57 protein-coding genes and 1 tRNA gene (2 of these 58 running past the window's edge) are annotated in these 56037 nt (G+C 58.5%); 29 read left to right on the top strand and 29 right to left on the bottom strand.

The window, feature by feature from the left end; all coding sequences use genetic code 11:
* On the bottom strand, window positions 1-100 hold the start of the coding sequence (mepA, locus tag BLU28_RS03980; RefSeq protein ID WP_006699777.1) for a penicillin-insensitive murein endopeptidase. It extends 956 nt beyond the left edge of the window; the window shows 100 of its 1056 coding nt (coding positions 1-100); it begins with the start codon at window positions 98-100; its stop codon lies beyond the left edge, outside the window.
* Between the two features lie 200 nt (window positions 101-300).
* On the opposite strand from mepA, the gene BLU28_RS03975 reads away from it, so the two are divergent.
* The 7 genes from BLU28_RS03975 (at window position 301) to BLU28_RS03945 (ending at window position 10358) form a co-directional block, all read left to right on the top strand.
* Complete coding sequence (locus BLU28_RS03975; protein WP_077986547.1) at window positions 301-2145, top strand: extracellular solute-binding protein; 1845 nt, start codon at window positions 301-303, stop codon at window positions 2143-2145.
* A 142-nt stretch (window positions 2146-2287) separates the two neighbouring features.
* A complete protein-coding gene (locus BLU28_RS03970) occupies window positions 2288-3382 on the top strand; it encodes a microcin C ABC transporter permease YejB (protein ID WP_004439268.1) in 1095 nt (364 codons plus the stop codon).
* The gene (locus BLU28_RS03965; protein WP_077986548.1) at window positions 3382-4527 is read left to right on the top strand and encodes an ABC transporter permease; all 1146 of its coding nucleotides are present in this window, start codon (window positions 3382-3384) and stop codon (window positions 4525-4527) included. The genes BLU28_RS03970 and BLU28_RS03965 overlap by 1 nt, the downstream gene beginning before the upstream one ends.
* A 5-nt stretch (window positions 4528-4532) precedes the next feature.
* Window positions 4533-6173, top strand: coding sequence for an ABC transporter ATP-binding protein (locus BLU28_RS03960; protein WP_037089634.1), 1641 nt, complete (start codon window positions 4533-4535; stop codon window positions 6171-6173).
* Between the two features lie 100 nt (window positions 6174-6273).
* Window positions 6274-7521, top strand: coding sequence for an NAD(P)/FAD-dependent oxidoreductase (locus BLU28_RS03955; RefSeq protein ID WP_077986806.1), 1248 nt, complete (start codon window positions 6274-6276; stop codon window positions 7519-7521).
* A 172-nt stretch (window positions 7522-7693) separates the two neighbouring features.
* Window positions 7694-9055, top strand: a complete 1362-nt coding sequence (locus tag BLU28_RS03950) for a glutamine synthetase family protein (protein WP_004439273.1) — start codon at window positions 7694-7696, stop codon at window positions 9053-9055.
* A 1-nt stretch (window position 9056) separates the two neighbouring features.
* Window positions 9057-10358 (top strand): NAD(P)/FAD-dependent oxidoreductase, encoded by a 1302-nt coding sequence (locus BLU28_RS03945; protein ID WP_035206568.1) that lies wholly within the window; start codon window positions 9057-9059, stop codon window positions 10356-10358.
* Here the strand turns inward: BLU28_RS03945 and BLU28_RS03940 are convergent.
* From BLU28_RS03940 to rirA, 7 genes are all read right to left on the bottom strand, one after another.
* The gene (locus tag BLU28_RS03940) at window positions 10355-10843 is read right to left on the bottom strand and encodes a gluconokinase (protein WP_034496349.1); all 489 of its coding nucleotides are present in this window, start codon (window positions 10841-10843) and stop codon (window positions 10355-10357) included. The genes BLU28_RS03945 and BLU28_RS03940 overlap by 4 nt on opposite strands.
* Before the next feature lie 107 nt (window positions 10844-10950).
* A complete protein-coding gene (locus BLU28_RS03935; protein WP_072493827.1) occupies window positions 10951-11691 on the bottom strand; it encodes an ABC transporter permease in 741 nt (246 codons plus the stop codon).
* Window positions 11688-12626, bottom strand: a complete 939-nt coding sequence (locus BLU28_RS03930) for an ABC transporter ATP-binding protein (RefSeq protein ID WP_077986550.1) — start codon at window positions 12624-12626, stop codon at window positions 11688-11690. The genes BLU28_RS03935 and BLU28_RS03930 overlap by 4 nt, the downstream gene beginning before the upstream one ends.
* Window positions 12623-13789: an ABC transporter permease gene (locus tag BLU28_RS03925; protein ID WP_168247066.1), complete on the bottom strand. Its 1167-nt coding sequence runs from the start codon at window positions 13787-13789 to the stop codon at window positions 12623-12625. Before BLU28_RS03925 ends, BLU28_RS03930 begins: the two co-directional genes overlap by 4 nt.
* An 81-nt stretch (window positions 13790-13870) precedes the next feature.
* Window positions 13871-14782: a glycine betaine ABC transporter substrate-binding protein OsmF gene (gene osmF / locus BLU28_RS03920; RefSeq protein ID WP_006699768.1), complete on the bottom strand. Its 912-nt coding sequence runs from the start codon at window positions 14780-14782 to the stop codon at window positions 13871-13873.
* A 123-nt stretch (window positions 14783-14905) separates the two neighbouring features.
* Complete coding sequence (locus BLU28_RS03915) at window positions 14906-15952, bottom strand: AbrB family transcriptional regulator (protein WP_077986810.1); 1047 nt, start codon at window positions 15950-15952, stop codon at window positions 14906-14908.
* Between the two features lie 171 nt (window positions 15953-16123).
* A complete protein-coding gene (gene rirA, locus BLU28_RS03910) occupies window positions 16124-16594 on the bottom strand; it encodes an iron-responsive transcriptional regulator RirA (RefSeq protein ID WP_004439283.1) in 471 nt (156 codons plus the stop codon).
* 173 nt (window positions 16595-16767) lie between these two features.
* Between rirA and BLU28_RS03905 the strand changes: the two genes are divergently transcribed.
* Window positions 16768-17817, top strand: a complete 1050-nt coding sequence (locus BLU28_RS03905) for a Fe(3+) ABC transporter substrate-binding protein (RefSeq protein WP_052114182.1) — start codon at window positions 16768-16770, stop codon at window positions 17815-17817.
* A gap of 90 nt (window positions 17818-17907) precedes the next feature.
* Here BLU28_RS03905 and BLU28_RS03900 read toward each other — a convergent pair whose 3' ends face one another.
* The gene (locus BLU28_RS03900; RefSeq protein WP_077986551.1) at window positions 17908-19404 is read right to left on the bottom strand and encodes a CoA-acylating methylmalonate-semialdehyde dehydrogenase; all 1497 of its coding nucleotides are present in this window, start codon (window positions 19402-19404) and stop codon (window positions 17908-17910) included.
* A 105-nt stretch (window positions 19405-19509) separates the two neighbouring features.
* Here BLU28_RS03900 and BLU28_RS03895 point away from each other — a divergent pair, with 105 nt between their 5' ends.
* From BLU28_RS03895 to pncB, 7 genes are all read left to right on the top strand, one after another.
* Complete coding sequence (locus BLU28_RS03895) at window positions 19510-20391, top strand: LysR family transcriptional regulator (RefSeq protein WP_004439288.1); 882 nt, start codon at window positions 19510-19512, stop codon at window positions 20389-20391.
* Window positions 20392-20514: 123 nt separating this feature from the next.
* Window positions 20515-21432 carry a DMT family transporter gene (locus BLU28_RS03890; RefSeq protein WP_006699764.1) on the top strand — a complete coding sequence of 306 codons (918 nt, stop codon included), beginning with the start codon at window positions 20515-20517 and terminating at the stop codon, window positions 21430-21432.
* Window positions 21433-21711: 279 nt separating this feature from the next.
* Window positions 21712-22818, top strand: a complete 1107-nt coding sequence (locus BLU28_RS03885; protein ID WP_004439293.1) for a DUF475 domain-containing protein — start codon at window positions 21712-21714, stop codon at window positions 22816-22818.
* Between the two features lie 360 nt (window positions 22819-23178).
* Window positions 23179-23523 (top strand): MarR family transcriptional regulator, encoded by a 345-nt coding sequence (locus BLU28_RS03880; RefSeq protein ID WP_022555421.1) that lies wholly within the window; start codon window positions 23179-23181, stop codon window positions 23521-23523.
* Between the two features lie 18 nt (window positions 23524-23541).
* On the top strand, window positions 23542-24393 hold the full coding sequence (locus BLU28_RS03875; protein WP_077986552.1) for a C40 family peptidase: 852 nt from the start codon (window positions 23542-23544) through the stop codon (window positions 24391-24393).
* A 93-nt stretch (window positions 24394-24486) separates the two neighbouring features.
* Window positions 24487-24846 carry a hypothetical protein gene (locus BLU28_RS03870; RefSeq protein WP_072493832.1) on the top strand — a complete coding sequence of 120 codons (360 nt, stop codon included), beginning with the start codon at window positions 24487-24489 and terminating at the stop codon, window positions 24844-24846.
* 210 nt (window positions 24847-25056) lie between these two features.
* Window positions 25057-26361 (top strand): nicotinate phosphoribosyltransferase, encoded by a 1305-nt coding sequence (gene pncB / locus BLU28_RS03865; RefSeq protein WP_004439297.1) that lies wholly within the window; start codon window positions 25057-25059, stop codon window positions 26359-26361.
* Between the two features lie 42 nt (window positions 26362-26403).
* On the opposite strand, the gene BLU28_RS03860 is transcribed toward pncB, so the two are convergent.
* The gene (locus BLU28_RS03860; RefSeq protein WP_022555424.1) at window positions 26404-27798 is read right to left on the bottom strand and encodes a leucyl aminopeptidase family protein; all 1395 of its coding nucleotides are present in this window, start codon (window positions 27796-27798) and stop codon (window positions 26404-26406) included.
* 256 nt (window positions 27799-28054) lie between these two features.
* Here BLU28_RS03860 and BLU28_RS03855 point away from each other — a divergent pair, with 256 nt between their 5' ends.
* On the top strand, window positions 28055-28765 hold the full coding sequence (locus tag BLU28_RS03855; RefSeq protein ID WP_175477658.1) for a tetratricopeptide repeat protein: 711 nt from the start codon (window positions 28055-28057) through the stop codon (window positions 28763-28765).
* A gap of 71 nt (window positions 28766-28836) precedes the next feature.
* Here the strand turns inward: BLU28_RS03855 and BLU28_RS03850 are convergent, their stop codons facing one another.
* The 9 genes from BLU28_RS03850 to BLU28_RS03810 all read right to left on the bottom strand — a co-directional run bounded on the left by BLU28_RS03850 (window position 28837) and on the right by BLU28_RS03810 (window position 37728).
* Window positions 28837-29823, bottom strand: coding sequence for a type II secretion system F family protein (locus BLU28_RS03850; RefSeq protein WP_004439300.1), 987 nt, complete (start codon window positions 29821-29823; stop codon window positions 28837-28839).
* A gap of 9 nt (window positions 29824-29832) precedes the next feature.
* Window positions 29833-30837, bottom strand: a complete 1005-nt coding sequence (locus BLU28_RS03845; RefSeq protein WP_004439301.1) for a type II secretion system F family protein — start codon at window positions 30835-30837, stop codon at window positions 29833-29835.
* A 15-nt stretch (window positions 30838-30852) separates the two neighbouring features.
* Window positions 30853-32319: a TadA family conjugal transfer-associated ATPase gene (locus BLU28_RS03840; RefSeq protein WP_035206587.1), complete on the bottom strand. Its 1467-nt coding sequence runs from the start codon at window positions 32317-32319 to the stop codon at window positions 30853-30855.
* A 33-nt stretch (window positions 32320-32352) separates the two neighbouring features.
* Window positions 32353-33636 (bottom strand): CpaE/TadZ family protein, encoded by a 1284-nt coding sequence (locus BLU28_RS03835; protein WP_060942482.1) that lies wholly within the window; start codon window positions 33634-33636, stop codon window positions 32353-32355.
* Window positions 33637-33670: 34 nt separating this feature from the next.
* Window positions 33671-34351, bottom strand: a complete 681-nt coding sequence (locus tag BLU28_RS03830) for a CpaD family pilus assembly protein (RefSeq protein ID WP_004439305.1) — start codon at window positions 34349-34351, stop codon at window positions 33671-33673.
* Window positions 34352-34407: 56 nt separating this feature from the next.
* Window positions 34408-35991, bottom strand: coding sequence for a type II and III secretion system protein family protein (locus BLU28_RS03825; protein ID WP_006699755.1), 1584 nt, complete (start codon window positions 35989-35991; stop codon window positions 34408-34410).
* The gene (gene cpaB / locus BLU28_RS03820; RefSeq protein WP_006699754.1) at window positions 35988-36794 is read right to left on the bottom strand and encodes a Flp pilus assembly protein CpaB; all 807 of its coding nucleotides are present in this window, start codon (window positions 36792-36794) and stop codon (window positions 35988-35990) included. The genes BLU28_RS03825 and cpaB overlap by 4 nt, the downstream gene beginning before the upstream one ends.
* Window positions 36795-36921: 127 nt before the next feature.
* The gene (locus tag BLU28_RS03815) at window positions 36922-37434 is read right to left on the bottom strand and encodes an A24 family peptidase (RefSeq protein WP_035206595.1); all 513 of its coding nucleotides are present in this window, start codon (window positions 37432-37434) and stop codon (window positions 36922-36924) included.
* A 105-nt stretch (window positions 37435-37539) separates the two neighbouring features.
* A complete protein-coding gene (locus tag BLU28_RS03810) occupies window positions 37540-37728 on the bottom strand; it encodes a Flp family type IVb pilin (RefSeq protein ID WP_006699752.1) in 189 nt (62 codons plus the stop codon).
* A 413-nt stretch (window positions 37729-38141) separates the two neighbouring features.
* On the opposite strand from BLU28_RS03810, the gene BLU28_RS03800 reads away from it, so the two are divergent.
* Window positions 38142-38552 (top strand): pilus assembly protein N-terminal domain-containing protein, encoded by a 411-nt coding sequence (locus BLU28_RS03800; RefSeq protein ID WP_004439310.1) that lies wholly within the window; start codon window positions 38142-38144, stop codon window positions 38550-38552.
* Window positions 38553-38773: 221 nt separating this feature from the next.
* On the opposite strand, the gene BLU28_RS03795 is transcribed toward BLU28_RS03800, so the two are convergent.
* Both BLU28_RS03795 and BLU28_RS03790 read right to left on the bottom strand, forming a co-directional pair.
* Window positions 38774-38860 (bottom strand) — tRNA-Leu (locus BLU28_RS03795).
* Window positions 38861-38979: 119 nt separating this feature from the next.
* Window positions 38980-39288: an Rdx family protein gene (locus BLU28_RS03790; protein ID WP_035206598.1), complete on the bottom strand. Its 309-nt coding sequence runs from the start codon at window positions 39286-39288 to the stop codon at window positions 38980-38982.
* A gap of 131 nt (window positions 39289-39419) precedes the next feature.
* On the opposite strand from BLU28_RS03790, the gene BLU28_RS03785 reads away from it, so the two are divergent.
* The 4 genes from BLU28_RS03785 to BLU28_RS03770 all read left to right on the top strand — a co-directional run bounded on the left by BLU28_RS03785 (window position 39420) and on the right by BLU28_RS03770 (window position 42246).
* Window positions 39420-39869: a DoxX family protein gene (locus tag BLU28_RS03785; protein ID WP_022555435.1), complete on the top strand. Its 450-nt coding sequence runs from the start codon at window positions 39420-39422 to the stop codon at window positions 39867-39869.
* Window positions 39870-40004: 135 nt separating this feature from the next.
* Window positions 40005-40703, top strand: coding sequence for a type 1 glutamine amidotransferase (locus BLU28_RS03780; protein WP_035206801.1), 699 nt, complete (start codon window positions 40005-40007; stop codon window positions 40701-40703).
* Window positions 40704-40785: 82 nt separating this feature from the next.
* Window positions 40786-40974, top strand: coding sequence for a YegP family protein (locus BLU28_RS03775; protein ID WP_035206802.1), 189 nt, complete (start codon window positions 40786-40788; stop codon window positions 40972-40974).
* 174 nt (window positions 40975-41148) lie between these two features.
* Window positions 41149-42246, top strand: a complete 1098-nt coding sequence (locus tag BLU28_RS03770) for a glycoside hydrolase family 25 protein (protein ID WP_060942483.1) — start codon at window positions 41149-41151, stop codon at window positions 42244-42246.
* Window positions 42247-42259: 13 nt separating this feature from the next.
* Here the strand turns inward: BLU28_RS03770 and BLU28_RS03765 are convergent, their stop codons facing one another.
* Window positions 42260-43135 (bottom strand): DMT family transporter, encoded by an 876-nt coding sequence (locus BLU28_RS03765; protein WP_035206803.1) that lies wholly within the window; start codon window positions 43133-43135, stop codon window positions 42260-42262.
* A gap of 104 nt (window positions 43136-43239) precedes the next feature.
* On the opposite strand from BLU28_RS03765, the gene BLU28_RS03760 reads away from it, so the two are divergent.
* Together BLU28_RS03760 and BLU28_RS03755 are read left to right on the top strand one after the other, a co-directional pair.
* Complete coding sequence (locus BLU28_RS03760; RefSeq protein WP_051634311.1) at window positions 43240-44682, top strand: aminotransferase-like domain-containing protein; 1443 nt, start codon at window positions 43240-43242, stop codon at window positions 44680-44682.
* A gap of 73 nt (window positions 44683-44755) precedes the next feature.
* The gene (locus BLU28_RS03755; RefSeq protein ID WP_004439319.1) at window positions 44756-45073 is read left to right on the top strand and encodes a hypothetical protein; all 318 of its coding nucleotides are present in this window, start codon (window positions 44756-44758) and stop codon (window positions 45071-45073) included.
* Window positions 45074-45150: 77 nt separating this feature from the next.
* Here the strand turns inward: BLU28_RS03755 and BLU28_RS03750 are convergent, their stop codons facing one another.
* Window positions 45151-45609, bottom strand: coding sequence for an Rrf2 family transcriptional regulator (locus BLU28_RS03750; protein WP_006699744.1), 459 nt, complete (start codon window positions 45607-45609; stop codon window positions 45151-45153).
* 152 nt (window positions 45610-45761) lie between these two features.
* On the opposite strand from BLU28_RS03750, the gene BLU28_RS03745 reads away from it, so the two are divergent.
* Complete coding sequence (locus tag BLU28_RS03745; protein ID WP_035206602.1) at window positions 45762-46649, top strand: NAD(P)/FAD-dependent oxidoreductase; 888 nt, start codon at window positions 45762-45764, stop codon at window positions 46647-46649.
* Here the strand turns inward: BLU28_RS03745 and BLU28_RS03740 are convergent, their stop codons facing one another.
* Window positions 46650-47426, bottom strand: a complete 777-nt coding sequence (locus tag BLU28_RS03740; protein WP_034496341.1) for an AraC family transcriptional regulator — start codon at window positions 47424-47426, stop codon at window positions 46650-46652.
* Window positions 47427-47520: 94 nt separating this feature from the next.
* On the opposite strand from BLU28_RS03740, the gene BLU28_RS03735 reads away from it, so the two are divergent.
* Window positions 47521-47928 (top strand): DUF2000 family protein, encoded by a 408-nt coding sequence (locus BLU28_RS03735; RefSeq protein ID WP_004439326.1) that lies wholly within the window; start codon window positions 47521-47523, stop codon window positions 47926-47928.
* Between the two features lie 71 nt (window positions 47929-47999).
* On the opposite strand, the gene lepA is transcribed toward BLU28_RS03735, so the two are convergent.
* The 3 genes from lepA to BLU28_RS03720 form a co-directional block, all read right to left on the bottom strand.
* Complete coding sequence (gene lepA, locus BLU28_RS03730) at window positions 48000-49826, bottom strand: translation elongation factor 4 (RefSeq protein ID WP_003524495.1); 1827 nt, start codon at window positions 49824-49826, stop codon at window positions 48000-48002.
* Between the two features lie 73 nt (window positions 49827-49899).
* Complete coding sequence (locus BLU28_RS03725; RefSeq protein WP_035206605.1) at window positions 49900-50769, bottom strand: carbon-nitrogen hydrolase family protein; 870 nt, start codon at window positions 50767-50769, stop codon at window positions 49900-49902.
* Complete coding sequence (locus BLU28_RS03720; RefSeq protein WP_035206607.1) at window positions 50766-51374, bottom strand: GNAT family N-acetyltransferase; 609 nt, start codon at window positions 51372-51374, stop codon at window positions 50766-50768. Before BLU28_RS03720 ends, BLU28_RS03725 begins: the two co-directional genes overlap by 4 nt.
* A gap of 72 nt (window positions 51375-51446) precedes the next feature.
* On the opposite strand from BLU28_RS03720, the gene BLU28_RS03715 reads away from it, so the two are divergent.
* The 3 genes from BLU28_RS03715 to BLU28_RS03705 all read left to right on the top strand — a co-directional run bounded on the left by BLU28_RS03715 (window position 51447) and on the right by BLU28_RS03705 (window position 53057).
* Window positions 51447-51848, top strand: coding sequence for a ketosteroid isomerase-related protein (locus BLU28_RS03715; protein WP_004439334.1), 402 nt, complete (start codon window positions 51447-51449; stop codon window positions 51846-51848).
* 89 nt (window positions 51849-51937) lie between these two features.
* Complete coding sequence (locus BLU28_RS03710) at window positions 51938-52519, top strand: helix-turn-helix domain-containing protein (protein ID WP_004439336.1); 582 nt, start codon at window positions 51938-51940, stop codon at window positions 52517-52519.
* Window positions 52520-52538: 19 nt separating this feature from the next.
* The gene (locus BLU28_RS03705) at window positions 52539-53057 is read left to right on the top strand and encodes a GNAT family N-acetyltransferase (protein WP_022555450.1); all 519 of its coding nucleotides are present in this window, start codon (window positions 52539-52541) and stop codon (window positions 53055-53057) included.
* Window positions 53058-53075: 18 nt separating this feature from the next.
* Here the strand turns inward: BLU28_RS03705 and BLU28_RS03700 are convergent, their stop codons facing one another.
* On the bottom strand, window positions 53076-54149 hold the full coding sequence (locus BLU28_RS03700) for an alpha/beta hydrolase family protein (RefSeq protein WP_035206805.1): 1074 nt from the start codon (window positions 54147-54149) through the stop codon (window positions 53076-53078).
* A gap of 140 nt (window positions 54150-54289) precedes the next feature.
* On the opposite strand from BLU28_RS03700, the gene BLU28_RS03695 reads away from it, so the two are divergent.
* Window positions 54290-55384: a helix-turn-helix domain-containing protein gene (locus BLU28_RS03695; protein WP_168247067.1), complete on the top strand. Its 1095-nt coding sequence runs from the start codon at window positions 54290-54292 to the stop codon at window positions 55382-55384.
* A gap of 6 nt (window positions 55385-55390) precedes the next feature.
* Here BLU28_RS03695 and BLU28_RS03690 read toward each other — a convergent pair whose 3' ends face one another.
* Window positions 55391-56037, bottom strand: the 3' portion of a protein-coding gene (locus tag BLU28_RS03690) for a TRAP transporter substrate-binding protein (protein ID WP_035206615.1). Its footprint extends 457 nt past the window's final position; only the last 647 of its 1104 coding nucleotides appear in the window; its start codon lies beyond the right edge, outside the window; the stop codon is at window positions 55391-55393.

The following is a 56037-nucleotide window of genomic DNA, read 5'->3' as shown; positions in this document are numbered from 1 at the left end:
TGTCTTCGGCCGATGCGGTTTCGATCTGCAACTGCAGCGACGAGACGACCGACATCGCCAGCACGGTCGCCTTGAAAATTCTCGATGATCCCGCCGTCATATAGCCGTGCCCGTCCGATCAGTTGATTCTCTTGCCCCTAGAATAAACTGGAACGGGATTTTGTTAAAACCATGTTTCGCTTGGCCCTTCAGGGCGGGATAACGACGCTGATAAAGAGCTTGTGAGACAGCGCATCTGTTTTTTGCCAATGTTTCTTTTATGCTCTCCGCAACAGGCACAAAAACAGGGACATTGACCCGATGATATTGGCACCACTGAAATCCCGACTTCTTATCGCCCTTATGGCGTCCGCCCTCCTGATGCCGGCGGCGGCTTCCGCCCAGTCGGGCGATGTCTGGCGAAAGGGGATTTCGACGGTCGGGGAGCTGAAGCATCCCGATGGATTTGACCATTTCGATTATGTAAACACCAATGCACCAAAAGGCGGCACGTTGCGCCTCTCCACATCGGGCACCTTCGATACGCTGAACCCGCTGCTGGCGAAGGGCGAGGCGGCGACGGGCCTTTCGCTCGTCTTCGATACGCTGATGAAATCGACGGAAGAGGAACTGTCGGCCTCTTATGGTTTGCTGGCCGAAGGCGTCAGCTATCCCGAGGATATCTCCAAAGCGACGTTCCGCCTGCGTCAGGATGCCAAGTGGGCGGATGGTAAGCCTGTGACGCCTGAGGATGTCGTGTTCAGCTTCGAAAAAGCCAAGGACCTGAGCCCGCAGCTTGCGACCTATTACACCCACGTCACCAAGGCGGAGGTGAGCGGCGACAGGGACATCACCTTCACCTTCGATGAAAAGAACAATCGCGAGCTGCCGCAGATCGTCGGTCAATTGCTGATCGTTCCCAAGCACTGGTGGGAGGGCGCGGGCCCGGACGGCAAACCGCGTGACATATCGCGCGGCACGCTGGAGCCTGTGATGGGTTCCGGCCCCTACAAGATCGCTGCCGTCGCCCCCGGATCGACCATCACTTATGAACGCCGTGACGATTATTGGGGCAAGGACGTTAACGTAAATGTCGGGATGAACAACTTTAAAGCCATCGCCTACACCTTTTTTGCCGATCAGGACGTGGAATTCCAGGCGTTTAAATCGGGCACGATCGATTTCGCGCGGGAGGCTTCCTCCAGCCGCTGGGTCACGGGTTATGATTTTCCCGCCGTCAAAGACGGTCGGGTCAAAAAGGAGGAGCTGCCGAACATCTACCGTTCCGTCGGCATCATGCAGGCCTTTGTGCCGAACATGCGGCGGGAAAAGTTCCAGAACCCGAAACTGCGCAAGGCGCTGAACTATGCCTTCGATTTTGAGGAACTCAACCGCACGCTGGCTTACGGTCAGTTCCAGCGTATCAACAGCTTCTTCATGGGCAGCGAACTGGCTTCGTCAGGCCTGCCGACGGGTCGCGAACTGGAGCTGCTTCAGGAGCTCAAGGATCAGGTTCCACGTGAGGTCTTCACGACGGAATACAAGAATCCGGTGGCGGGCGATCCGGCCAAGCAACGCGACAATCTGCGCGAAGCCGTCAGGCTGATGAAGGAGGCGGGATATGAACTGCGCGGCAATCGCATGGTCAATGCGAAAACCGGCCAGCAACTCGATATGGAATTCCTGATTGATTCCGCCGGCATGGAACGAACAATCCTTCCTTATGTCCAGAGTCTGAAGAAAATCGGCATCAACGCGACCATCCGCACAGTCGATGCCTCGCAATTCACCAACCGCACCCGCAGCTTCGATTACGACATTATCGTCAAGCTCTGGGCGACGTCGGCCAATCCGGGTAACGAGCAAGCCGATTACTGGGGTTCGGCGGCTGCTGATCGTCAGGGATCGAACAACCTCGCCGGCATCAAGAACCCGGCCGTCGATGCTTTGGTGCGCAAAGTCATTTTTGCGCCCAATCGCGATGAGCAGGTCGCTGCTGCCCGGGCGCTCGACCGGGTGCTGCTCGCCAACAGCTATGTCATTCCGCAATTCTACCGCGGCGAGCTGTTCATCGCCTATTGGAACACGATTGTCCGCCCGGAAAACCTGCCTGAATATGGCATCGGTTTTCCTGAAGCCTGGTGGTCCAGCCAAGCCGGAAAATGACGCCGGCCTTGCTTTCGCGATCAAGGCTTGATTCACATAGGCCGAGACGAATCGCTTGAAATGCGCGTGACGCCGCTTTGAGGAAAGGACCGGGCTTGACCGAGACGAAAATCGCTGACCGAACGGCTGGGGGAAAAGGCTGATGGGCGCCTATATCCTCAGACGTCTGGCGCTGATGATCCCGACCATCATCGGCATCATGGGCATTTCGTTTCTTGTCATCCAGTTCGCCCCGGGTGGGCCGGTGGAACAGGTCGTCGCGCAGCTGACGGGTCAGGGCGACAGCGCCTCCGACCGGCTCTCGGGCGGCGGCGATCTCATGGGGCAATCAGGCGGCTTCGATGAAAGCGGTTCGAAATATCGCGGTGCACAGGGGCTCGATCCGGAGCTGATCAAGAAGCTCGAAAAGCAGTTCGGTTTTGACAAACCGCCGCTCACCCGGTTCCTTGAAATGATGTGGAATTACATCCGCTTCGACTTCGGCGACAGCTTCTTCCGCAATTCGTCGGTCATCGATCTCATCATTGACAAGCTGCCGGTCTCGGCCTCGCTCGGTTTCTGGATTCTGATCATATCCTATGTGATTTCCATTCCGCTCGGCATCAAGAAGGCCGTTTCCGATGGCTCGACCTTCGATGTCTGGACCTCAGGCATCATCATCATCGGTTATGCGGTGCCGAGTTTCCTGTTCGGCATCCTGCTCATCGTGCTTTTCGCCGGCGGATCGTTTTTCGACTGGTTTCCGCTGCGGGGCCTGGTGTCTGATAATTTCGACCAGCTGAACTGGTGGCAGAAGATCATCGACTATTTCTGGCATCTTACCCTGCCATTGATCGCTCTGTCGCTCTCCGCCTTTGCGACAACGACGCTTTTGACCAAAAATTCCTTCATCGACGAGATCAAGAAGCAATATGTCATTACCGCCCGCGCCAAGGGTCTCACCGAGCGCAAGGTCCTTTATGGGCATGTTTTCCGCAACGCGATGCTGATCGTGATCGCCGGTTTTCCGGGTGCTTTCATCTCGGCCTTTTTCACAGGCTCACTGCTCATCGAGAATATTTTCTCGCTGGATGGTCTCGGCCGCCTCGGTTATCTCTCGGTCGTCAACCGTGATTACCCGATCGTCTTCGGCACACTGTTCATCTTTTCGCTGATGGGCCTTGTCGTCGGCCTGCTCTCTGACCTCATCTACACATGGATCGATCCGCGTATCGATTTCGAGCGGAGGGACGTGTGATGTCGCTCGCTCAACCTGCAGGAACCGAGACGCTGGTAAATCCCAAGCGCCCGTGGTTTTCGCCGACGACCAAGCGCCGCTGGCAGAATTTCAAGGCAAACCGCCGTGGATACTGGTCATTCTGGCTGTTCCTGATCCTGTTTTTCCTGAGCCTGATGGCGGAATTCATCGCCAATGACAAACCCATCCTCGCCTCCTACAAGGGCGAGCTGCTGGTGCCGGTTATGGTGGATTATCCGGAGGAGAAATTCGGCGGGTTCCTGGCCCAGACCGACTACAAATCCTCTTTCATTCAGGACGAGATCAACGCCAATGGCTGGATGATCTGGCCGCCGATCCGCTACTCCTACCAGACGGTCAATTCCAATATTCCGCATTCCGCGCCCACGGCACCTTTCTGGCTGATGGATAAAAAGGAGCGCTGCTCGGCCTATCCGCAGGGTGATGCCGATCCCGGCTGCACGCTTGGTAATCTGAACTGGCTCGGCACCGACAATCAGGCCCGCGACGTCACGGCGCGGATGATCTACGGCTTCCGCATCTCCGTGCTGTTCGGCCTGACGCTGACCATTGCTTCCGCCATTGTCGGCGTCACCGCCGGCGCCATTCAGGGCTATTTCGGCGGCTGGACGGACCTGCTTTTGCAGCGTTTCATCGAAATCTGGTCGTCCATGCCGGTGCTTTACATCCTGCTCATCATTGCGGCCATTCTGCCGCCCGGCTTCTTCGTGTTGCTTGGGATCATGCTGCTCTTCTCATGGGTCGGCTTCGTCGGCATTGTCCGCGCCGAATTCCTGCGTGCCAGAAACTTCGAATATGTCCGTGCCGCCCGTGCGCTCGGCGTCGGCAACTGGACGATCATGTTCCGGCATCTTCTGCCCAATGCCATGGTGGCGACGCTGACCTTCCTGCCCTTCATTCTTTCCGGCTCCATCACCACGCTTACCTCGCTCGACTTCCTCGGCTTCGGTATGCCGCCGGGCTCACCGTCGCTGGGCGAGATGATCGCGCAGGGCAAGAATAATCTTCAGGCGCCCTGGCTCGGTCTCACGGCCTTCTTCACGATGTCCATCATGCTGTCGCTCCTTATTTTCATCGGCGAGGCCGTTCGCGACGCCTTCGATCCACGCAAGACGTTCCGGTGATCGCCATGACGGAAACAAATATCCAGCCGCTGCTCTCCGTTCGCGATCTCTCCGTCGCCTTCCACCAGGGCGGCGCGACAAGTGTTGCGGTCGATCACGTCTCCTTTGACCTGATGCCGGGCGAAGTCGTTGCCCTTGTCGGCGAATCCGGCTCTGGCAAGTCGGTGACAGCCAATTCCATCTTGAAACTGCTGCCCTATCCGGCAGCAAGCCACCCCTCGGGCAAAATCCTGTTCGATGGCAAGGACATGCTGACATTGCCCGAGCGCTCGCTACGTGCGGTGCGCGGCAACGATATCACCATGATCTTCCAGGAGCCGATGACCTCGCTCAATCCGCTTCACACCATCGAGCGTCAGATCGGAGAGATCCTTGAGCTGCATCAGGCAATCACGGGGAGCGAGGCGCGTGAACGCACACTGGAGCTTCTGCGCCAGGTCGGCATCCGTGAACCGGAAAAACGCCTGAAAGCCTATCCGCACGAATTGTCCGGCGGCCAGCGACAGCGTGTGATGATCGCCATGGCGCTTGCCAACCGGCCGAAACTGCTGATTGCCGACGAGCCGACGACGGCGTTGGACGTGACGGTTCAGGCCCAGATTCTTGAACTCCTCGGTGATCTGAAGAAGCAACACGGCATGTCCATGCTGTTCATCACCCATGACCTCGGCATCGTCCGTAAATTTGCCGACCGCGTCTGCGTCATGACGAAGGGGAAGATCGTAGAAACCGGAACCGTCGAACAGGTTTTCAACGATCCGCAGCATGCCTATACACGCCACCTGCTGGCGGCGGAGCCTAAGGGCGAGCCGCCGGTTTCCGACAGCAGTAAGCCTGTGGTCATGCAGGGCGACGATATCAAAGTCTGGTTTCCCATCAAGGCGGGGCTAATGCGTCGCGTTGTCGACCATGTGAAGGCGGTGGACGGTATCGATATCACGCTGCGTGCCGGCCAGACGGTGGGCGTGGTCGGGGAATCCGGGTCCGGAAAGACAACCCTTGGTCTCGCGCTCTCCAGGTTGATCGCATCTGAAGGACGTATCAGCTTCATCGGCCAGTCGATCGACCACTATTCCTATGAGATGATGAAGCCGCTCAGGAACCGGCTGCAGGTCGTGTTTCAGGACCCCTATGGTTCACTCAGCCCGCGCATGTCGGTGGGTGAGATCGTCGCCGAGGGCTTGAAGGTGCATGAGCGGTCGCTGTCTGCCGACGAACGCGATACGCGCGTCGCCACCGCGCTGGAAGAGGTCGGTCTCGATCCGGCCACCCGCTGGCGATATCCGCATGAATTTTCCGGCGGCCAGCGCCAGCGCATCGCCATTGCCCGTGCCATGGTGCTTAAACCCCGTTTTGTCATGCTGGACGAGCCGACATCGGCACTCGACATGAGTGTGCAGGCGCAGGTGGTCGATCTCTTGCGTGATCTCCAGGCAAAGCATGAACTCGCTTATCTCTTCATCAGCCACGACTTGAAGGTGGTGAAGGCACTTGCCAACGACCTGATCGTCATGCGTCACGGCAAGGTGGTGGAGAGCGGCCCGGCGGCGGAAATCTTCGCCAGTCCACAGCAGGATTATACCCGGGCGCTCCTGGCGGCTGCCTTCCACATCGAGGCCGTGAAAACGAAGGCGATTAGCCAGTAGGCCGCGTGGTGTTTCTGTTAAGGCAATGATTTTTCTGTTGCTTCGCGAAAAATGGCGACCCATGTTGCTGGGTATGTGACGCAGAGACGGATTGATTGCCATGGCAGCGGATGTGATCGTTTTGGGGGCGGGGATCATTGGGGTTTCCACCGCCCTGCAGCTGGCCCGCAGGGGCAGGTCGGTGGTGCTGGTCGACCGGCGCGGACCGGGTGAGGAAACCTCTTTCGGCAATGCCGGTCTGATCCAGAGAGAAGGTGTGGTTCCCTATGCCTTTCCGCAGGATCTCGCCCTGCTGCTGCGCTATTCCCTGAATAACAGCATCGATGCCCGTTATCATCTCTCAGCTCTGCCCAAGATCGCGCCTTTTCTGGGCCGCTACTGGTATAATTCCGCAGCCGCGCGCCATGCGGCAATTGCCCGGGCCTATGCACCGCTGATCGAGCACTCGGTATCCGAGCACAACATCCTGATCGAGGAGGCCAAAGCCGGTGACCTGATCGTCAAGAATGGCTGGATGGAGGCCTACCGAACCGCCGCACGGCGGGACGCTGATTTTGCCTTTGCCGAACGTCTGGCGCGAGACCATGGCATTTCCCATACGAAACTCGACGCTGAGGAACTTGCCACTGCCGAACCGCATCTGAGCCATGATTTCGTCGGCGGCCTGAAATGGAACGATCCCTGGTCGGTGCTCGATCCGCATGCGCTGACGCTCGCTTATGTCCGGCTGTTCGAGAGCCTCGGTGGACGCCTGTCAAGGGGCGATGCGTCCACCCTCAGTCAGACGGCAAGCGGTTGGACGGTGCGCACCGAAACCGGCGCAGTCGAGGCCGAACATGCCGTCGTGGCGCTAGGCCCTTGGGCAGATACCGTCACCGAGCGACTGGGCTACCGTTTTCCGCTCGGTGTGAAGCGCGGTTATCACATGCATTACGCGCCGCAGGAAGGCACTAAGCTCAATAACTGGCTGATCGATGCCGAGCGAGGATATTTCCTTGCGCCGATGCGAAAAGGTATCCGGCTGACGACGGGTGCGGAATTTGCCGAACGCGATGCGCCGAAATCGCCCGTGCAGATTGAACGGGCGGAGCGGGTGGCGCGGACCGTCTTTCCTCTTGGCGGCCGGCTGGACGCGGAACCGTGGATGGGTGCCCGGCCCTGCACGCCGGATATGATGCCGATAATCGGCAAGGCGCCACGTCACCGGACTTTATGGTTTGCCTTCGGCCACGCCCATCACGGGCTGACGCTCGGGCCCATTACTGGTCGTGTTCTGGCTGAAACGATACTGGGCGAAACGCCTGTTATCGCGATTGACGCGTATCGCCCGGGAAGGTTCAATCCCTGAGAACGAAATCTGCTGGCCTTCTGTGAGCGGGCCACGTAACATGGTCCCATGCAAAGGGGAAAAGGGGCAGACGTCATCATGGTGGCGAGGTTTCTCATCTATCAGCAGCAGGATGATTTTCGCTAGCGAAGATTGCTGCGCATGATCAGAGATGGAAACGGCTTGCTGGTGCATGATGGATGATATTGAAAACGCAAAGAAATTTTTCGTCGATAACCCCGATATCGAAATACTCGAAGCCTTTGTCATAGATGCCAACGGCGTGCCGCGCGGCAAATGGATTCCGCGCGAACGGGCAATCGACGTGCTTGAAAAGGGGATGGCCATTCCCCGTTCCGTTTATGCGCTGGATATCTGGGGCCGTGATGTCCACGCTGCGGGCCTCGCGGAGGGCACGGGTGATCCGGACGGCTTCTGCTTTCCCGTTCCCGGCACACTGTCGCGGGTGACATGGCTCGGCCGGCCGACGGCGCAGGTTTTGCTCGCCATGAAGAATCCGGATGGAACCGGTTTTTACGGCGATCCGCGCCATGTTCTCGCGCAGGTTCTCAATGCTTATAAAAAAGCGGGTTTGACCCCTGTCGTGGCCACTGAACTCGAGTTTTACCTGATCGATCCCGTTCGTTCGGCGCTCGATCCCGTGCGTCCGCCGCACAGCCGCGAGGGCCGGTGGCATACGGGCCAGACGCAGGTCCTGTCGATTTCAGAGTTGCAGGATTTCGAAGATGTTTTCCACGACATCGCGACAGCGTGCCGCGCGCAGGGCGTGCTTGCCGATACGACGCTGCGGGAAAATGGTCCCGGCCAATATGAGATCAACCTCAATCACGTGCCTGACGCGTTGCAGGCTGCCGATTTTGCCGTTTTTCTAAAGCGTATCGTTAAAGGAGTGGCGCGTCGGCATGACCTCGACGCCACCTTCATGGCCAAGCCCTATGGGCTGCAGGCAGGCAATGGCATGCATGTGCATTTCTCCGTTCTCGACAGGGATGGCAGGAATATCTACGCGGGAGAAAACGGCCCTTCGGATGCGCTGCTGCATTCGGTCGGCGGCCTCCTTGAAAACATGGGAGAGAGCATGGCGATCTTTGCACCTCATGCCAATTCCTATCGCCGCCTCACACCGAGCGAACATGCGCCGACCTATGCCTCCTGGGGTATCGATAACCGCTCAGCAGCGGTGCGCGTCATTGTTGCCAGCAAGGCGGCGACGCGTATCGAACACCGCGTCGCCGGCGCCGACACCAACCCCTATCTGGTTCTCGCGATGATACTGAGCGCCGCGCTCGCCGGCATGAAGGAGAAGCGCCAGCCCGGCGGCGCGATTTCCGGCGACAGTCACGCGATCAACCATGAGCCGCTGCCCACCAACTGGGACTATGCGCTGCAACGCTTCACGCGCTCCAGCTTCGCCTATGCGACGCTTGGCCAAAAATACCGTACGCTGTTTTCCGCCTGCAAACAGCAGGAGCTTTCCGAATTCTCCCTGCGTGTAACCGACGTCGAATATGACGCCTATATCAGGACGGTGTGAAATGGTTGAGGTCACCAACGTTCCCAATCCCGGCCACACATCGTCATGGTATGCGGCCTCCGCTAATGTCAAAACTGTGCGGCCGACGCTTGAGGGCGCGCTGGAAGCCGACGTCTGCGTGATCGGCGGCGGTTTCACCGGCATTTCCGCCGCCCTTGAACTCAGTGAACGTGGCTACGCGGTTATTGTGCTGGAAGGCGTGCGGGTCGGCTTCGGCGCGTCGGGGCGCAACGGCGGGCAGATCGTCAACGGTTACAGCCGGGATCTCGAAACCATCGCCGGCCGCTACGGGTATGAAAAGGCGGTGAAGCTTGGGGAGATGTCGCTTGAAGGCGGCGCGATCATCCGCAACCGCATCGCCAAATATGCCATCGACTGCGATCTGGTCGACGGCGGTTTCTTCGCCGCCTTCACGTCAAAACAGATTCGCGAAATGGAGGCACACAAGGCCCATTGGGAAAAACATGGTCATGGCGGCCTGGAAATGGTCTCCGGAGCGGATGTCGGCCGCTACGTGAAGACCGATCGTTACGCCGGTGGCATGATCGATCGTTTCGGCGGCCATATCCATCCTCTTAATCTCGTGCAGGGCGAGGCGGCGGCTGCCGAAAGCCTGGGCGCTCGGATATTCGAAAATTCGCGGGTCATTGCGGTAGAGCAGGGGGAAAACCCCGTCGTGCGGACGGCAACGGGCAGCGTGAGGGCGAAATATGTTCTCGTCTGCGGCAATGCTTATCTCGGCAAGTTGCTGCCGGAAATCGGCGAACGGATGATGCCGGTCTCGAGCCAGGTCATGGCAACGGAGCCCCTTAATGCCGATCTGATTGAGGCGCTTCTGCCGGCTAATTATTGCGTCGAAGATGCCAATTACATTCTCGATTATTACCGTCGCACCTCGGACAACCGTCTGCTTTACGGCGGAGGTATCGGTTATGGCGGCAGCGATCCGGCCGACCTGACAGGCGTGATCCGCCCGAACATGCTGAAGACCTTCCCGCAGCTGGAAAAGATAAAGATTGAGTATGCCTGGAGCGGCAACTTCGCCTTGACCCTGACGCGTATTCCGCACATGGGCAAACTGTCGGACAATATCTACTTTTCCCATGGCGACAGCGGTCACGGGGTAACGACCACGCATCTGCTCGGCAAGATATTGGGCGAGGCCGTCGCAGGCCACGCCGAACGTTTTGATATCTGGAGCTCCTTGCCGAACTATCCCTTCCCGGGTGGCAAGACGTTCCGCGTTCCGCTGACCGTACTTGGCGCCTGGTGGTATGGCCTGAGAGACAGGCTCGGGCTTTAAAACACGACCGTTTTCAAAGCGGAAAGCGCGTTCGAAACGATCTCTTCCGGTGTCGTATCGATGCTGACAGCCACGACGCCGGGCTCTCCCGTCGGTACTTCCAGCGTGGCAAGCTGGGTCTGAAGCAGCGAGAGCGGCATGAAATGGCCCTTGCGCTCGCCCATCCGCCGGCTAAGCAGTTCCAGGCTGCCATCCAGATAGACGAACGCCAGCGGGCCGCCTGTGGCCTGGCGGAGGCGGTCGCGATAGATTTTCTTGAGCGCCGAGCAGGAAACGACGACACCGTTGCTTTCGCTGCCTTTGCGAAGTTCCGCGCCGACGAGATCGAGCCAGGGCCAGCGGTCTTCATCCGTAAGGGGAATACCCTCTGACATCTTGTCGACATTGGATTTGGGGTGGAGTTTATCGCCCTCAATAAAGGCAATGCCCAGTTTCTCCGCCAGACCTTCCGCGACCGTGGACTTGCCAGAACCGCTCACTCCCATCACGACGATTGCCTGTGTCACCCGAACCTCTGAAATTTCTGTTTCGACGGTTTGCCCCTACCATGTGCGGCGAACGCCGGGAATATAAAATGTGACGCATGTCCTGTTCATTGCCCGGTTCTGCGGGCCGCGGTCCTTTCCAGGGCGGAAAAGCCGGTATGGATCAGGATCGCCAGTGCCGCAACGATAAGCCCGCCTTGAAGGATGAAAGCGAGATTGTTGGATTGCAGGCCGGCGATGATAACTTCCCCAAGCGTCCTTGCGGCAACTGTTGAGCCGATGGTGGCGGTGGAAAGGCTGATGACCGCCGAAAGTCGGATCCCGGCGAGGATGGCCGGCAGGGCGAGCGGCAGCTCCACTTTTACGAGCCGTTGCCAGCCGGTCATGCCGCTGCCTCTTGCGGCATCCACCACTGCTGGCGGAAGGGTGGTAAGTCCGGTCAGCGTATTTTCGAAGACGGGCAGCAGGGCATAAAGAAACAGCGCGATCAGAGTGGGTTTTTCGCCAAAACCGATTATCGGCACCGCGAGCGCCAGAACCGCCACAGGGGGAAAGGTCTGGCCGATATTGACGATGCTGCGGGAGAGCGGAAGGAAATCCCTTCCGAAGGGTCGGGTTACGAGAATGGCGAGCGCACCCGCCATCATCGTGGCAAACCCCGTTGCGATAGCGACAGTGGCGAGATGCGAAAGGGTGAGGGAAAGCAGATTGGCCTGCGTGTAGATGGCTGGCGCATTGGCTTGCACAAGGGGGCTGAACAGGGGCGAGAAGCTCTGGGGCGAGGCAAGAAACGCCATCAGCGCCAGCACCAGAAATCCCAGGGCGAAGAAAGAAGCGGCTTTTCTCATCGGTTTCCGGCGGCGCGCTGGAGGAGAACGTCACGCCGCACCAGGCCCGCGGGCTGTCCGCTGTCTTTTATTACTGGCAGGACATCGCGGCCCGCCCATAACATGGCCGAAAGCGCGTCGCGCTGGCTTGTATGTTCGCTGAGCGGCTCGCCCTCGGCGCTTCCCGGCTCCACGACATCGGCAACCGAGAGGACCGAGAGCAGTTTCAGCGCGCGTTCGTTTTCCCCGATCATGGTGCGCACGAAGTCATTCGCGGGTTTCAGCACCAGTTCTGCCGGCGGACAGTCCTGCACGATACGTCCCTTGTCCATGACTGCAATACGATCAGCCAGATGAAAAGCCTCGTCCATGTCGTGCGTGACGAGAACGATGGTCACGCCCAGCTTCTTCTGTATATCGATGAGGTCTTTCTGGGCCTTGGCGCGGATAACCGGATCGAGAGCGCCGAATGGCTCGTCCATCAGGAGAATGTTCGGTTCAGCGGCCAGCGCCCGCGCCACGCCGACACGCTGCTGCTGGCCTCCGGAAAGTTCATGCGGGAAACGCTCGGCATAAAGTGCAGGTTCGAGCTGGAAGAGGTGCATCAGCGCATCGATCTTCGCAGCGATGCGTTTGCGGTCCCAGCCGATCAGCTGCGGCACGGTCGCGATATTCTCCGCCACCGTTCGATGCGGAAACAGGCCATGGCCCTGAATGGCATAGCCTATCTGGCGGCGAAGCCTGAATCCGGGTATCGCGCTGGCATCTTTTCCGTCTATTCGGATTGCGCCGGAAGTTGGCTCCACCAGCCGGTTTATCATGCGCAGCAGGGTGGTTTTTCCCGACCCCGACGTGCCGACGATGACGGTGACGGTGCGCGGCGCGAACGTTAGTGACACCTGGTCCACAACGGTCGTATCGCCATATCGCTTCGTGATGGTGTCGATCTCGATCATGCCTTTTGCCTTCCGCCTGCGCTGAAGAGATTGCTGTCGATGAGGGCGTCAAGCATGATTGCAGCCGCAAAGCCGAGGAAAACGGTCGGCACGGTACCCAGCAGCACGAGGTCCATCGCCGTCTGCCCGATGCCCTGGAAGACGAAAACGCCAAAACCACCGCCGCCAATCAGCGCCGCGATCGTCGCGAGCCCAATATTCTGCACCAGCACGATGCGGATGCCGGTGAGGATGACCGGCATGGCCAGCGGAAACTCCACCCGCAGCAGGCTTTGCGTCGAAGTCATCCCGAGTCCGCGCGCTGCCTCCCGGACTGCTCGCGAAACACCGGAAAGGCCAACCACCGTGTTGGAAACCACCGGTAGCAGCGAATAGAGAAATAGCGCCACGAAGGCGGGCGCCATGCCTATGCCGGCGATGCCGATCTTTGCCGCGCCCGGCACCGTCGCTGCGATCCATCCAAGCGGCGCGATCAGCAAACCGAAAAGAGCGATGGAGGGTATGGTCTGGACGATGTTGAGGGTGTTCAGCACGCTCGCCCGCAGCCGCTCCACCTTGTAGCAGAGGAGGCCGAGCGGAATGCCCACGAGCGTCGCCGCAACGAGCGAGCCGATGGCGAGCTGCACGTGCCGCAGTGCTTCGGTCCAGAATGTGTCGGCTCTCCCGGTATATTCCCTGATGATCGAGAGATCGTTCCAGAGACCGCTTGTCAGCACGGCCGCAAGTGCAGCCGCCGCCAGCAGCAACAGCAAAATCCGAACGACGGGCCTGGGCCTGAGACGGGCTATACAATCCGTAGCAAGCAGGGCCAGCCCGGCAAAAATCAGCCAGAAACCGCTGGCAGGCGAGACGCGGGCAAAACTATTGCCCTCCGGTGTCAGGAAAGAAGCAGCCTGACCGACGAAAACCGCCAGTACTGCAAGCCCGACCAGCGCAATCGTGAGTTTGAGGCGGGCGGAAAAGCGAAAGAACGCGATGAATGCAGCAAGAAGAACGACGGTGGTGATAATGGCGGCAGCCAAAGCCGGGAGGGCTTCGAAAACCGTTCGTGTCTCACCCTGAACGATCCGGTTTGCACGGAATGTCATGAAGGGCGCCACGAGAAGCGCATAGAGAAGCAGGCATGAAATCACCACCCCCACCTTGTCAGGCCATTTCGTCAAATCCCACTCCCCTGTCTCATCGATCAGGCGAAGGCCGGAAGAACGAATTTTTCCCGACCCGTCGCCCGGAACCACAGACTATTACTTGACGAAGCCGTTCTTGGTCAGGAAGTCGAGCGCGACGGTTTTTGCCTGCTCGCCGCCCACCTGCACACGGGCGTTAAGCTCCTGCAGGGTCGCCAGATCGAGCTTTTCAAACACGGGTTTCAAAAGTTCCTCGATATTCGGATGCTTTTTCAGGACTTCTTCGCGAATGATGGGCGCCGGCTGATAGACAGGCTGCACATGTTTGTCGTCCTCCAGCACCACAAGACCGGACGGGGCGATGCCGCCATCCGTGCCGTAGACCATGGCGGCATTGGCGTTGTTGGTCTGGTTGGCTGCGGCTGCGATGGTAGCGGCCGTATCGCCGCCGGACAGCGTGATCAACTGGTCCGGCTTCATGGTGAAGCCATAAGTGGTCTGAAACGCCGGCAGGGCAGCAGCCGAGTTGACGAATTCGGAAGAAGCGGCAAGAACCACTTCACCGCCGTCGGCAACATATTTGCCGAAATCGGAGAGCGTCTTCAGCTTGTTTTTGTCCGCAACATCCTTTCGCAGCGCGATTGCCCAGGTATTGTTGGCCGGGGAGGGCGTCAGCCAGACGATCTTGTTGGCGTCATAGTCGAGCGTCTTTGCTTCCTGGTAGGCCTTGGCGGCGTCCTTCCAGAGCGGGTCATCCGCCTTGGAGAAAAAGAAGGCGGCGTTGCCGGTATATTCGGGGTAGATGTCGATCTCGCCCGCGGTAATCGCCTTTCTGACGACTGGCGTTGCGCCGAGCTGAATGCGATCCGTCGTCTCGATATTGTTCTTGCTGAGAACGGCGAGAATGATGTTGCCGAGAACGCCACCCTCCGTGTCGATTTTCGACGACACGACCACTTGCGCCTGAGCGATCGAAACAGAAAAGGCAAGCGCAAGTCCGGCGCCCGTCAACGTCATCAAGCGGTTCATGAATGGTCCTCCGATGGGTCAGCCTGCCGAGCAGGCGAAAGGTCGCCGCCCGCAATTGCGGCTAAGCCTGAACGTACCGGAGAGAAAAAGGTTGCAATGCTGCCAGCATTTTTCCGGCAGATGTCAGGTTTCGCCGTCTCGTGTTCGGGCATCCTTTCCCATGACGAGCGGCATAAGAACCGACAGGAACAGAAGCCTGATGACGTGATGCGAGCCGACATAGGCGGTATCTGCGTGCATCATGACCGCCATCGCAGCCATCGTTTCGAGGCCACCCGGTGAATAGGCGATCATTACCGCATTGAGCGGAACGCCGGTCACGTGGGAAATCATCCAGGCAATACTGCCGGCGATCACCATGACGGCGATGGTGACGACAAAGCCCGCTACAAAGCCCTTGCGCACCTCCATCAGCGAGACATTCGAAAACCGTGTCCCGATCAGGCAGCCGATCAGCACATACACTGGAAGGCTGAGCCAGGTCGGGACGCCGCCTTCAGTGAGGCCGGTAATATGCGTGCCAATGGAGATCGCGACGCCGCCGAGCAGCAGGGCAGCAGGAAACTTCCAGCGCAGGAAAAGCCAGCCGGTCAGCAGGGAAGCGACGATGGTCAGTCCCAAGGTGAGGAGATCCATCGGCGGTTTGGTGAGGAGCGGTTCGGTGCTGACAAGATCGAAATATTCCACGATCAGCGGTACGGAAAGAGTGAGCGCAAGTACCCTGACGCTTTGCACGATGCTGACGGTTGCGAGGTCGCTTTTCGTCTCGGCCCCGAGGCTGATGATATAGCTGAGGTGGCCGGGGGAAGCGCCGAGCATTGCCGTGGTCCTGTCGTAACCGAAGCCGTAATGCAGTATCCAGTAAGCGACATAGAGCATGATGACGACAGCGACGAGGACGACGACAAAGCTCACCGGCCAGGTCTTCGCAGCGTCTATCACGGAGGGCGTCACGCTCGTTCCCATCGAAATGCCGACAACGACGAAACAGGCATTGCGGATGAAGGCGGGAATGCCAAGCCTGAGGCCTGCCAGTCCAGAGATCGTCACCGCAAGTGCCGGGCCGGATAGAAAGGGTGCCGGGATATCGATGAGGCTGGCGAGCAGCGCACCTATGCTGCCGATGAGCGCGGTAAGCGCAAATGTATGGAATTCAGGCTTGATGATCATTGCGACGCTGATTGGTTGCTTGAAAAAGCTCACGACCAAATGCGCCGCTTCCGTTCGCGAGGTCAACACGCGGGATCAAAAATATTCTGTCTCGCGCGGCTTCCTTAAAGAAAAGCCCGTGACCTCATGGGCACGGGCTATGGTGTAATCGCCAGGGAAGCAATAAGACGATCATGCAGCCGGAAGGGCAGCGACCTTCGGCATCGTGGTGTCGAGGCCAAGCAGAAAGTTGATCTGCGGCCGAGCCTTGACGAGATCGTCGATCGAATATTCGGCCAGCACGTCGAAGAAGGCGTTGAGCGCCTTGCGCAGTGCCGAATTCAGGCCGCAGCTGTCAACAAGAGGACATTCGACGGCGCCGTCCTCGAAACATTCCGCCATGGCGAAGCTGTCTTCGGTGACCCTGACCACATCGAACAGGCTGATCTTTTCGGCAGGCTTGCCAAGCCGCACGCCGCCATTGCGGCCGCGAACTGTTTCCACCAGGCCGGCCTTGTTGAGCGGCTGGAGGATCTTGAACAGGAACAGCTCGGAAACGCCATAGGCCTTGGCAATCTCCGGAATGCGGCTCAGATGGCCTTCATTTGCGGCGCAGTACATCAACATGCGCACGGCATAGTTGGTCTGTTTGGTCAAGCGCATGCTGGTCTCCTAACTCTCAATGTGGAGTTATATAGTCTCTTTTTCAGTTTAGAACAATTCCAGAAACCGAAAAAACTGGCATCCATCCGAGATTTCTCACACAGCCTTGTTGACCGCCTTCATGATTCATGAACAAACAAGTCAAGAATCGGAATGTAATGGAGGCATTCACAATGGCAAGCTTGAAATCATATTTTTCCGCTGCCGTTTTTTCAGGGATGATGATCCTTTCCTGCGCACCCAAAGCCTGGGCAGAGGGAGAGGTTAATGTCTATTCCTATCGCCAGCCTGAATTGATCCAGCCGCTGCTCGACGCCTTTACCAAGGAAACGGGAATAGAGACGAATGTTCTTTTTCTCGACAAGGGACTGGTGGAACGCATCCAGGCAGAAGGCGTCAATTCGCCGGCCGATGTGCTGTTGACGGTCGATATCGCCCGTCTGGTCGAGGCCAAGGAGGGCGGTGTCACGCAGCCTGTTCTCAACGATCCCGTCATCGAAAAGGATATCCCCGCCAATCTGCGTGATCCCGAGGGCGAATGGTTCGGCCTGACGACACGCGGCCGGGTTGTCTATGCCTCGAAGGAGCGGGTGAGCCAGAAGGATATCACCTATGAGGAACTGGCGGATCCGAAATGGAAGGGCAGGATCTGCATTCGCGACGGCCAGCATTCCTATAATATTGCGCTGATCGCCTCAATGATTGCACATCATGGTGTCGATTATACCCGCACCTGGCTTGCCGGCCTGAAGAACAACCTTGCCCGCAAACCTGATGGAACCGACCGCAGCCAGGCGAAATCAATCTTTTCCGGCGAGTGTGATATTGCCCTTGGCAACACCTATTATGTCGGCCTGATGCTGACAAATGACCGCGAGCCGGAAGAAAAGGAATGGGCGGGTTCCGTGCGGGTCATCTTTCCCAATGCGGGCGACCGCGGCACGCATGTGAATATTTCCGGCATGGCCCTGACGAAATACGCCCCCAACAAGGACAATGCCCTGAAACTCATGGAATTCCTGGCATCGCGCGAGGCACAGGAAATCTACGCCAGGCAGGTCTTCGAATATCCGGTGCTGCCCGGCGCCGAGCCGTCGGATGTGGTGAAGGGCTTCGGCCCCATCAATCCGGACAGGTTGCCGCTGACGGACATCGCCGCCCATCGCAAGCAGGCATCCGAACTGGTGGACGAAGTGGGCTTTAATGACGGCCCGACCAACTGATCTCAGGCCCTGCTTCCAGGACGGATGAATTCCAGTCAAAAAAGCCCCGCTGCAAAACAGCGGGGCTTTTTTGTATTGCCTGCTTGCGGCTTATTTCATCGTCGGCATGACGAATTCGGCACCCGACTTGATGCCAGACGGCCAGCGCGAGGTGATGGTCTTGGTCTTCGTCCAGAACTTGATCGAATCCGTGCCGTGCTGGTTGAGGTCGCCGAAGCTCGAAGCCTTCCAGCCGCCGAAGGAATGGTAGGCGAGCGGAACCGGGATCGGAACGTTGATGCCGATCATGCCGATATTGACGCGGCTTGCGAAATCGCGGGCTGCATCGCCGTCGCGGGTGAAGATGGCGACGCCGTTGCCATATTCATGCTTCATAGGCAGTTCCAGCGCCTCTTCGTAGTTCTTGGCACGAACGACCGACAGAACCGGTCCGAAGATTTCCGTCTTGTAGATGTCCATGTCAGGGGTGACGTGGTCGAACAGGCAGCCGCCGACAAAATAGCCGTCTTCATAGCCCTGCAGCTTGAAGTCGCGGCCGTCGACCAGGAGCTTTGCGCCCTGTTCCACGCCGCTGTCGATCAGGCCCTTGACGCGCGTCTGGGCTTCCTTGGTGACAAGCGGGCCCATATCGGCCTTGTCGTCGGTGTAAGGACCGATCTTCAGTGCCTCGATCTGCGGAATGAGCTTTTCAACGAGACGGTTTGCCGTCTCTTCTCCGACAGGAACTGCAACGGAAACAGCCATGCAGCGCTCCCCGGCCGAACCGTAACCGGCGCCCATCAGCGCGTTCACGGCCTGATCGAGATCGGCGTCCGGCATGATGATCATGTGGTTCTTCGCGCCGCCGAAGCACTGCGCGCGCTTGCCGTTCATGGCAGCGGTGCCATAGACGTAACGGGCGATCGGCGTCGAGCCGACGAAGGAAACCGCGCCGATATCGGGATCGGTGAGGATGGCGTCGACGGCACCCTTGTCGCCGTTGACGACGTTCAGGATGCCGGCCGGAAGACCGGCTTCGATCATCAGTTCCGCGAGGCGGATCGGCAGCGACGGGTCGCGCTCGGAAGGCTTGAGGATGAAGGCGTTGCCGCAGGCGATCGCCGGGGCGAACATCCACATCGGGATCATGCCGGGGAAGTTGAACGGGGTGATGCCTGCGCCGATGCCGACCGGCTGGCGGATCGAATACATGTCGATGGCCGGGCCCGCGCCTTCGGTGAACTCACCCTTCTGCAGATGCGGAATGCCGCAGACGAATTCGCAGACTTCAAGTCCGCGGACGATATCGCCCTTGGAATCTTCGACGGTCTTGCCGTGCTCGCTGGAGAGCAGCACCGCCAACTCGTTCATGTCTCGGTTCAGAAGTTCGACGAACTTGAAGAAAACGCGGGCACGACGCTGCGGATTGGTCGCAGCCCATTTCGGCTGTGCCGCCTTGGCGCTTTCGACAGCCGTGCGCAGTTCGGCGTCGCTGGCAAGCGCGACCGTAGCCTGAACTTCGCCCGTGGCCGGATTGTAGACATTCGATGTGCGGCCGCTGGTGCCCGGCACATGTTTGCCATTAATGAAATGACCAATTTCCTTCATGGTGTTCCTCCAGAATGTGATGGCGCAGCATTGCCTTTCGATTTGCACAAATCAATCGCCTGAAATAAGCATCAATTGTGCAAAAATAGACACAAGGAACGTGGCATGAACTGGGATGATGTACGTTTGTTCCTGAGCGTGGCGCGAAGCGGCCAGTTTCTTTCCGCGGCCAGAAAGCTCGGTGTGAACCATGCCACTCTCAGCCGCCGGGTTTCCGCGCTGGAAGCCGCCATCGGCACCCAGCTCTTCCTGCGCAGCACCAATGGCTGCGAACTGACGGAGGAGGGTCAGCGGCTTCTTGCGAGTGCGGAGCGCATGGAAACTGAAATGCTGAATGCCCAGGCCAATCTCGGTCGCGTCGATACGGCGGTTGCGGGAACGGTGCGCATCGGCGCGCCGGACGGCCTCGGCGTATCCTTCCTCGCGCCAAGGCTTGGCAGACTGACGGCGCGTTATCCCGATCTGAAAATCCAGCTCGTTCCGGTGCCGCGTTCCTTTTCGCTGTCGCAACGTGAGGCTGATATCGCCATCACTATCGAAAGGCCGGAACAGGGCAGGCTGATGTTTTCCAAGCTCACCGATTATTCACTCGGCCTCTATGCCTCGGCGAATTATCTGGCTGACTACGGAACGCCTGATGATGTCGAGGCACTGAAACGCCACCGGCGGATCGGTTACGTGGAGGACCTGATCTTTTCGCCTTCGCTGAACTTCACCGGCGAAATCATGCGTGACTGGGACGCCGCCTTTGAAATCTCAAGCGCTACCGGCCAGACGGAGGCAGTACGATCCGGTGCAGGGATCGGCATCCTGCACAATTACATCGCGGGCCAATATCCCGAACTTATACGGATCATCCCGCATCTCACCATCAGCCGGTCCTATTGGACGGCTTATCACGAATCCGCTCGCCAGTTGGTCCGTGTCCGCACGGTGGTCAATTTTCTCCAGGAACTCGTGGCCGAAGAACGACGCATCTTCACCTGATATCCGAAGCCCCGGCGTAATAGTACTATTAATTGTGCAAACCCGTCCGTTCTGGACTTGACAAAGGACGGCTGGTTGGACGACCAATGCAACCATTGGGAGATCGGAACTGACATGTCGACTATGATAAAAAAGCTTTCGCCGACGGGCCTCGGCGTGGCCGTGATGCTGCTTGGAATGCTGCTGTTTGCGTTGAACGACGCCATGGGAAAATGGCTCGTATCGACCTACAGCCAGGGCCAGGTGATCCTTATCCGAAGCGCCGCGGCGCTGGTCATCCTTGTTCCGATCGTCTGGAGAGCCGGCCTCTCCGGCCTCGTGAAAATCGAGCGGCCCGGCCTTCAGGCGGCGCGCGTCTTTTTCTCCACGGCCGAGCTTTTCTGTTTCTATTTCGCGGTCGCGGCGCTGCCCCTGGCGGACGTCATGACCTATTGGCTCGCGGCGCCGATTTACGTGGCTGCGCTCTCCCCGTTTCTGCTCGGAGAAAAGGTCGGCTGGCGTAGATGGACGGCCATTGGCATCGGTTTTGTCGGCGTTCTCATCGCGCTCAAGCCGAGCTCGGCAAGCCTCACCTCCGCTGCACTCTTTTCTATCCTCGGCAGCGCTGCCTTTGCATTCATGATGTTGTCCGGCCGCCAGCTGCGCAATACGCCCGACACGGTGCTCGCCTTCTGGCAGATCATCGGGGCTGCGCTTGCGGGCATTGTCGCCGTGCTCGTCACGCCATCAGGATGGCTGCCGGTGCAATCCGGTTTTGATCTTGCCTTCCTCGGCCTGCTCGGCGTCGTCGCCATGGCGGCGCATGTGCTGGTCAATCGGGCGCTTAAACTTGCCGATGCTGCAACAGTTGCGCCGCTGCAATATACGCTGCTGCTCTGGGCGGTCATTTTTGGATGGCTGTTCTTCGGCGATGTGCCCCAGACAAGTATCGTGGTCGGCGCGGGCCTGATTGTTCTTTCGGGCCTTTACATCTTCTTTCGCGAAAATACGCTCAAACGCCGTCGCGAAACCGCCGAAGATCTGGCCGCAGAGCAGGTTTGATCTCTGGTTGCGATCACGGGACTTGACGAAGGCGTGATCTTCAGGGAGTAAGAAGGGGCCCTGCGATGATTTGTCTCGCAAGGGCAGAGGAAACAAAGGTGCCGGGCCCCTCTGGCGAGAGTTTTACGGCGCTCTCGTGATGTCGGTACCGCCTGCAAAATTCGCCGGCGGATTAAAAACTATGAAAAACCTGAATGTGCTTCGCGCGCGTGCTTTCTGCGTGCGGCCTGACGCCCCGCGTCAGTCTGCAACCGTCCTCGTAATGAACGGTGACCGGACATGAGCGCTGCCCAGAAAACCACGCTCTCCTACTTCAAGTGGGCTTTTATCGTCACCATCGTCGGTCTCATCCTCGGCGGCTATCTTGGCTGGGAAATGACCGGTACGGTTGGCGGTACCGCGACGATCTTCTTCATCTGCGTCGTTCTGGCGGTGCTGGAAATCTCGCTTTCTTTCGATAACGCCATCGTCAACGCGAACAAGCTGAAGGACATGACGCCGGTCTGGCAGCACCGCTTCCTGACATGGGGCATTCTCATTGCCGTTTTCGGCATGCGTATCGTCTTCCCGCTGCTGATCGTTGTCGTCGCCGCCAATGTCGGTCCCTGGACGGCCATCGTCATGGCGGCAACCCAGCCGGAACGTTATGCGGAAATCATGCAGGACGCCCATCTGCCGATTGCGGCTTTCGGCGGCACCTTCCTGATGATGGTCGGTCTCAACTTCTTCTTTGACCATGAAAAGGACGTGCATTGGGTGCGCTGGATCGAGGAAAAGGCTGCGACCTATTCCTCCGTCAAGGGCATCGAGATCGCCTTCGTGCTTGTCGTCATGCTGATCTTTTCGCGCATCATCGGCGCCAGCGACAACCCGGAACTCGGTCCGGTCGCGGCCAACACGTTCTTCCATTCGGCGATCTGGGGTCTCTTGACCTTCCTGCTGGTAGAAGTTGTCGGCGGCATTCTCGATCGTAGCCAGGAAATGCTGGAAGGCGCAGCAAAGGGCGGTTTCGGTGCGTTTCTTTATCTCGAAGTGCTTGACGCCAGCTTCTCTTTCGATGGCGTGATCGGTGCCTTCGCGCTGACGCAGAACCTGTTCATCATCGCCATCGGCCTCGGCATCGGCGCCATGTACGTGCGCTCGATGACAATCATGCTGGTCGAGAAAGGAACGCTTGCCGAATATCGCTATCTGGAGCACGGCGCCTTTTATGCGATCCTGATCCTGTCGGTCATCATGTATGTGCAGACCATGGTGCATATACCTGAAGTCATCACGGGCCTTGGCGGCGCAACCCTGATCGGTATCTCGCTCTGGTCGTCGATCCGCTATAATCGGCAGCAGAATGCCGATGCAGTCGATGCCGCACGCGGCGCAGAGATTTGATCCACAATACCCCTGTCTTCCGCCGTCACGGCGGGAGACAGTTTTTAAGCATTGAGTTCGTTCTTGCCTCTTTTTATCGCCATTTACGCCTTGCAAACGCCTTCGCCGCGCGCGTCATTTATCCATTAAGTCCCTGATTTAAAATATAGTTGTGCGGCGCAGCAAAACTGGCACGATTTCTGCATCTCATCTTGCAAGTCCAGAGGGGACATATGGCCCAAAAATGGGTCAACAATTACCGCCGCGCCGCGCGATCTTTCGGATCTGCGCCGTGCGGCGGTTCTGTTTGTGGGGATGGTTCTTGAGTTTTTCGCGCTGTTGCATGAAAACGATAGGACAACGACTGGAAGGTTTATCGGCTTGCCTGCAGAACTTTCGCCCACGGCCGCCCTCGGGCTCTGGCATCGCGTCTCGATGGCGCAGGTCACGGCCGATGCGCCCGATTTGACCTTGCGTCAGACGGCCATCCTGCTGCAGATTTATCTTGTGCCGCCGCCGCATACCGTGCGCGGCCTCGCCGGCCTGCTGGGCGTGACCAAGCCGGTCATCACCCGCGCGCTCGACAGTCTCGGCGCGCTAGGGCTGGTTGACCGGGCCCGGGATGAGCGGGACAGGCGCAATGTCGTGATAAAGCGCACCGTCGCAGGTGCGCTTTATCTGGAAAAATTCGGCGATCTGATTATTGATCAGGCTCGTCATATCTAACCTCTGGACGTGAACCCCATGATGCTCGACCGCCGCCTGAATGTCTTCCGCTCCGATCTCGCCGACGAAAAACTGCAAGGGGCGGTGCAGGCCGATCGTTTCGTCAGCGGATCTGCCGCACAGGTCGTGGTACCTGTCATCGGCCTGCGGCCCACGCCGGACCTTGTCGCCGGTATCGATACCGAACTGCTGTTCGGCGAGACCCTGCGCGTTTTCGACAGGGCGAACGGCTGGGCCTGGGTGCAGGCGGATGCGGATGGTTATGCGGGTTACGTGCCGGAAACGGCCATTGGTGATGTCGTCGCGGCCACTCACCGTATCGTTGCTCCCCGTACCTTTGTTTATCCTTCGGCCGAACTGCGCAAGCCACCGGTGGCGGCGCTGTCCATGGGCAGCCTGATCCGGATCGTCGGTGAAGAGGAGACCCGTGGCACCCGGTATCTCATGACCGAAAATGGCGAAGGCGTCATTGCCGCCCACTGCCGGACCGTCGATGCTGCCCCTGACGACGACTATGTCGCGGTGGCGTTGCGCTTCATCGAAACCCCCTATCTGTGGGGCGGTCGCTCCGGCTTTGGTATCGATTGTTCAGGCCTCGTACAGATTTCCATGGCGATGGCAGGCCGGCGGGTGCTGCGCGATACCGACATGCAGGTGAAATCGCTCGGTGTGGAAATAGAGCGGGACGAGTTGCGGCGCGGCGATCTGGTTTTCTGGAAAGGCCATGTCGGGCTGATGGAAAATGAGGAAACGCTGCTGCACGCCAACGGCCATACCATGAATGTCGCGCGCGAAAATCTCGCTGCAGCCATTGAGCGCATCGGTTGGCTTTATGAAAAGCCGACGGCGTTCCGTCGCATGGAGGACTGAGGGAGCGCTTCACGAAATTGTTCCCGTCTTGCCCTTTGTGCGACAGCCGTCGCCGGCCTACATGCTGTCAATAATGGTACGGGACGGACACTGATGAAGACAAGAACGGCGGCACGATTGGCAGCGATCCTCGCGGCGGTCCTATTGAGCACTTCGGCAGAGGCCCAGACGGTGTTCCAGAACGGTTTTGCCCCGGCACCCGACGCCTATGCCAACCTGCCCGGTGTAAAAGACCCTCGAACGCTCCAACCCAAGGTCCGTTATAACTGCCATAGCGAACTGGGAAGTACCGGATATTCACGTGGGCCCTACCGGACCGTCTTCGGCAGTCGCGGACTTCCCGTCCAGGGTTACCGCTGCACCGATGAAAACGGTATTTCCAGCTTTGGCGGACGTAACCCCGTTTCCAAGGATTGGTACCCCGGCATCAATCCCGTTGATCCGACTTTCTGACGCGGCGTGCCCGTAGCCCCTGGCTGAAAACGATAATGAGGTTGCCGGGAAATCAACGCGCGGGCGGGCTGGTGAGGCATTTGCCGGGCCGGTGCTCTGGACTTGTTGTCGCTTTTTCAGATAAATCTTCCGCATGACGGGTTGATACCTGCCAGGGTGCGGATTGACATCGGCTATTCTGACCTTTGGCCGATACTGGGGAATGCAAGTATGACGAAGACCGATATAGCCACCCGTGTACACAATCATACCTGGAAACTTGACCCGATCGTCCGCAGCCTGATCGATACGGATTTCTACAAGCTGTTGATGTTGCAGATGATCTGGAAGCTTTATCCGGAAGTCGACGCGACGTTTTCGCTGATCAACCGCACCAAGACGGTGCGGCTGGCCGAGGAGATCGACGAGATGGAGCTGCGCGAACAGCTCGATCATGCGCGTACGCTGCGTCTTTCCAAAAAAGAGAATATCTGGCTTGCGGGTAACACGTTTTACGGCCGCTCGCAGATTTTCGAGCCGGAATTTCTCTCCTGGCTATCAAGCTATCAGCTGCCGGAATATGAGCTTTTCAAGCGCGACGGGCAGTACGAGCTGAATTTCCACGGCCGCTGGATGGACACGACGCTCTGGGAAATCCCGGCGCTCGCCATCATCAACGAGTTGCGTTCGCGTAGCGCCATGCGCTCGCTCGGTTATTTTACGCTGGATGTTCTCTATGCCCGCGCAAAGGCCAAGATGTGGGAGAAGGTTGAGCGGCTGCGGGAACTGCCGGGCCTGCGCATTTCCGATTTCGGCACCCGCCGCCGCCATAGCTTTCTGTGGCAGCGCTGGTGCGTCGAGGCGTTGAAGGAAGGCATCGGGCCGGCCTTTACCGGTACGAGCAACGTGCTGCTCGCCATGGATTCGGACCTTGAAGCCGTCGGGACGAACGCGCATGAACTGCCGATGGTGGTCGCGGCGCTGGCGCAGACTGATGAGGAACTGGCTGCCGCGCCCTATCAGGTTCTGAAGGACTGGAACCGGCTTTATGGTGGCAACCTGCTGATTGTTCTGCCCGACGCCTTCGGCACGGCGGCGTTTCTGCGCAATGCGCCGGAATGGGTGGCTGACTGGACGGGTTTCCGCCCGGACAGCGCACCGCCGATCGAGGGTGGCGAGAAGATCATCGAGTGGTGGCAGAAGATGGGTCGCGACCCGCGCAAGAAGATGCTGATCTTCTCCGATGGCCTCGATGTCGATGCCATCATCGACACTTACAGGCATTTCGAAGGCCGCGTTCGCATGAGCTTCGGCTGGGGCACCAACCTCACAAATGATTTTGCTGGCTGCGCGCCAAAAACCATCGCCAGCCTCAAGCCGATCTCCATCGTCTGCAAGGTCAGCGATGCCAATGGCCGGCCGGCTGTGAAACTCTCGGACAATCCGCAAAAAGCAACCGGTGAACCGGCCGAAGTGGAGCGTTACCTGAAATTCTTCGGCCAGGAAGATCACAAGGAACAGAAGGTTCTGGTTTGATCAAAGCGGGGCGCTCCGGTCGACGAAGCACCCCTAAAGCCGCTATTTCGTGAACTGATGTGCGATATAATGGAAGAGGGCGCGAATACCCTGCGCTTCTCCACCGATCGATGAGTGGTGCCTTTCACTCAGCGACCAGCCGTAAATATCGAAATGCGCCCAGCGCCGTGTGTTGGTCACGAAACGCTTGAGAAACAGCGCGGCGGTGATCGACCCGCCCATGCCGCCGGAAGGCGCATTGGTGATATCGGCCGCGCGCGAGCGAATGTCCTTGTCGTATCCCATATAGAGCGGCATGCGCCACAGCGGATCGTCGGTATCGATGCTGGCTTCAGCGATGTCGTGGGCCAGATCGTCGTCGTCAGTGTAGAAGGGCGGCAGATCGGGACCGAGCGCGACGCGGGCGGCGCCGGTCAATGTTGCCATGTCGATCATCAGGTCTGGCGCGTCCTCATCGGCATAGGCCAGAGCGTCCGCCAGAACGAGGCGGCCTTCCGCATCGGTATTGTCGATCTGCACCGTCAGCCCCTTGCGGCTCCGGTAAATGTCGCCGGGACGAAAGGCGTTGGAAGAGATGGAGTTTTCGACGGCGGGCACGAGGACGCGCAGGTCGACCGGCAGCTTCGCGTCCATGATCATCAGCGCCAGGCCAAGGACATTGGCCGCGCCGCCCATGTCCTTCTTCATCAGGGCCATGGACGCTGCGGGTTTTATATCGAGACCGCCGGTGTCGAAGCACACGCCCTTGCCAACAAGCGTCAGACGCGGATTACCCTTTTTACCCCAGTTCATTTCCAGAAGGCGTGGTGCGCTTTCGCTGGCGCGGCCGACGGCGTGGATGAGGGGGAAGTTTTCCTTCAGCAGGTCGTCGCCGGTGGTCACCTTCACCTTCGCCTTGTAATGGGCGGCAAGGCCCCGGAAAGCGATCTCCAGCTCATCCGGTCCCATGTCGTTGGCAGGCACATTGATGAGATCGCGCGCGAGGAAGACGCCCGCGAGAATGCGCTTGATCTCGCCGTCTTCGGCATCCTGGGGAATGAGCAGCTTGGCCCCGCTGGTTTTGGTGGTCTTGTATTTGTCGAAGCGGTAGCTGCCGAGGCCGAAACCGAGAGCGAGGCGATTGGCCGTCAGTGGTGCGGTCTCGATGTGCCACTCGCCTTCAGGCAGTTCGCGGGCGAGTTTGCCGGTGATGAACGGGATTTCAGAGGGATTGCCGCCAAGGCCGAGAAGCACGCCGCCGAGCGAACCATCGGCAGAGGGAACGAGCAGGATGGCACCGGCCTCGGCCTTGAACCCTGCTTTCTTTGCCCAGTCCAGAGCGACGGGGTCAATGGCGCCCTGCTCGATGTGGGCGGGCGTGACTGCGAAAACCGGCAGTGTACTGCCTGCCTTTGAGCTGAAAGGGGTCGGGCGTTCGATGAACTGATAGGGCGCCATTATATGCTTCCGTAAATGTCGAGAATCGGTGCGATTAACGCTCTGTTAGGGTTAACAGATTATTGCTTAAGCGAAAGTTGCGTCATGTGAGTCTGTCGTTTGTCGGGCGCAAGATTTATCATTCTTGGGCGAGGGCGCTGCCATGACTGCTTTTTCTTTGGCTGAGACAGGCCGGACAGGGTTGCTGCGGGGCGCGTGTTTTGCAGCATTGGTTCTTGCGGTTTCTGGATGTGCAAGCACCAACAAACCGGACCGGATGTCTACCGGCTCCATTCCCGCCGCCGCGCGCTCCTATGATCACATGAACATGGACCAGCTTCGCCAGGCGGAAGAAACTGCCGGCAAAGCCTATGAACGCAATCCCAAGGACAAGTCGGTGGGCATGAATTATGCCAGCGTCTTGATGATGACCGGCAAGAACACGCAGGCTCTTGCAGTCATGCAGCAGATAGCCATCGCCAATCCCGCCGACCGCGACGTGCTTGCCGCGTATGGCAAGGCACAGGCGGCTGCGGGACAGCTGGAGCAGGCGCTTTCAACCATCCAGCGGGCGCAGACACCTGATCGACCCGATTGGCGCCTCTACTCGGCCGAAGGCGCGGTGCTTGACCAGCTTGGACGTTCGAGCGAAGCCCGCTCCCGCTATCGGCAGGCGCTTGACCTGAAGCCGAACGATTCGAGCGTGCTTTCAAATCTCGGCATGTCCTATGTGCTCTCGAGCGATCCGCGCACTGCCGAAACCTACCTGCAATCGGCCATCGCCCAGCCTGGCGCCGACAGCCGCGTTCGCCAGAACCTCGCGCTCGTTGTCGGCCTCCAGGGTCGCTTCGCCGAAGCAGAGCGCATTGCGGTACAGGAACTCTCGCCGCAGCAGGCCCAGGCAAACCTGACTTATCTGCGGGCAATGCTGTCCCAGCAAAATTCCTGGCAGCAGCTCGCAAAAAAAGACGGAAAGCCGGCGGGCTGATGCTTCGCGCGATGCCGCGTCCTTATATCCGGAACTTGACGCGTCGCCGCGAAATTCGGGCGGTATGTTTTTCAGAACGTGTCCAGCACGCGGATGATGGCAGGGCCTAGAATGACGGCGATGAGGACCGGCAGGAAAAATACAATCATCGGCACGGTCAGCTTCGGCGGCAGTGCAGCCGCTTTTTTCTCCGCTTCGTTCATGCGTTCGTCGCGGCCTTCCTGTGCGAGAACGCGCAGCGCCTGAGCGAGCGGCGTTCCGTAACGTTCCGCCTGAATAAGCGCTTGCACGACGCTTTTCACGGCTTCGAGCTGTGTTCGCGTGCCGAAATTCTCGAGAGCGACCCGCCGGTCCTGCAGGAACGACAGTTCCGCCGTCGTCAGCATCATTTCTTCAGCCAGTTCGGGTGACTGCTCACCCATTTCCTCTGCCACGCGGCGCATCGCGGCCTCCATGGACACGCCGGATTCGATGCAGATCAGCATGAGGTCGAGCGCATCCGGCCAGGCTTTCTTGATCGACGCCTGCCGTTTGTTCATGCGGTTCGACACATAAATATTGGGAGCATAGAAACCGATATAGCCGAACAGTAACACAGCCATCAGCCGGACGATGAAGGCTTTGTCGGAGAGATTGCCGAGCACGAAGATCCAGGTGAAGGCTACGGCCAGAAAAATGAAAGGCAGGATGAAGCGGGCGGCGAGAAACGTGTTGAACGCGTTTTGGGAACGAAGCCCTGCTGCCCGCAGCTTGTTCATCGTGTTCTTGTCCGCAAGCGCTTCCTGGAGGTTGAATTTCTCCACGATGCGCCGGGCGGACTTGTTATTGTTGCCGCGCAAGGAGGTTTTGCCTTCCCTGGTAACGGTCGCAAGCCGCTCGCGCTCGCGGCTGCGGATGAGATCCCGTTCCGACGACACGGCTTTCATGCGTTTGGCGAAATCCTTCCGCTCGAAAACCGGCATGATGAGCGTATAAAGGGTGGCGAAAACCGCCAGCGTCACCAAAACGGCGACGATCGTTTGCGGATTGGTGAGGCTCGAAAGAAAACTCCCGCTCATTCTGCGCCCTCAAATATCGAAATTGATCATTTGGCGCATGATGAATATCCCGATCAACATCCAGACGGCTGACGCCCCAAGAATGATATGGCCGCGAATATCGGTAAAAAGCACCGATAGATATTCCGGCGAGGTAAAGTGCACCAGCATCATGACGACAAAGGGCAGCGAGCCGATGATGACCGCTGACGCCTTTGCCTCCATCGAAAGTGCATTCACCTTGGCACGCATCTTCTTGCGGTCGCGCAGAACTTTTGAAAGGTTCGACAGCGCTTCGGAGAGGTTGCCGCCGGCCTGCGCCTGAATGTTGATGACGGTGCTGAAAAAGCTTACTTCGAAAAGCGGCATTGTCAGCATCATGCGCTCGATCGCCTGGGGTATGCCGATGCCGACCTGCTGCGCGTCGACAACCCGCTGGAACTCCGTTTTCACCGGCTCCTGGCCGTCAGATGCGATCAATCGCACCGCGTCGTTCAACGGCAAGCCGGATTTGATCGAGCGACACATGACATCAAGTGCGTTGGGAAACTCTTCGAGGAATTTTTTCTGCCGGCGCTTGAGGAGGAACGCCAGTGCCCAGCGCGGCAGCCCCAGCGCGATAACGGCGCCTATCGGTAGGGCGATAAGCAATGACAGGCCATAAAGAAGTGCGATGAGGGTGGCAAAGCCAGCCGCGCCGACGCTCAGCAGCTGAAACTGTCGCAGGGACAGCGTCAGCCCCGCCTGAACGAGCTTTTCGCGCAAACCGACATTTTTGGCCTTTTTTGCCCTCTCATTTTGTTTTTTCTCCATTTCCCGCAGGTTGTCCTGCATGGATTTGCGGCGTTTGCTGAGCTCATGCACGCGGTCACGTGCGGCTTTGATGTTGGTGTGGTCCGTCTCCGCGGCCTGGACCCGCTTGAAGCGGCTGGTGGTCTTTTTTTCGACCTCTATCTGCTGGAAAAGAAAAGCGTAAGCGAGCGCGCCCGCCGAAACGGCGACGAGTGCGGCCAATAGGAGGATTGTCGGGTCCATGGCGGTCGCTTTCCCTTAGGAGGTCTTTTCCATTTCATCGAGCGCGGCGGCCAGGCGTTTTTCCTCGCCATAATAGCGTGCACGGTCCCAGAAATGGGGTTTGCTGATGCCCGTCGATACATGTCTGCCGATCAGTTTGCCGTTGGCATCCTCACCTTCGATTTCGTATCGCATCAAATCCTGAGTGACGATCACGTCGCCTTCCATGCCGATCACTTCCGTGATCTGGGTTATCCGGCGTGAACCATCACGCAGGCGCTGCGCCTGAATGACGACATCGATCGATCCCGAGATGATTTCACGCACGGTTTTGGCCGGCAGGGTGAAGCCGCCCATGGCGATCATGGATTCGATGCGGCTGAGGCACTCGCGTGGTGTATTGGCGTGCAGCGTTCCCATTGAACCGTCATGGCCGGTATTCATCGCCTGGAGCAGGTCGAATACCTCCGGTCCGCGCACTTCGCCGACGATGATGCGTTCCGGCCGCATGCGAAGGCAGTTCTTGACGAGATCCCTCATCGTGATCTCACCTTCCCCTTCGATGTTCGGAGGCCGCGTTTCGAGTCTGACGACATGCGGTTGCTGCAGCTGCAGTTCGGCGGTGTCTTCGCAGGTAATGACGCGCTCATCCCTGTCGATGAAGCTCGTCAGGCAATTGAGAAGCGTGGTCTTGCCGGAGCCGGTGCCGCCCGAGATGACGACGTTGCAGCGGACACGACCGATGATCTTGAGCAGTGTCGCGCCTTCGGGTGTGATCGCACCGAAACGCACGAGCTGGTCGAGCGTAAGCTTGTCCTTCTTGAATTTTCGGATTGTCAGCGCGGGGCCGTCGATGGCGAGCGGCGGCGCGATGACGTTGACGCGCGAGCCGTCCGGCAGGCGGGCGTCGCATATGGGGCTCGATTCATCCACGCGTCGGCCCACCTGGCTGACGATGCGCTGGCAGATGGAAAGCAATTGCGCGTTGTCGCGGAAGCGGATGTCGGATTCGATGGTCTTGCCGCCGACTTCGATGAAGGTCTGGCCAGAACCATTGACCATGATATCGGCGATGTCGTCGCGGGCAAGAAGGGGCTCAAGCGGCCCATAACCGAGAACGTCATTGCAGATGTCTTCAAGCAGTTCTTCCTGCTCGGCAATCGACATTGCGAAATTCTTGATCGTGATGATGTCGTTGACGATATCGCGAATTTCCTCGCGCGCGCTCTCCGCATCAAGTTTGGCGAGCTGCGAAAGGTCGATCGTATCGATGAGCGCGGAAAATACCTGGCTCTTGGTATTGTAATAATCCTCCGTGCGGGCGCGCTTTTTTTGCGCCGGCTGCGTGACCGCCATCTGTCGCGCTACGGGTGATTGGCCCGGCTCGAGCGTGTCGATGGAGAGAGAGCGCGGCTCGGGCGCCGCCACCTGCATGGGGACAGGTGCGACGGGATCCGGCTTCGTGCTTCTGGCTGGGCCCTCGGCCCCGCGTTTTCCGAACATCGGCGTTTCCGTCAATAGGCGCGGAGGGAATCCCTACTTGCGCTTGAGAATATTCTTAAGTCTGTCCAGACCGCCGCGCCGGCTTTTGCGCAGCACCGTGCGACCGGTGATGGTATGGGCAATTTGCGAGAAGGTTTCTGCGATCTGGGATTTTTCATCCATTTCGCTAATCATGCGTCCGCTGTTTGCGGCGTTTCCAAACAATTGCGCCTCGAATGGAATGATCGCAATCGGCTCGATTTCCAGCGGGTCGAAAAAATCCGCCGGAGCGATTTCGGGTCGCTTCGGCATGCCCACCTGGTTGAGGATGAGATGCGGCAATTTATCGTTGGGGCGCAGTTTTATCAGCGCGTCGAACAGGTTCTTCGTGTTGCGAAGATTCGCAAGATCCGGAACCGCGGTGATGACGACCTCATCCGCTTCCGCAAGCACAGCCCTTGTCCAGTCGCACCATTGGTGGGGAAGGTCGAGGACGGCGACGGGGGCGCTACGCTGCAAAACCTCAAGGATCGGCAGAAAGGCCTGGCGGTCTAGATCGTAAGTCCGGTCAAGAAGCGACGGTGCCGCGAGCAGCGATAGGTGATCGGAGCATTTCGTCAAAAGGCGGTCGAGAAATACCTCATCCAGCCGCTCCGGCGAGAAAACCGCTTCCGCCATGCCCTGGGCCGGATCCTGATCGAAATCGATATTGGCTGTGCCATAAGCCAGATCCATGTCGGCGAGAATGGTTTCCGTCGAAAACAGGGTCGAGATGCCGAAGGCGCAATTATGTGCGACCGTCGAGGACCCAACCCCACCTTTGGCGCCGATGAAGGCGATGTTGCGGCCAAGCGGCTCCGCTTCGGGATCGACGAAGATCGCGGCGATCGAACCCAGAAGATCGGCCATGTTGACCGGGGCGACCAGATATTCCGAAATACCGTTGCGGATGAGGTCGCGATACAATGTTATGTCATTGTGGCGGCCGACAATGATGACACGGGTTGAGGGATCGCAAACCTCCGCGAGAGGAGCAAGGTCATCCAGCAGCGAAGCCGGCGCGCTTGCCGTCTCCAGAATGATGAGATTTGGCGTAGGCGAGGCAGAGAACATCGTGGCCGCAGCGTTGATGTCACCCTTCGTCACCCGCAATGTTACCTTGCTCATGCGCCTGTCACCGGACAATGCGTCCATGACGCCCTGCATGTTGTCGCTGACGCAGAAGGCGTGGATGGAGATGCGGGGCAGGGGCCGCAGGCGGTCCATATCGGAGGTGCGCACCGGCTGCAGGGTGTCTGCTCCGTCGCTTGACTTGATGTCGTATTCTACAGCGCTCATCGTCTTTCCTGCCGTGACAATTGTTGGGACCGCATCAGTTTGCGGTGGCCGTGTTCTTGCCGTTACGATACGTATCGATAACCACTGCGCGGCGCTCGGCATCGATGGGGCTCATGCCGCGCGGGCCGACCAGATCCATCGGATTGGCGACCTGAGCCGCGAGATTGCTTTGCGAAGCGCACCCGAAATTGTACCAGTTCTTGTTGGCAAAGGTGTTGTCCGAAAGGTCCTCTGGCCATTGACCGCATTGCCCGGTCATGGCGGTAATAGCGACATAGCTCAGTCGGATGGGGGCGGAGTCGCCGTTCGGCGAAGCCGCATAACGTGTCTCCATGATCTTGCCGGGTGCGACGCCGGCGCCGGACAGCGTAGTGCGGATCTGTTTCGCCATTCTAGCGGCGCTTGCCGAATTGGCTGATCCCGATGGCATCTGGATGTTGATGACACCCGTCGACATCGACGCATAATTCTGGGCGAAACCACGTATATTGTCCGCCATCGCCGTGGTGAGACGGCTATCGCCTGCCGAAACCGGGATATCAAGCGAATGTTCCGCTTCCGACAGGGTGATCGGATGGCGGGTCCGGTAATCGTCGGGAATGGCGTTGGTCGTGAGCGGATCGCGCGCACAGCCTTGCAGAAGGCCGGCGGTGAGCGCAACCATGGCGACGAGACCGGCGCGCCCCAGGGAAGAAGAGGAGGATGTTTCCCGCATGCTGTTTCCTGCCCTGAGGAGGCCTGTTCTGAAGAGGCGGTTTCGTGCGCGTGTCGTCATTTGTAGATGAACCCCACTGATCCCTGATAGGGAGCTGCTTGAACCTGATCCTTGCGGCCATAGACCTTGTTGACGCGGTTCATGAAATACATGGCGGCATCATTTTCAGGATTGAAATTGTCATCCGGGCGGGCAATCTGGTTGCGCGCGACTGGCCGCACCAGATAGGGCGTCGCGATGATGACCAGTTCCGTTTCGTTGCGGATGAAGTCCTTGCTGCGGAAAAGCGTACCGAAGATCGGAACCTTTGAAATGCCCGGAAGCCCCGACATGGCCTGGCGGATATTATCCTGGACCAAGCCGGCGATGACGATCGAGCCGCCCGATGGGAGTTCGACGGTTGTCGAGGTCTCGCGCTTGCGGATCGACATATAAGTCGAACCTGGGATGTTCCGGCCTGCATTTCCGGTTACCACGTTACCTTCATAGGTAGGCTCGGAAACATTGGTCTCGATCTTGAGGCTGATCCGTCCTGGCGAAAGCACCACCGGCCGGAAATTCAAGGTTATGCCGTAGTCGACCGTGTCGGTCGTGCGCGTTATGGTCTGCTGGCCCGTATCCTTGTCGATGGTGACTTCCTGTTCCGCAGGCAGACGGAAATCGCCCCCGACATAGAACTTTGCCTGCTCGCCGGAAATGGCGGTGAGGCTGGGTTCGGCCAGCGTGCGTACGACACCGGCCTGCTCCATGGCATTGAGATAGGTGGCAAAGTTGAGCGAACCGGAACCGATCGCGCCGCTGGCGATCCGCGAGGCGCCGCTGATTGCATTTCCAAGATTGGACGGATTTGCGAATTCGAAGCCGTTATTGCTTGTCGAACTGCTGATGGAGCCATTGAAACCCAGCTGTTTCAGCACCTGCCGGCTGACCTCGGCGACGGTAACCTTCAGCGTTACCTGATCTTCGCCTTCGATCGTCAGCATATTGACGATTTGCGATACCTGGCGGTTTTCGGCAAAAATTGCGGCGTCTCCGCCATTGTCGCCACCTGTCAGCGATATGTTACGGGTGGTGGCTTCACCACCCTTCAGAAAGGCTTCGGCAAGCTGTACCGCCCGTGCCGAGTCCTGCGGTGTACGAACCGTTCCCGTCAAAACGATATTGTCTGAAACAATTTCGACCTTGATGTCGGAGTCGGGAATAAAGCGGCGAATATTGGTCTCCAGTCCGACGATATCGCGCTCCACCTCGAGATCGAGGCTGACGATTTCACGGCCACTATCGCCGAAAATGAAAATATTGGTCTGCCCCACCGTTTTTCCGAAGAGATAGATTCGTCTCGACGTGCGGGTCACGGCATCGGCAAGGCTGGGGTCAGCAACGAGAATATCATGGGCGTCCTCGGGCAGGTCGATGACCAAAGCCTTGTTGAGGCCGAGTTTCAGGCGTTTGCGAACGCCCGAGCCACTCTCGGTGATGCGCACGATGCTGGCGCTTTGTGCCGCGGCCTCGCCGAGACGCAGAAATTCGGGCGAATGCGGGCCTGGAATGCCTGAAAAAGCCACGCAGAATGCAAGTCCGCCCAGCATCGATGAACGCAGGTGTTTTTTAACGCGCTTTGCCATGAACCCCCCGGTCATTGTGATGCTCCCTGATTGCCCTTGACGATTGAACCGGATTTGATCACCTGAATTTCCGGTTGGCCGGAGCCACCGTTGAGAAGATAGCCCGCCGAAAGCGTGTCGTTTTCCTGTGCATCGGCGATCGAGCGCAGGGCGAGAGTGAGGCGATCCGCCATCTGCTGCGCCACCGTTATGATCTTCGCCTGCTCAGGCGTCAGTTCCAGTGTGGCCGTTGCGCCCACGACGGCGGAAATCCCGTCTTCGCCTTCCTTGATCTGCTGGTCGATCGCGAGAACCCGGACATTGTTCAAAACATTCTCGGTCAGGAAGTTTCCGTTCTCACCCTTGCGAACCATGATGACGTCGACACGGTCATTGGGCAGTACGAAGCCGCCCGCGCCGGTTGAAACGGAAATTTCCGTGGCGACGGCGCGTTTTCCTGCCGGCAGAAGCGATGACATGATGCGGGTACTGGAATCGACGACTTTTTCCGGCCGCACCGGTTCCCCCTCGAACAGGGGCAACCGCACGACGGCGCCGGTGAGTTCGGTGATTGCGTTGGGGTTTTTGGCTTCGGTTATGAAGCTGTCGACGACATTGCCCTGCGGCCAGGGCGTCCAGCGCACCGAGCTGTCATTCAGACGGCTGCCGACGGGTAAATTGACCGAGGAAACGAGAACGTTGACCGTCGGCTCTTTCTGGATGATCGTTTCCGCCTTTTCGATAACCTGTTTTGCACCGGAAATCTGCATGGCGACAAGACCGGCAAGGCCGGCTGCAACCAGGGCAACGGAGAGAATGACGATACGCGACGGTTTCATGCTCGATCCTTGAGGGAATCAGATTCTTCTCCCGTCAGGATGGCGCGTCATTGGTATAATTATGGTTAATATTATACTTGGGTTTGTGGTTAACGAGCCTTTAATTTCGGTCCTTGAAGTAATTCATTCAAAGAAGACCGGCGATGGCGGCCTTTACCAGCGGTGCTTCACCGTATGTCAGAAGTCCGGCAATGGCGATACCGATCCCATAGGGGATCTTCTTTGCCACCATCAGTGAATCTGGGATAGGAATGCCTATCGTCATTATTTCCTGTGAGCGCGACCGCAAAAGCAGGATGCCAAGTGTCAACACACCGCCGATGAAGGTCACTGCGAGCAGAAATTCTATGAGGGAGATGTTGAAGCCGTACCACACGGCAGCGGCCGTCAGAAGCTTGGCATCTCCTCCACCCATGACATTGGCGGCGAAAAGCGCAAAACAGGCAAAAAATACAATAGCGGCGGCCGCGAGGCTCATGGCAAAAGTATGCCAGTCCATTCCGGAAAAAGGGGCGATGACCACAAAAGACGATAGCAGGAAAAGTGTTATCCTGTTCGGTATCGTCATGCTGAAGAGATCATTCAGAGCAGCAAAAGCGAGGCAAAAAGGCAATATCAGGAAAATTGCAGCGACTACCACGACCGTCTCCTCGTGCTGCTTTTCACGGCAGCTACTCCATCGAAGGTATCTATAAAAAGACACGCCGCCTCAAGGGCGGCGTGTCCACTTCTGATTCAGTGGCGCTTAGTTCGTCGTAGCAGGCTTGTTGGCATCGATTCTCTCGGAGAGAGCCTGGAAGAAAGCGTTGAGCTTCGTACCAACGGCCGAAGCGCCGCCGATGATTGCAACGGAAATAAGCGCGGCGATCAGGCCGTATTCAATTGCCGTGGCGCCGGATTCGTCCTTGAGGAAACGAGCGAAAATCTTGGTCATGAGTATCTCCTAACTCTTGTTTGGTTCAGCACGCCGACAACTGTTCTCCGTTGTTCGGTTGCGTTCAAACTACCGCCGAGCAATTTCCAAGCACTTAAAAAAAAGGATTAATCCAAAGTAAACGTCCTGTTGAGTTTCTCTTGGTAAACAAATATAAAAAGTATTGACTGTATTTTTATATTTGCTGGAAAACGAATATATTCCGCTGCAAGCTGTTTCCTGTTTTAAGAAGAGCGCGCTATAGATGAGACATATATGTTCATTTTTGGTGCGGGTTTGCGGCAGTGGGGAATGACTTGAGATGCGCATGGTTATCGCTTTAATCGTGCATTTTCGTCACTTAACGCTTCATTCACTAAAACCACGCATTCTTTGACGCGGTAAACTGCTGGTTAGTGAGCAAGGGCAAAAGCGTGTCATCCGGAAAACTGACGAAAATTGTGGTCGGCTTGTCGGTCATTCTGGGAGGGGCGTTCCAGCCCGGTTTTGCCCAGGAAGACATATTGCGCGTCTCGATGAATCACGCCCGCGTCCTCCGTCTCGACCGTCCTGTCAGCAAGGTTATCGTCGGCAACTCGAAAGTTGCCGATGCCACGGTTGCCGACGCCACCACGATCGTTCTGACAGGCCGCAGTTTCGGCACGACAAATCTCGTACTTCTCGACGCCGAAGGGAATCCAATCGTCGATGAGCGGATTCTCGTCTCCATTGATGAAGGCAATACGGTCCGTGTTTTCCGCCAGACGGAGCGAACCGTTCTTTCCTGCACGCCCAATTGTGAGCAGCATTCGCAAAACAGTGGCGACAAGGACGCCCAACCTTAACAAGGCTTGGTCCGCCTCAAATGCGAATGATCGAGCCGCCGTATTGGATGACGTGAAGGCGTGAGCCTCGGCTCGTCATCTGCATCTTTCCTAAGGGTAAGATTGGCGCTGGACGTCAGCAAAACGAAAAACCGCAACATGTACCCCTGCGTTCTGCAGGAGGGCCAAATGTTGCTGTTTTTTCGTCTAAGTATTTGATCTGGCTAAGATCAAAAATGGAATGGTGCCCAGAAGAGGACTCGAACCTCCACACCCTTGCGAGTACCAGCACCTGAAGCTGGCGCGTCTACCAATTCCGCCATCTGGGCGACGGAGAGCGATGTACGAGGGCAGCCGCCCGGTGTCAACAGGCTTTTTGAACTTTTATGACGGTCATTGATTTTAAAGGGAAAAAACTTGTCTGGTGCTGTTGAAACCCGTCGCCGGGTCAGGTGTCGAGGCCTCCGTGCTTCGTCCTGTCGACATGACCGAGGTCTCGGTCCGGGTCGATGATGTCGCGGATTCTCTGTTTGAGCTCTTTTGGGCCGGGAAAACCGCCGTCACGTTTACGTTCCCATATAATGGTACCGTCCACCCCGATCTCGAACACGCCGCCGGTCGAGGGGACAAGGCTCACTTCGCCGATATCCAAGGCGAAGGTTTGCAGGATCTCCTGCGCCATCCATCCAGCCCGCAGCAACCAGTTGCACTGGGTGCAGTAGCGTATCGTTATGCGCGGTTTGGTGTCGGTCCTCATCACGTCTCCTTCGCGGCCGAGTCACGATAATGTTAACTTTTGCACTCATGTTTTTACCAGGCACATGCTTGTTCTTATCACGGGGCTTTGCGAACAGATAAGTCAATCGAATGCTCAAACAGAGATATCCTATGGCCCAGTTCGACAATCATCGTCAGCGTCTGTTCGTTCCCGCCGTTGCACCGCTTTATAACGGGACACACGATGTGGTGGAGACCATTTTGCGTGTCACGGCGGGACTTCTGCTGGTTACCCATGGGTTCGGCAAGATTCTCAATCCCTTCGGGGCGGTCGGCATGGTGGAGAGCCTCGGTTTTTACCCGGGCGTCTTCTGGTCGCCGCTGCTGGCGGCAACGGAATTCTTCGGCGGTATTTTCATCGCCATCGGCCTTTTCACGCGGCCGGCATCCTTCGCCGCCATGATCGTCCTTCTGGTAACGGTCTGGTTCCATGGTGTGGTGAAGGCGGAAGGTCTGGGCGGTGCGGAAAAATCGATTCTCTGGGCGGCGATTTTCCTGTTCTTCGCGATTCGGGGCGGCAACCGGCATTCGGTCGACGCGAAGCTCTCGCGGGAATTCTAATATCCAGTGGCAGGGCCCATGCTGTGCCACGCCACTGCTGCCGTACCTCTTGAAAATCCCGTTTCATCATGATGAAGCTTGGATTCGATCGGCGAAACCCGCCGGCTGAATCATCTGTTATCATCAAGAGGTCGCATGCGCGTCGCAATTATCGAAAACATGGCGGGCACGCCGCATGGACAACTCGGCGTGGCATTGGCGGAGGCAAATGCGGAGGTACGCGTCATTCGCGCCTATGCGGGGGAACCGCTTCCGAAAGATGCGGGCGGTCATGATGCCCTTATCGTTCTGGGCGGGGAGCAGAACGCACTCGACGATGCCCTCTATCCCTATCTTCCAGAGCTTGCGCGTTTGATGAAAACCTTTGGCGATGCGGGCAGGGCAGTCATGGGTGTTTGCCTCGGCAGCCAGCTGCTGGCCCGCGCTTATGGTGGCGATAATATTCTTTCCGGTCCACCGGAATTCGGCTGGCAAAAGGTGTCCCTCACGGAAGAGGGCATTTCCGATCCGCTTTTGGCCGGGCTGGATAGAGCTTTTCCGATTTTCCAATGGCACTGCGATACATTTACACTACCACCCGGCGCCACCCGGCTTGCGACCAACGCCGCGACACGGAATCAGGCCTTTCGCCTCGGACGTGCGGTCTATGGCACACAGTTCCATTTCGAGGCCTCCGCCGCAGTCGTTGACGGCTGGTGCGAGGCCTTTCCCGCTTCCATCGAAAAAATGGCGCCCGGCTGGCTGGCACAATATCCCGATCATCGCGACCTGCGCGCAGGGATGGCGGATGCAGCGGGTCTGGAGATTGCCCGTGCCTGGGTGCGGCTCATCTGACGGATTTTCTGTTGCGAATATCATGGTGCCAGACCAGAATTGCGTTGAGTTCATTTTTCAGCGCGAAGGAGCCGCAAAGCCCATGTACAAATTCGAGATCTATCAAGACAATGCCGGAGAGTTTCGCTTTCGCTTCAAGGCTTCGAACGGCGAGACGATGTTTGTCTCTGAAGGCTATAAGGCCAAGGCCTCGGCCATTCACGCGATCGAGTCGATCAAGAGAAATTCCCCCGGCGCCGATACCGTTGATCTCAGCACCATGACGGCCTGAGTCGTACAATGAGAACCGGAATGCAATTTACCTGCCAGAAATGAAGGGCGCATTGGTGGGTGCCGGCGTAAAGATAAGATTCAGTCTTTTTTGATAATCTTCCGTTAGCATTTGTATTTCGAGGTCTCCGGGTGGCGCCAGTGCGCCCCCGATTTGTTTTGCGTACGGGTTCTCATGCGTTCTTCGGCTGTGCCAGCACTTCTTTTCGGTTGCCTTCTGCTTGGCGGCTGCACGTCCAGTTCCGGTCCGGAAAGCCTGGTTGCCGGCTTGCCGTCGAAGGAAACCACGAGTTCTGTCACGCCATCAGCGCCGGTGCCGCAGGCAAGTGTCGGCTCGCAGCCGATAACCGCTCAACCGCGGCAGGAAGTACTGGCCTGGGGTGGGCCGGTGCCGGAAGAGCCCAAGGCTTTTTCCGCCGTCACGCCGAGGGCGTCGCTGCCGCAGGATGCGCCTGAAATCCGTTTGCCGGTCCCGCCGCAGGCCGGGATGATACGGCCGGCCGAACGGCCGATGGAGCGTCCGGTCCAATTGGCCATGGCGGCGGCTCCGGCGGCGAGCGCCGGTGCGCAGATCCGCTCCCGCATTTTCCGTTCCAGCTTCAGCGATGCGAAACCGATCAATTTCGGCCGGGTTCAGCCGCGGCATTTCCAGGTGCACGGCGTGGATGTGTCGCGCTGGCAGGCCAATATCGATTGGCCGTTGCTGCGCACCCGCGGGGCCAATTTCGCCTTCATCAAGGCCACGGATGGCGGCGATCACCTTGATCCGATGTTCCGCACCAACTGGCAGGGTGCAAAGGCCGCGGGCATTCGCCGTGGCGCCTATCACTTCTTCTACTGGTGCCGTTCGGCCAGCGAACAGGCAGACTGGTTCATTCGCAACGTGCCACGCGATCCCGACGCGCTGCCACCGGTGATCGATGTGGAATATAACGGCGAGTCGAGCTGCAAGATGCGCCATTCCCGTGAGCGCGTTCTGGAAAAGATGCGCGTCTTCATGAACAAGCTCGAGCGCCATTACGGGCAGCGGCCAATCATTTATACCGCGCCGGATTTTTACAAGGATAACCTGACCGGCGAGTTCCAGGACTATCCCTTCTGGCTGCGCGCCGTCGCCCAGCACCCATCGGTGGTCTATCCCGGTCGCAAGTGGCTGTTCTGGCAATATTCCGGCTCGGGCCTGTCACATGGCGTCGATGGCCGCATCGATCTCAATGTCTTCAACGGCAGCGAAGATGCGTGGCACCGCTGGGTGGATCGCCGTTCCAGCTGAAGGATCGCCCGTGTCAGCGCGCGAATTTTCTGGCGCCCGCGACGCACAGCACCACAACCAGCGTAACGGCAATCATGGCAGGGCTTACCTCTTCGTGCAGCAGGGTTGCGGCAAGCGCGAGGCCGAAGAACGGCTGCAGCAGCTGCAATTGTCCGACTGCTGCAATGCCGCCCTGCGCCAGGCCGCGATACCAGAAGATGAAGCCGATCAGCATGCTGAACAGGGAAACATAGGCAAGGCCGCCCCAAGCCTGGGGATCGATGCCGGCAAGCGTTTGCGGCCCTGTGAAAAAGGCGAGCGGCAGCATCACCGGCAGGGAGAGAACCAGCGCCCAGGAAATGACCTGCCAGCCCCCCAGCCTGCGGGAAAGGGCGGCACCCTCTGCATAACCAAGTCCGCAGACGATGATTGCGCTGAGCATCAGGAGATCACCGGTAAGCGAGGCCTCAAGCCCGGTCGAAAATGAATTCCACATCGAAAAGCCCGCCACCAGGGCGCTGCCCGCGCAGGAAAAGAGCCAGAAGGCCGGGCGCGGGCGCTCTCCTCCGCGCAGAACCGCAAAGATTGCGGTGGCCAGCGGCAACAGCCCGACAAAAACAATGGAATGCGCCGAGGTAACGTGTCGGAGGGCAAGCGCCGTCAACAGCGGAAAGCCCACGACAACCCCAAGCGAGACGATGAAGAGCGATGTCAGATCATGGCGCGCCGGGCGCTTTTGCCTGAAAACAAGCAGCAGCGCCACCGCCAATAGACCCGCAATGCTGGCGCGGGCCACAGTGAGGAACACGGGATCAAAACCCGTCACCGCAACGCGCGTGGCGGGCAGCGAGCCGCTAAATATCACCACGCCCGTCAGACCGTTCAGCCAGCCGCTTGTCGCCTTGTCCATCGTCATCTCCTGCATTTTGTCCTTCTTCCTCCGGAACTGCTGGCGGCAACAGCGACAGTCATGTACAATTTAAAGAAACTGTTATGGTTGATGTTCCAGTACGGATGGAGAGAGTTGTGGACGGGCGGTTTTCAACCCTCGCGCAGATCGAACCCGGTACGCGCATAGAAAAGGTCATGGCGAGCATTCGCCAGCGCATTGCTTCGCGCAGCCTCGTTCCAGGCGCGCGCCTGCCTTCGGTGCGCGGGCTGGCGAAAGCCATGCAGGTTTCCACCTCCACTGTTGTCGAAGCCTATGACCGGCTGGTGGCCGATGGCACAATAAGCTCGCGGCCGGGCTCCGGATTTTTTGTAGCCGGTCCGCTTGCGCCCCTGTCTCTCGCCGATATCGAGCCCCGGCTGGACAGGGCGGTGGACCCGCTATGGGTATCCCGTCAGGCGCTGGACGAAGGGTCCGTCCTCGCCAAGCCCGGTTGCGGCTGGCTTCCCGCGTCCTGGATGCCGGAAGAGGCAATGCGGCGGGCGATCAGGGGGCTTGCGCGCGCGGATGCCGCCCTGCTGACGGATTATGCGAGCCCGATGGGGCTTCTGCCGCTGCGGCAGCTCCTGTCGCGCAGGCTGGCCGATCACGGGGTTCAGGCCGGGGCCAGCCAGATCATGCTGACCGATTCCGGTACCCAGGCAATCGATCTACTGTGCCGCTTTTTGCTGCAGCCTGGAGATACAGTAATCGTCGACGATCCATGTTATTTCAATTTCCACGCCCTTTTGCGCGCGCACCGCGTCAGGGCCATTGGCGTGCCCTATACACCTACAGGGCCGGACCTGCCGATTTTCGAGCAGGCGCTGAAAGAGCACCGGCCGCGGCTCTATATCACCAATTCCGCGATCCATAATCCCACTGGCGCGCGGCTCTCCGCCGTTCATGCCCACCGTTTGTTGATGTTGGCCGAACAGTCGGGACTGACCATCATTGAGGATGATATTTTCGCCGATTTCGAAACTCAGGCCGCCCCGCGTCTGGCGGCCTTCGACGGCCTGAACCGCGTTGTCCAGATCGGTAGTTTTTCAAAAACACTGTCGGCTTCCGTGCGCTGCGGTTTCATAGCAGCGCCCCTGGCGTGGGTGGAAGCGTTGACCGACCTCAAGATCGCCACCGCTTTTGGCGGAGCGCATTTCTCAGCCGCGCTGGTCCTGTCGCTTCTGACGGATGGCAGTTATCGCAAACATGTCGAGGCGCTTCGTCTGCGGCTTGCGGCGGCGATGCCGGAGGCGGCGGCGCGCCTCATCTCACTTGGATGCGTGCCGTGGATCGAACCGCAGGCGGGCATGTTTTTATGGTGCCGCCTGCCGGAAGGCGCGGATGCTGCCGATGTGGCGCGCCGCGCGCTCGCGCAGCAGTTGGTGCTCGCGCCGGGGAATGTGTTCAGTTCCTCGCAGAGCGCGTCCGGTTTCATGCGTTTCAACGTGTCGCAAATGGGTGGTCCCCACGTCATGACCGTGCTTGCAGACGCTCTTCGTCAGCCGCCCGTTTCACCTTCGTCCTGACCGCAGAGGTGACTGATCGGAACAAAATCGCGGGAACGTCGTTTTCTCGGCAGAATGAAGAGGAGGAAACACCATGACATTCGATCCCAACAACCCGCGTCCGGACCGCGATCTTCGTCCGGAACTGAATATCAACAACGAACCGCGTGCCCGCACCTCGTCGTCCTGGGTGCCGTGGCTGGCAATCATAGTCGTCGTATTGGTGGGCGTCTTCGCCTGGTCGCAGATGAGCGGCCCGACCACCGATCCGGCCACGACGTCGTCCACTACGCCGCCCGCTGCGACGGACCAGGCGCCGGCACCGATGGCACCGACTACCCCGGCAACGCCGCCGGCAAATAACGCCGCCCCGGCAAGTCCGAACACGGGTGGAACCCAGACCCAGCCTTAATGGCTGACTGGACACGATGAAGCCGCCTGCTTCCGAGCAGGCGGTTTTTTCGTTTGCACAATCGCTAGTTTACTCGCTCAGAGCTGGTCCATGGCGGAAGGATGATTGGAGACTTTTGACCAGCGGGTGATCGATTCTGCCGCCAGCGCCGAAAGCGTAATATTTCCGAAGCGGGATAACAAAATGCTCTCCGCCTCGGTCATGGCCTCGAAAAGTGCAGCATTGACTGCCTGTTCAATAACACAATCCGGATTGTCACCTGCCAGCCCGATAGAGAACAGTTCGGGCGCGCCAAGCGCTCTGTAGATATCGAGTAATGTAATCTCATTGAGTGGGCGCGCCAGAACCCATCCTCCGCCATGTCCTTTTTCGGAAGAAACATATCCCTGCTCGCGCAGGCCCGCCATCGTCCTGCGCACCACCACCGGATTGGTCTGCAACATGGCTGCGATACTTTCCGAAGTCGCCGCGCCCTCATGTTTTTCCATATGGATCAGAATATGCAGCACCCGGGAAAGTCGCGTGTCGTGTCTCATTGTTGAAGCCCGCCTGTTTGCATTCACGCTTACCACCCTCCGGCTGACGTAACAATATAAGTTGCATGACTATTGACTCGATCTTTCATGTAACAATATAAGTAGCATGATATGGACCGCGGTTACGGTCGGCCTCAAAACATGGGTGCATCATGAAATTCGACGTGATCATAATAGGCGGCAGTTACGCCGGGTTATCCTCCGCCCTGCAGCTGGGCCGCGCAAGGAAGCGGGTTCTGGTTGTGGACGCAGGCGAAAGACGAAATCGCTTTGCCAGCCACTCCCATGGTTTTCTTGGGCAGGACGGCAAGGCGCCCGGCGAAATCGTGAGCGAGGCACGCAGCCAGATCGAGCGTTACCCGACGATCGAGTGGGCGCGGGGCAGCGTAACGGATGCGGAAGGGACTTTTGGTGACTTTGAGGTCGAAATCGATGGCGGTCGCCGTGAAAGCGGCGCCCGTCTCATTCTCGCCATGGGCGTCACCGACGAACTTCCGGATATAGCCGGGCTGAAGGACCGCTGGGGGTCCTCTGTTTTCCACTGCCCTTATTGCCATGGCTACGAACTGGATCAGGGAAAGATCGGCGTTATCGCGGCTTCACCTCTGGCCATACATCATGCACTGATGCTCCCGGACTGGGGGGAGACCACCTTCTTTACCAATGGCGTCTTCGAGCCGGATGCTGATCAGGATGCGCTTCTGTCTGCTCGCGGGGTCCATGTGGAAAAAACGCATATCCGGGAAATCGCCGGACATGCGGATATCGCTCTGGTGGATGGGCGTAATGTTGCACTGGCGGGCCTTTTCACCCAGCCGAAATTGCGTATCGCCTCAGACTGGGTAAAAAAACTCGGCTGCGCCATCGAGGAAGGACCAATGGGATCGACCGTCGTTACCGATCCGATGAAACAGACCACCATTGCCGGCATATTTGCCTGCGGCGATGTGGCAAGGGCTGCCGGCTCTGTGGCCCTTTCGGTTGGCGACGGCGCAATGGCCGGTGCGGCGGCGCATCGGTCGATCCTGTTTCCGCAATGATCAGTGTGAAACGAGGTTGAGCCAGCGCCCCGGTGGCATGCCGAAGGCATTTTTGAAATGCCGCGTGAAATGTGCCTGATCCGCGAACCCGCAGGCGAAGGCTGTTTCCGCAAGGCTGCCACCGGCCCGCATCATCTCCTTGCATTTTTCCAACCGCCGCATGATGAGATAACGGTGCGGGCTCGTTCCGAACAGGAAACGGAAATGCCGAAAAAGCGTAAAGCGGTCGAGCCCGCTTATCTCTTCCAGCTCTTCCGACCCCACGGTTGCGGCGCTGTTCTCCAGCAGGTAATTCCTGCACCGCAGGACGGCCGCCCTGTCAACTCGCTTGATATTCCCAGTTCTTTCATTCGAATGTTTGCAGAGCAGATCCGCAAGTCGCGCCTGCCAGTCTGTCACAAGTAGATTGTCCGGCTCGCTTTCGAGGTTGGCAAGCACTTCGATCAGGCATAGGCGAAAGGCCTCGTCCTCGATAACGGGATGTTTGGAAAAAGGCAGCGACTTATGCCCTGCCTGCATCATCTTTTCAGGCGGAAGGTAAAGCATGCGGTAGCGCAGGCCCTCATCCGTGCCGGCGCCGCCATCGTGAACTTCGTCGGGATGCAGCACGATCACATTTCCGGGCATGCTGAAATGCGATGCGCCACGATAGGAAAAGGTCTGAACGCCTGAGAGCGTAACGCCCAGCGCATAGGTATCATGCCGGTGCGGCGCGTAAGCATTACCGTGAAAGCGCGCTTCTATGCGCTCGAAACCGTCGCTCGCGGGGGCCTGCACGATGCCCTCGAATTTGCACGAACGTTCAAGATCGGTGGCATGCAGAGGCTGTAGGGTTGCTTCTCGTTCGTAACCACAGCCAGATTGAGTTCGCATGTTTGATACCAAGATCGCCGTCGTCCTTCGTGACGACCTTGCCGTTTGGCAAAAATTGAACGTCACCGCATTTCTCATGTCCGGGATCGTAGCCCAGACCGGAGAGATCATCGGGGAACCATACCGCGACGGGGCGGGGAACGTCTACAATCCTCTGTCTGTCCAGCCGATTGTTGTGATGGCCGCGGATCAGGAGGCGTTGCGCAAAATCCATCAGCGTTCTCTTGAGCGTGATGTCACGACATCGCTTTATATCGAGGAAATGTTCTCCACCGGACACGACGCGGCGAACCGTCAGGTCTTCTCGGAATTTTCTCCGGAAACCGCAAAGGTTGTCGGAATGGCGCTTAGAGCCGATAAGAAAATCGTCGACAAGATTACAAAAGGCGCGAAGCTGCACGCCTGAGAACGGTGTTTTTGAAAGGAAAAGGGAGGCCGCAAGCCTCCCTTTCAAAAGCAATCGCGGTACTTCGCCGCTTATTCGTCGTTCATCTTCAGCGCGGCGATAAAGGCTTCCTGCGGAATTTCCACCTTGCCGAACTGGCGCATGCGCTTTTTGCCTTCCTTCTGCTTGTCCAGAAGTTTGCGCTTGCGTGTGGCGTCGCCGCCGTAGCACTTCGCCGTTACATCCTTGCGCAACGCGCGCACTGTTTCGCGGGCGATGACCTTGCCGCCGATGGCGGCCTGGATCGGGATCTGGAACATGTGCGGCGGAATGAGTTCCTTCAGCTTTTCGCACATGCCGCGCCCGCGCCGGTCGGCCGCCGAGCGGTGGACCAGCATGGAAAGCGCATCGACGGGATCGCCATTGACGAGGATCGACATCTTGACGAGATCGCCTTCGCGATAATCGATGATGTTGTAATCGAACGAGGCATAGCCCTTGGAGATGGACTTCAGGCGGTCGTAGAAATCGAACACTACTTCGTTGAGCGGCAATTCGTAGGTGATCATCGCGCGGTTGCCGACATAGGTCAGCTCGGTCTGCAGGCCACGCCGGTCCTGACAGAGTTTCAGGATGCCGCCCAGATATTCATCCGGCGTCATGATCGTCGCCTTGATCCAGGGCTCTCGGATTTCCTTGATCTTCACCACGTCGGGCATGTCGGCCGGGTTGTGAAGTTCCTTTTCCGTGCCATCCGTCAGCGTCATTTCATAAACGACCGAAGGCGCTGTCGCGACGAGATCGAGATTGAATTCGCGCTCGAGGCGTTCCTGAATGATTTCGAGATGGAGCAGGCCCAGGAAGCCGCAGCGGAAACCGAAGCCGAGAGCGGCAGACGATTCCATTTCGAAGGAGAAGGAGGCGTCGTTAAGGCGAAGCTTGCCCACCGCCGCGCGCAAATCTTCGAAGTCGGCCGCATCGACCGGGAAGAGGCCGCAGAACACCACGGGCTGCGCGGGCTTGAAGCCGGGCAGGGCCTGCGCCGTCGGGCGCTTGTCGTCGGTGATGGTATCGCCAACGCGTGTATCGGCCACCTCCTTGATCGAGGCGGTGATGAAGCCGATCTCGCCGGGGCCGAGACTATCGACATTGACCATCTTCGGGGTCAGGACACCGACGCGCTCGATGCCGTATTTCGCGCCCGAGCCCATCATGCGGATCTGCTGGCCCTTGCTCAGCACGCCGTCGATGACGCGCACGAGAACCATGACGCCGAGATAGGTGTCGTACCAGCTGTCAACAAGCAGCGCTTTCAGCGGCCCGTTTTCGCCGACTTCGCTCTTCGGCGGCGGCAGGCGGTGGACGATGGCTTCCAGAACATCGGGAATGCCAAGACCTGTCTTGGCGGAAATCATCACGGCGTCGGAAGCGTCGATGCCAATGACTTCCTCGATCTGTTCCTTGATGCGGTCGGGTTCGGCCGCAGGCAGGTCGATCTTGTTGAGCACCGTGACCAGTTCGTGATTATTGTCGATTGCCTGATAGACATTGGCGAGCGTCTGGGCTTCCACGCCCTGCGAAGCGTCGACCACCAGCAGCGAACCTTCGCAGGCCGAAAGCGAGCGGGAGACTTCATAGGCAAAGTCGACGTGGCCGGGCGTGTCGATAAGATTAAGCACATAGGTCTCGCCGTTATTCGCCTTGTAATGCAGGCGCACGGTCTGAGCCTTGATGGTGATGCCGCGCTCGCGCTCGATATCCATCGAATCGAGGACCTGTTCCGACATGTCGCGTTCGGCGAGGCCGCCTGTCGACTGGATCAACCGGTCGGCCAGCGTCGATTTGCCGTGATCGATGTGGGCAACGATCGAAAAGTTGCGGATATGGTCCAGGGGCGTGCGGGTCGAATTTGTGCTCATGTTCCGCGCTATAGCAGGGGCTTGTCATGCCGCAAAGCGGGAATTTGGTTAAAAGCCTTTTAAAATCGGCTTTTCAGATCGCAAATTGCTCCGGCCAGTCACGGCGGGTGGCCACCTGTCCTTCGGTGCGCAGCCTTGCCACTGCGGCAAGATCGATATCGGCGATCAAAAGGCTGCTTTGCGTCACCGCATCACTTTCGCTTTCCGCGACGATGCCGGATGCTGGCATGCCGTAGTCCGACGGCACGTAAAGAGCAGCGCGACCACGATTTTCATCGACCGCCGGGGACCATGGCGCTTCCCCGGCGGTGGGCGATGACAGGACGGCATACTGGTTTTCCAGCGCCCGCGCCTGCGCGCCGATGCGGACCCGATAGGCACCCGCGAGGGTATCGGTGCAACTGGGCGCGAGGACCAGTTCGACGCCGAGTTCCGCCAGCCTGCGGCCAAGCATCGGGAACTCGTTGTCGTAACAGATGAGAATGCCCAGCCTGCCGATCTGCGTATTAAACGCTTTAAGGCCCTCGACGCCGGCATGGATGTTCCATTGCTCCCGTTCGAAGCGGGTCATGATCTGCTTGTCCTGATAACCGATCAGGCCATCCGGACCGAAAAGCCACGCGCGATTGCGGAATTTGCCGTCCGGGTCCTTCACAGGCGCGCTGCCGGGCTGGAACAGAATTTGATGTTGCCGCGCCAGCTCCTCGCATAGCTCTACCCAGGAGGGGATCATCGGCTGTATCTCTTCGATGGAACGGTGCAGATCAGAACGGATGTCGGGTGGCAACTGACCGGTCAGCGTCATAGCCGAATATTCCGGCAGCAGCAGCAGTTCTGCGCCCTCGCTCTTGGCCTCGCGGACAACGGCGGACAGATGGGCGGTATAGGCCTCCCATGTCTCGATCAGCTCGATGGCATATTGGCTGGCGGCGAGGCGTGTCATGTGTCTCCATCTCCGGCAAGGATGGTCTTGATCCAGAATGACAGGGGTTTGGGACTCTCGCTGCTTTCGTCGAGGTCCTGCCAGGTGAAGCTTGTATGCAGCTCGGGGTGGTGGCGATAACCGCGCTTTTCCCAGAAGGCATTGAGCGGTACGTAATCCGTCGGCCGGCGGGGATGGTCGGCAGGCCGCTCGACAGCGCAGAAGGTGCACTGGTTGAAGCCGAGCCGCTTTGCATGTGCCTCCCGCTCCTCGAAGAAGCGCACGCCGACGCCGTGGCCGCGATAGCCGGGAAGCAGCACGCTTTCACCGAAGTAGAATACCCGGTCCGGATCGTAGCCCGCTTCCACGAATGGCGTTTTCACCTCGTCGGTTTCGGCGGCCATCGGCATGCCGGTGGACATGCCGACCACTCTGCCGTCATCGAGCGCCAGCACGAAGATCGCCCCGTCCGTATCGGCATAGGTCGCAAGATATTTGCGCTCATACTCCAGCGAGCCGTCATAGAGATACGGAAAGGCGCGAAACACCTCGATCCGCAGGCGCGCGAGGTCATCGAAATAAGGTGTGGCGTCAATGCCGGAAAGAGACTTGATTTCGACGGTCATGGGCATTTTCACTCTCGGTTGCACTGGTTATACCGTCATGGAACACCCGCGCAAGCATGAACGGAGAAGACGATGACCGCTGCCGAGACCATCCGCGCCTATTACGATGCCTTCAACCGTCAGGATATGGATGCCTTCCTGGCGCTGCTTCACGATGAGGTGGTGCATGACATTAATCAGGGCGAGCGCCAGACCGGCAAGGCCGCCTTTGCGTCCTTCATGGATCATATGAACCGCTGCTATAAGGAAAACCTTACCGATATGGTGATCATGGCGAGCGAGGATGGAAAGCGCGCGTCCGCCGAATTCATTGTCAATGGCGAATATCTCAAGACTGACGAAGGGTTGCCCGAGGCGAACGGTCAGACATATGTGCTGCCGGCCGGCGCCTTTTTTGATCTGAAAGATGGAAAGGTTAGTCGAGTAACGAACTACTATAATCTGAATGACTGGATTGCCCAGGTCGGCGCCTGACGCCTATTTACCGATAAGCACCCGGCGGAAAAATGACAATTTCCACTATGAAGGATATTGACTCCATCATGTGAGAGTGAAATTCTCATATGATGGAAAACGAAGATCACATTCTCGAACGCTCGATCGGCGAGCGTATAAAAACGTTGCGGGCTGAAAGCGGCCTGACGCTGGACAGGCTTGCATCCGAATCGGGCGTCAGCCGCGCCATGATTTCCCGTATTGAAAGGGGAGAGGCGAGCCCCACCGCGTCGCTGCTCGCCCGCATCTGCGCGGCATTTGGCCTGTCGCTCTCCGGTTTCTTCGCCGAAAATGAAGAGACCGTTTCTCCGCTGGTGAGAAAGCGCGACCAGCAGCTCTGGAAAGATCCCGAGACAGGCTATGTCCGCCGCGCCATTTCCCCGCCGCGTGTGGGATCGGATGTCGATATTGTCGAAGTCGAATTTCCAGCCGGCGCGCGCGTCGGTTTTCCGCCGCATGCGGCAAGCCGGGGCATGACGCAATATGTCTGGCTTTTCGAAGGCGTGCTGGAAATGACGAGCGGCGGAAACGTTCACCGGCTGGAGCCGGGCGATTGCCTTTTCATGCCGGTCGGAGAAGGGCACGTCTTCCACAATCCTTCCGAAAAACCTGCCCGTTATGCCGTTGTGCTGGATCAAAGACAGCGCTGATTTCCCCACAGGAGTTTTTATGACCATCATCCGCATGTTGAACGGGCAAGAGACCATCGATGCCCTGCCAGAACTCTGCGAAGTCCTCGCCGCCTGCGTGAACGGCGGCGCCTCCGTCGGCTTCATGTTGCCCTTTTCCCCGCAGGATGCCGAACCCTTCTGGCGATCCGTGGCTGAAGCGGCAGGTCAGGGTGCGACTATTCATGTGGTAGCGGAAGTGGATGGCAAGGTAGTCGGCACCGTGCAGGTGGGGCTCGCCTCCAAACCCAACCAGCCACATCGCGGCGATCTGATGAAACTTCTCGTGCACCCATCCGCCCGAGGCCTTGGCGTCGCCCGCAAGCTCATGCAAAGGGTGGAGGAGGAAGCGGCAAAACGTGGCCGTACCCTTCTGGTTCTGGATACGGCAACTGGCAGCGATGCCGAGGCGATTTATCCCCGTCTCGGCTGGGAACGGGTCGGCGTCATTCCGGATTACGCCCTGTTTCCGGATGGACGCTTTTGCAGCACGACCCTGTTCTATAAGCGGATCGGCTAGGCCTTTGAGACTGCAGACTCACTGGCCCGGCTTCAGCGTGCGGTTGAAAGCTGTAAGGATCATCGTCTCCAATTGTGCGTGAATATCCGCGCGGTCTCGTGGTCCGGCCGGTTCGCAGATCGGATCACGCTCGCCGATGGATTTGAGAAATGCACCGGCATCCGGGTTGCAGAGGGGCAGGAAGCTGAAATGGTTGGCGTCGTCCACCCGCAGATAGGTCGCGCCGGGCACGTCGTCTGCGAGTTTATCCGCAAGCACGGCCGGCGGAATTTTACCTTTGCTGCCGAGATTGATGAAGGTCAGCGGAATATCGATCGCTTTCAGGCTCTCCGGTTTGAAAGCCAGCGCCAGGCCGGGATCAACCAGCACGGCGGAACGGATGCGGGGATCGCGGTTCTGCTGCTCGAAATGGGCCTTGTCGAGGGTTTTGATATCCAGCTTCGGAACGCTGACCGGCTCGCCATTGAGGTAACCCCGGCCGCCGGCGAACCACTGGCAATCCATCATCGAAGAATAGTCCTCGCAATAGCGGGCATAGGCATCGAGATCGGCGCGCGCACCTACAATCTCCATCGCCGCGCTGCCGCCCAGCGAGAAGCCGAGAACGCCGATCCTCTTCGTGTCGATCGCATTCGACCACTTGCCTTCTGCCGTCATGACAGTAATGATCGTTGAGAGATCGTCCGTTCGCTCCCAGATTTTCGGCGTATCGGCGGGCGTGGAATCGCCGCTGGTGGTCCCGGGATGGTTGGTGCCGGCGACGATAAAACCCTCGCTCGCAAGCTTCGCGGCGATCCATGCCATGCCGGACACTCTTGAACCTGAGCCGTGGGACAGAAGCACGAGTGGCAAACGGCCCGGTTTCACCGCACCATCCTTGAACACGGGCGTGCCCTGAAAAATTCGGTCCTCGCCGGAAGGCGCCTGTGTGCCCTTTCCGTCAGATGGATACCAGACGGTGAGAGCGAGGTCTTTGCCGCGAGCTGGCGAATGGACGGTAGTTTCGCTGATGCCGACGGCGTCCGCCGCAAAAACCGGTTGAGTGACGAAAGCGGAAAATAACATGGTCGCTATGGTGGTGACAGGGCGCATGAAAACCTCGTGTGTTTGGGAAGAACGGGGCTCAATCTGCGCCGCCACGTATTTTTTGCGTCCTTGATCGCGTTAAAGGTCGTACCGAAACGCGATCTGGTCCATGAAGTGCGACAAGGTTTCGCTCCGGGATGGTTATCGTGCTTTTCATTCCCCTGCCTTTCGTCGTGGCGCTGTTGTTGGTGGTCATGTTCATCGTCTTCTTTCGAAGCGGAGACGATGTGCGGACAAACCGCGTATTTTTGGCGCTTATCGCCCTTTGCGCCGTGCAGTCTGTGCTCGTCGGCCTGCGCTGGGGATATGGTGTGAGCCTGGTGCGATACGTTCTGCCGGTTTTGGCCGCCTGCCTGCCACCACTTGTGTACATTGCCTTTCGCGGCCTGATGAAGGTGGGGCCGGAAAGCAGAAGGGCCATGCTGGCAAGCCTCGCCCTGTCCCCTCTGCTGATCATTCTTCTGGAATTCACATTCCCGGTCGCTATCGATCTTGGCCTGATTGCCCTCTTCGTTGGCCATGCCACCGCTCTGCTGTTACTCGGAAGAAAAGGGCCGGATGGGCTGGACGAGGCGCAATTTGCGAGCGTCGCTTCGGCACACAAGGCGCTCATCATCGCTGCTGCGGCGCTGTGCGTTTCCGCGATGTTCGATCTTCTGGTGTTTCTCGATTTCGAATGGGCACATGGCGAGAACGTCGCGGCGCTCGTCAGCAACGCCAATCTTTTCGGCCTGTTGCTGATCGGGCTGATGGCGGCCATGGCCGGGAAAAGCAAGGCGTCGCAAGCGGCCGCGGAGCCGCCGGCAGAGGTGCCGCCTCCTTCGGAACCATCACAACAGGACCGCGAGATTGTTGCGGGCCTCGATCGCCTGATGACGTCGCAGGCGCTCTACCGCGACGAAAATCTCAACCTGTCGCGCCTAGCAAGACGCCTCGGCCTGCCGAGCCGGCAGATTTCGGGTGCGATCAATCGTTCGCTCGGCGTCAACGTCTCGCAATATGTCAACCAGCTGCGCATCAGCGAAGCCTGCCGGTTGCTGGAGGAGACGGAGCAATCGGTGACATCGATCATGTTTTCTTCCGGCTTTCAAACCAAGTCCAACTTCAACCGGGAATTTCGCCGCGTCACCGGCATGAGCCCGGTCGACTGGCGGGAACGGCAGGTTTGGAAACTGGTCTCCCCCAACAAAACGGCCACCCGGCAGATGCCGGATGACCGTCTGAAGATCGTCGGGAAATGATGGGGATCAGAGCGTGCCGTTGCGCTGCTGGATCATCATGTAGGTGTCATAGGTATATTCGGCGATCTGCGCCCAGAGATAGGCGTCCTTCTTGAAGGCCTGCTGGCTCTCGTAAATCTTCTTGAAGCTTTCGTTCTTGGCCGAAATCTCCGCATAGGTGTCCTGCGCCGCCTTGTGGCAGACATCGAGGATTTCCTGGCTGAAGGGGCGCAGGATGGCGCCCTGCGCTACCAATTCCTTCAGCGCCTTCGGATTGCGTGCATCGTAGCGTTCTAGCATGCTGGCGCTGCCCGCGGCGCAGGCGTCTTTCAGGATGCGTTTGTAGTTTTCCGGCAGTTCGTTGAACTTCTGCAGGTTGACGAAGGCATGAACGGCCGGGCCGCCTTCCCACCATGCGGGGTAATAGTAATATTTCGCGACCTTGTAGAAGCCGAGCTTCTGGTCATCATAGGGGCCGACGAACTCGGTGGCGTCGATCGTGCCCTTTTCGAGCGCGGCGTAGACATCGCCGCCGGCGATCTGCTGCGGCGTCACGCCAACCTTCTGCATCACTTGGCCGGTGAGGCCGGCAATACGCATCTTCAGACCCTTGAGGTCGTCGATGGTGTTGATTTCCTTGCGGAACCAGCCACCCATCTGGGCACCGGTGTTGC

The sequence above is a fragment of the Agrobacterium pusense genome, assembly GCF_900102105.1.
GTDB classification, from domain to species: Bacteria; Pseudomonadota; Alphaproteobacteria; order Rhizobiales; family Rhizobiaceae; genus Agrobacterium; species Agrobacterium pusense.
Note: the sequence above shows the minus strand (reverse complement) of the source record. Positions and strands in the feature narration are given on the sequence as shown.

Coding starts and splice junctions, on each gene's coding strand:
- BLU28_RS03975 (WP_077986547.1), top strand. CDS start 301: ATGATATTGGCACCACTGAAATCCCGACTTCTTATCGCCCTTATGGCG.
- BLU28_RS03970 (WP_004439268.1), top strand. CDS start 2,288: ATGGGCGCCTATATCCTCAGACGTCTGGCGCTGATGATCCCGACCATC.
- BLU28_RS03965 (WP_077986548.1), top strand. CDS start 3,382: ATGTCGCTCGCTCAACCTGCAGGAACCGAGACGCTGGTAAATCCCAAG.
- BLU28_RS03960 (WP_037089634.1), top strand. CDS start 4,533: ATGACGGAAACAAATATCCAGCCGCTGCTCTCCGTTCGCGATCTCTCC.
- BLU28_RS03955 (WP_077986806.1), top strand. CDS start 6,274: ATGGCAGCGGATGTGATCGTTTTGGGGGCGGGGATCATTGGGGTTTCC.
- BLU28_RS03950 (WP_004439273.1), top strand. CDS start 7,694: ATGATGGATGATATTGAAAACGCAAAGAAATTTTTCGTCGATAACCCC.
- BLU28_RS03945 (WP_035206568.1), top strand. CDS start 9,057: ATGGTTGAGGTCACCAACGTTCCCAATCCCGGCCACACATCGTCATGG.
- BLU28_RS03940 (WP_034496349.1), bottom strand. CDS start 10,843: ATGGGAGTGAGCGGTTCTGGCAAGTCCACGGTCGCGGAAGGTCTGGCG.
- BLU28_RS03935 (WP_072493827.1), bottom strand. CDS start 11,691: ATGAGAAAAGCCGCTTCTTTCTTCGCCCTGGGATTTCTGGTGCTGGCG.
- BLU28_RS03930 (WP_077986550.1), bottom strand. CDS start 12,626: ATGATCGAGATCGACACCATCACGAAGCGATATGGCGATACGACCGTT.
- osmF (WP_006699768.1), bottom strand. CDS start 14,782: ATGAACCGCTTGATGACGTTGACGGGCGCCGGACTTGCGCTTGCCTTT.
- BLU28_RS03915 (WP_077986810.1), bottom strand. CDS start 15,952: ATGATCATCAAGCCTGAATTCCATACATTTGCGCTTACCGCGCTCATC.
- rirA (WP_004439283.1), bottom strand. CDS start 16,594: ATGCGCTTGACCAAACAGACCAACTATGCCGTGCGCATGTTGATGTAC.
- BLU28_RS03905 (WP_052114182.1), top strand. CDS start 16,768: ATGGCAAGCTTGAAATCATATTTTTCCGCTGCCGTTTTTTCAGGGATG.
- BLU28_RS03900 (WP_077986551.1), bottom strand. CDS start 19,404: ATGAAGGAAATTGGTCATTTCATTAATGGCAAACATGTGCCGGGCACC.
- BLU28_RS03895 (WP_004439288.1), top strand. CDS start 19,510: ATGAACTGGGATGATGTACGTTTGTTCCTGAGCGTGGCGCGAAGCGGC.
- BLU28_RS03890 (WP_006699764.1), top strand. CDS start 20,515: ATGATAAAAAAGCTTTCGCCGACGGGCCTCGGCGTGGCCGTGATGCTG.
- BLU28_RS03885 (WP_004439293.1), top strand. CDS start 21,712: ATGAGCGCTGCCCAGAAAACCACGCTCTCCTACTTCAAGTGGGCTTTT.
- BLU28_RS03875 (WP_077986552.1), top strand. CDS start 23,542: ATGATGCTCGACCGCCGCCTGAATGTCTTCCGCTCCGATCTCGCCGAC.
- BLU28_RS03870 (WP_072493832.1), top strand. CDS start 24,487: ATGAAGACAAGAACGGCGGCACGATTGGCAGCGATCCTCGCGGCGGTC.
- pncB (WP_004439297.1), top strand. CDS start 25,057: ATGACGAAGACCGATATAGCCACCCGTGTACACAATCATACCTGGAAA.
- BLU28_RS03860 (WP_022555424.1), bottom strand. CDS start 27,798: ATGGCGCCCTATCAGTTCATCGAACGCCCGACCCCTTTCAGCTCAAAG.
- BLU28_RS03855 (WP_175477658.1), top strand. CDS start 28,055: ATGTCTACCGGCTCCATTCCCGCCGCCGCGCGCTCCTATGATCACATG.
- BLU28_RS03850 (WP_004439300.1), bottom strand. CDS start 29,823: ATGAGCGGGAGTTTTCTTTCGAGCCTCACCAATCCGCAAACGATCGTC.
- BLU28_RS03845 (WP_004439301.1), bottom strand. CDS start 30,837: ATGGACCCGACAATCCTCCTATTGGCCGCACTCGTCGCCGTTTCGGCG.
- BLU28_RS03840 (WP_035206587.1), bottom strand. CDS start 32,319: ATGTTCGGAAAACGCGGGGCCGAGGGCCCAGCCAGAAGCACGAAGCCG.
- BLU28_RS03835 (WP_060942482.1), bottom strand. CDS start 33,636: ATGAGCGCTGTAGAATACGACATCAAGTCAAGCGACGGAGCAGACACC.
- BLU28_RS03830 (WP_004439305.1), bottom strand. CDS start 34,351: ATGCGGGAAACATCCTCCTCTTCTTCCCTGGGGCGCGCCGGTCTCGTC.
- BLU28_RS03825 (WP_006699755.1), bottom strand. CDS start 35,991: ATGACCGGGGGGTTCATGGCAAAGCGCGTTAAAAAACACCTGCGTTCA.
- cpaB (WP_006699754.1), bottom strand. CDS start 36,794: ATGAAACCGTCGCGTATCGTCATTCTCTCCGTTGCCCTGGTTGCAGCC.
- BLU28_RS03810 (WP_006699752.1), bottom strand. CDS start 37,728: ATGACCAAGATTTTCGCTCGTTTCCTCAAGGACGAATCCGGCGCCACG.
- BLU28_RS03790 (WP_035206598.1), bottom strand. CDS start 39,288: ATGAGGACCGACACCAAACCGCGCATAACGATACGCTACTGCACCCAG.
- BLU28_RS03785 (WP_022555435.1), top strand. CDS start 39,420: ATGGCCCAGTTCGACAATCATCGTCAGCGTCTGTTCGTTCCCGCCGTT.
- BLU28_RS03780 (WP_035206801.1), top strand. CDS start 40,005: ATGCGCGTCGCAATTATCGAAAACATGGCGGGCACGCCGCATGGACAA.
- BLU28_RS03775 (WP_035206802.1), top strand. CDS start 40,786: ATGTACAAATTCGAGATCTATCAAGACAATGCCGGAGAGTTTCGCTTT.
- BLU28_RS03770 (WP_060942483.1), top strand. CDS start 41,149: ATGCGTTCTTCGGCTGTGCCAGCACTTCTTTTCGGTTGCCTTCTGCTT.
- BLU28_RS03765 (WP_035206803.1), bottom strand. CDS start 43,135: ATGGACAAGGCGACAAGCGGCTGGCTGAACGGTCTGACGGGCGTGGTG.
- BLU28_RS03760 (WP_051634311.1), top strand. CDS start 43,240: ATGGAGAGAGTTGTGGACGGGCGGTTTTCAACCCTCGCGCAGATCGAA.
- BLU28_RS03755 (WP_004439319.1), top strand. CDS start 44,756: ATGACATTCGATCCCAACAACCCGCGTCCGGACCGCGATCTTCGTCCG.
- BLU28_RS03750 (WP_006699744.1), bottom strand. CDS start 45,609: ATGAGACACGACACGCGACTTTCCCGGGTGCTGCATATTCTGATCCAT.
- BLU28_RS03745 (WP_035206602.1), top strand. CDS start 45,762: ATGAAATTCGACGTGATCATAATAGGCGGCAGTTACGCCGGGTTATCC.
- BLU28_RS03735 (WP_004439326.1), top strand. CDS start 47,521: ATGTTTGATACCAAGATCGCCGTCGTCCTTCGTGACGACCTTGCCGTT.
- lepA (WP_003524495.1), bottom strand. CDS start 49,826: ATGAGCACAAATTCGACCCGCACGCCCCTGGACCATATCCGCAACTTT.
- BLU28_RS03725 (WP_035206605.1), bottom strand. CDS start 50,769: ATGACACGCCTCGCCGCCAGCCAATATGCCATCGAGCTGATCGAGACA.
- BLU28_RS03720 (WP_035206607.1), bottom strand. CDS start 51,374: ATGACCGTCGAAATCAAGTCTCTTTCCGGCATTGACGCCACACCTTAT.
- BLU28_RS03715 (WP_004439334.1), top strand. CDS start 51,447: ATGACCGCTGCCGAGACCATCCGCGCCTATTACGATGCCTTCAACCGT.
- BLU28_RS03710 (WP_004439336.1), top strand. CDS start 51,938: ATGATGGAAAACGAAGATCACATTCTCGAACGCTCGATCGGCGAGCGT.
- BLU28_RS03705 (WP_022555450.1), top strand. CDS start 52,539: ATGACCATCATCCGCATGTTGAACGGGCAAGAGACCATCGATGCCCTG.
- BLU28_RS03700 (WP_035206805.1), bottom strand. CDS start 54,149: ATGCGCCCTGTCACCACCATAGCGACCATGTTATTTTCCGCTTTCGTC.